A 51394-nucleotide genomic window follows, 5' to 3' on the forward strand; every position below is an offset into this window, starting at 1 on the left:
GGAGGGGGGCTCGGCGTAGACGCCGGGGGGTTACCGAAAGCGGAGGGAGCAAGTCGGACGCCAAGCGGGGCCCCGAGGGCCTGGGTCGATGTTGCAGGGTTGTCGTGCCATGTGCCGGTGAGCGTCGGAGGCTTCGAGGGTGAGTGTCGTCGTAGTGGCTGGACTAGTGGACAAGGAGATCTAGGACCCCATGGTGCGCGAAGCTGACCAGCGATCCGAACGAGCAACTAAGGCCCACCGCGCCACCGAGATACTTGATGGCCTTCTGGAGGGCTGGTTCGACTACATCGGTGACCTCAATGGGCCTCCGCTGAAACTTCGTCACCTGACCCGGCCGCAGATGGTATTCGTAATGTCCCTCACCGCGCATGTGCACGCCACGGCCAAAGCGTTGCGTCCGGTGTTGCCCGACGGCCTGACGATCGCCCACATGCCACTAGTGCGCTCGATCTTCGAAGCGACGGTCACCGCGGTGTGGTGTCAGGCGGTCGACGATGGCGCCGAGGCGCTGATGCAGGAGGGGGATCGTCAGCGCAACAACGTGAGAAGAGCTGTCGGGGAAGCGCTGAGCGTGCGTGAGATGGAGCGGGTGGCGACCTATGACCTTGGCGCATTGATCTCGAGCAGCACTGCGCAAGGCCGCTCGATGGAGAAAAGGTTGGAAGATCTGGAGATGCCGGGTGCATACGTGATCTACAGGGTGCTCAGCGGTCAGAGCCATGCCTCGATCGAGACGATGGAGAACTACGTCGACCAGCAGTCCTTCACCCAGGAGCCGCTGAGCATCAAGTCCAACCCCGGTGCCCATCCGCGGAGCGCGGAGTGGATCGAGTTGTGCGCGTCATGTCTGGTGTGGTCAGGGGCTCTCATCAACTTCCACGATCCTGCTCGGTCCCGCCGCTCGGAGTTGCGTCAGGCCGCCAGGGAGTTGCAGATCGATTGGATCCTGAAGGTCAAGCCGGATGCAGTCCGTCGTGGCGGAGGCAGGCCTCGCTGAAGGGCTGCAGGTCTGCTGACGCGTTGGGCGCTCGTGGTGCGTATCGGGCTACCTCCTCCGGAACGGCCGCCGCCGGCAGGTTGTCCTCGTCTCGGACCGGAAGGACGACCTCGCGACGTTCATCGAGTGCGTCAAGGGGGTGAGCGCGGCCGCGTTTTCGGGCGAGTGGCATTGCGTCGGTAGCTGCGGCGCGGCGCCCCCCGTTTGACTGGCTGATCCACCCCTTCGGTCGAATTTCGGGCCATGCGGAGAACCAGACGCATCTACTCGCTGTTCCCATCGCGGGGAGCCTGGGCCGCAGGAGAGACGGCCTTCTTTCGGGGTCGTCCAGGTCCGCGCCGACCTGGAATGGGCAGGCTCAGATGACGCAGTTCGCGATCGGTCCACCCGGCGTCCTGTGCGGACTTGTACGCCGTGGCGTACGACCGCTCGGCGTCCTCAAGCGCGGTGCGAGCCTCCTCAACTTCACGCGCCTTTGCGGCGACGCCGTCGATGGCTGCGAGGCGCCCATCCATCAACTGCTGGGCTGCGAGACGGATGTCTTCGCTCATCGGTGATGCACCCCTTCATCTAGGCCAGTAGTTCGTCCTTTCACGCTACCGGCCGACCAACGTTTGGGCACCTGCGCAGACAGGGCATAGACAGCAAGATGGAAAGTTATGGTGCATAACTGATCTCAGCCGTCGCGCTGCGCTGACTTCGGTGCCACACTGGAGGTGTGGAGTCCCGCGGTTGCGGGTCGCTGCGCTGGCGAAGGGAGGCGGCATGGCCGCAGGGCAGAGCCCCCGGCGAAAGGCGCCGGGTCGTCGCCGCGCGAACTCGGACGAGCCGCGTGACAACCGGATCGGTTTGTCGTGCACCGACGAGGAGCTGTCGATGCTGTTCGGCCTGGCGGCGGTGCACAACATCTCGATCCAGAACCTGCTGATGAGGTCGGCGCTGGCGGGTGACTCGCAGAACGCCGCGCGGACCGCCGAGCTGGTCTCGGAGCTGCGTGACACGCGCCAGTTGTTCAGCGTGGCCACGAACCTGCTCAACCAGTTGGCGAAGGTCGCGAACTCGACGGGGGCGGTACCCGCTCAGCTCGACGATGCGTTGCGTGTCCTCGAGCGCGGTCAGGGGCAGGTGCAGGACTTGCTCGACGACTTCGGCGAGCGGTGGAACGACAAGGGCAAGCGGGGCCCGACGTGATCGTGAGAGTGATCCCCAAGGGCGGGTCGGACATGCCTGGGTTGGCCGCATATATGTGGGGCCCGGGAAAGGCCGAGGAGCACACGGACCAGAAGATGATCGCGTCTACCGGCGCCGGTGAAATCGCGATCGGTGACGCGTCGATGTTCTTCGTCGGAGACCAGGCCGCGCGCCTGAACGAGGAGACGTTGGACTCGGTCGCTGCGCGTGCCGAGGGCGCGAAACTCGAAGCGGACTGGCGACGGTTTCGTGAGGAGTCGAAGCAGCTCGTCAGCGCCGGCACCGGGCAGGTAGCCGAGAGCGAGGGCGGCAGCGGAGGTGACGTCCTGCGCGTCGACGAGGCGTTCACCACCAGCGAGCGTCAGCCCCGCACCGGGTGGAACCGCCCTCACGTCATGCACGTGACGTTCGCCCTCCGCGAGGACGAGGGCCAGCTCAGTGATGAGACCTGGGGTCGCATCGCCGCGGACTACGTCAAGGGCATGGGTTTCGCCGGCGGCGAGGACGAGCCGGGATGCCGGTGGGCGGCGTGGAGGCACGGTCTGTCGGCCAGCGGTAACGACCACATCCACGTCGCGGTGTGTCTGGTCCGTGAGGACGGTCGGTGGGCCAACGAGCACCGCAGTTTCATGCGGTCCCGTGCGATCGGCGACGAGCTGGAGAAGAAGTACGGGCTGCGACCCGTGAAGGACTCAGAGCAGCAGCGGGGGATGCCGGCCTACACCAAGGGCGAGGCCCGCCGGATGCGTGAGAGCGGCACCGAGATCCCCGAGCGGCAGCGTCTGGCGATGGTGGTGCGAACCGCGGCGATGAACGCCGGGACCGAGAAGCAGTTCATCGCCGAGGTGCTGCGGCAGGGAGTGCGGGTGCGGCCCCGGTTCTCCAAGGACGGGACCGAGGTCACCGGCGCCTCGTACACCTTCCGGGACGGCTCCGGTCCTTGGCTAGGAGGTACGAGCCTGGCGCGCGACCTGACCCTGCCGAAGCTGCGCGCGATGTGGGACGACACCCCGCAGAACCGCGTCGAGGCGAAGGGGGTTTGGGACCGCCGCGAGGGCATCCCCAAGGAGAGCGCGGCCCCGGCCGGTACGGGCTCGTGGAACGCAGCGCAGCAGGCTCTGGCCAAGTGGGCGGCGAAGGTCGAGCAGATCGACCCGCGCGACTACGCGACCTGGTCGTCCACCGCCCGCGACGCGGCTGCGATCACCTCAGAGCTCACCCGCTTCTCCGGGGGCCGCCAGGAGCAGCTGCTCGCCAAGGCCACGCAGGAGCTTGCACGCAACGCGCAGACGCGGCAGCGGGTCGCTGCACCGGCTGCGGACGACGCTCGTGTCGCGTGCCGGCACATCTCGCTTGCCCTGCGCTCGGCATCGAAGTCCGACGCCGCCGGGTGGTGGGCGGTGTGGCAGCAGCTCTCGCGGGTCAACCGCGCGATCCACGGTGCGCAGAGCGCCCGCGGTGAACTCGTGCGCGCCCAGCGCTTGGAGCGCGCCGCTCACCGCGACCTCGTGAGCATCCAGAACGGGCTACGCAAGGCAGCCGAGTCCAAGCCGGCGCAGACCCCCCGGCCCCGAGCAGCGCAGAGGACGACCGAGACCGACAGGGAGCAGGGACGATGAGCGAGCACAGCATGGACGAGACGATGAGTGACGTCACCCGCAGCGCGCGGCTGGCCGTGATGCTCATGGCACAGGCCAGCGAGCAGCTGGCTCGCCGCATTGCTGAGGCGCAGCGCGCGGCCGCGCAGGACACCAACGAGCGAGCGACTGCGCTGCGCGAGCAGCTCAACCTCGCCCAGGACGCCGCGCGCGCCTCCTACGAACCGTTGACGGACCCTGCCCGCTTCGCTGACACCAGCGCTGAGACAGCCGTCTCGGCATGGGCGACCGCCGCGGCGTGGAGCGACGTCGACCCGCAGGCCGCGGCCGCACAGGCCTCCCTTCGTCAGCAGATCGTCGATCGGTGGGACGTCGACCCGCAGACGCTGCGCGACGCGACCCTCGCCGACGCGCAGACGGCCGCCGAGCCTGCGCGCGACGCGACCGCTGAGACCGAGAGGCTGACCGAGGTGATGGACCCCGAGTGGCGAGAGCACGCCAGCGTCGAGGAGCTCGAGGCGCGCTGGCACGAGGCGCAGAACCACCCCCATCGTCCCGGAGCGGCCGAGACCCTCGCCGTCCTCGACCGCGAGCTGCACGACCGGTTCGGCCTCGACGTCGAGATGCTGCGTCGCAGCGAACAGGACATGGGAGAGGCGCTGTGGCACGCCGCCGGCGACCACGCCGCGGCCGAGGCAGACCGAGCCGCTGAGACCGGCGAGCAGACCAGCGCCGCCGGCTGGGAGAACGAGGCCCACGCCGAGCGCAACCGCGAGGCCACCGCCGGCGACGACGCCGGCCAGGAGGTCGAAGACAGCGTCGATGCCCGCGAGGCCGAGGGCAAGGCAACCGCCGAATCAGCCGCGGCCGAGACCGAACACGGCCAAGCCCGCGCAGACGCCGCCGCGATGGACCGAGCGGGCGTACCCGCCCGCTCCCAGCAGGTCCGCCTGAGCACAGCCAAGGGCTTCGCTACTAGTACCGAGCAGGCCGCTCGGGGCCCGGCCAGGGTCAAAGCACGCAAGGCAAGCAAGGCGCACGCCACCGAGCGGGGCCACGATCGGAGCCGATAAATCCCCGTCCGCGCTACGTTTCCTCGCGCCGGTTTAGACCAATCCCAAACGCCGCACCACGGCCGGCCTTGTGTGATCGAACAGGCAGCTCTGGCATCGAGAGCCAAGCGGAGGCCCCTCCGTCCGCAGACGTTAGCGAGCCGGAGACCCCCACCTTGCTGTTCAACTGCTCACGAAGCGCCGCGGCGAGTTGGTCGATGCCCGTGGTTGCGACGCTCGCCGCCCTAGCAAGACGCCGCACCTGCTGAAGCTTTCGGAGTTTGGTCGGAAGGTCCTCATCGGGGTTTTCCACGATCGCCGAGTGCGCCAAACCAACCCACTTTTCGGCACTCAGAGGACAGGCTCCGTCGACCCGCGTCGCCGCACAGACAGCGAGGAAGGACAGCCTGGCGGCGTGGTCCTTGCCCGGGTCCTCCCGGGTCCAGGCGCGGAACTCATCGAGGGATGCCGTGGTCTCGCTGACCCCGGTGTCGACACCAACGACAATTCGCAGGATCTGGGTCGAGGGGGGAAGGAAGCCGACGAGAGCCATCACGAGTGGCATCGTGTCGACGTCCTCACCGACAGAGGAGGACCCGGAGATGACCGCCAGCTCACCGCCGATGTCCAGATCGGCGTCTGATAGCCCTGCGAACTCGCAGAGGTACTGCACGAGCTCTCGCCGCGCTCGAGGTGACCAGGTTTCGGGGCCTGGCAATGAGTGACCAGCCTTGAGCAGTGTCAAGAGAATGCCTCGAGCTATGCCTTGGTAGGTCTCAACCTCTCCCAGCACGGCGTCGATGAAGGCGTCGAAGGTCAGGCGCTGCGCCCCGTGCTGCAGCAAGACCGCACCCTCCGCTACGCCGTAGTCCTGATGACCATCCGCGTCCCGCAGAGCACGATTCACTCCCGACAACGCAACGCTCGGGACGTACTTCGGTGCATCGCGCAGGAGCAACCCGACGCCCTCCGCCCGGGCTGACTCGTAGGGGGTCTCTGTCAGCTGTGCCTTCAGTAGGGCCAAGCACGTCCTCAGGCCACGCTCCCGCACGACCTTGGCTAGATCAAGGGCGCGACCGACGACGACGACGTCGTCCTCCTCGTCCGAGATCGCATTCTGAACCGTGACAAGACTTGCCCCGAGGAGAGCCTCTGAAACGTGCAGATCCCCCGAAAATGCAGCAACAGCATCAGCATCTAACGGCCCTTCAAGGGCGCTCTCGACGCTATCGGAGAGTCCTATCAGTCGCTCAGCGTCGAGATGCTCGACAGAGGCGTCGATTGCACTAATGGCGATCTGGAGGCCGATATCCCCGGGAGGCAGGCCCAGCGCGGGGGCGAGACCGTCCTGCAACTCGGTGAAGCTTCGACCGCCGATCAACCCCGCGTGACTAGCGGCCAGAGCCGACCACGGACTTCCAAACTGCCGCTGTTCCTCGGGTCCCGGAATCTCGGAGTGGTCCAGATGATCGCTGGCCTCATCAATCAATGCCTGTCCTCTGCTCTCGAGGTTCTGAGCTTCGAGCACGGAGTCAGCCCTGAGCGTCTCCAAGTAGAGGTCGAAGCCCGATTGAAGTAGATGGAGCGAAGTCGAGCAGCGCCGGCCCCTGTTTCGGTGGGGTCGCGGAAGGGGTGCCTCGCTGTCGGCGACAAGCTGATCCAGGTCACGCAGGGCGGTAGTTAGAGGCTGGGCTGACACTCCCGATCGTGCGGCCCGGGCAAGAGCACGTTGCAGGGCTGTCAGAGTGGCATCGACTTGGCTCGCCAGCTCCTCCGGAAACGGCCTTCCCGCGATGGGAACACCTCGATTCGCCACAGCCTGAGCCACTATCCGACGACGACGATCCACCGATGGCTGGATCTCATGTCGCTTCGGCGGCGCGCCGCAGTCGGGACAAGGGCACTTTGCGAGACGAGCGCCCCCACACCGCGTGCATTGAAGCTGATCGAAGTCGAGTCGCATCGCTCTCCAGTTGGACACCCACCCACGCTATGACTCTGCGCTGACAGGGGCAGCGTCCTCGTCGGCGATGACGCTCGTTTGCGACGCCGCTTCTCCGCGAACACCCTCCGCTGTGGCTCCTGGCGATGGGTGAGCTACGAACATCCCATTGGGGGGCGGCGTAGCGCCCAAGGCCGGGACAACCTGATGCGCTCCACGACGAGCATTGCACCCACGAAACGGCGTCGTCTCCGGGGAGGTCAGTGCTGCGACGGTGGGGTCGAGGTAGTCGCGTATCCAAACGGCGGTGCCGGTGCCGGGCTCTCGACGCAGGGCTTCGAAGGCGTCCCACAGTGCTTCGAGTCGCAGGACTGCCTCTTCGTGGTCCCACCACTTCGGGCACCAGGCGCTGACCTCGTGCCGCAGGCACACCTCGAGGAAGAAGTCCTCGACGAACGCCGGGAGCGAGGAGAACGCCAGCTCAGCCGCTGCCACGGAGGCGTTCCCATCCGATCCTGGGTCGACGATCTCCTGGGTCCAGTCGGTCTCGCTCACGCGCTCTCCTGCCCGGTGTAGTAGGCGATGCCCTCACGGACGAGGTCGGCCTGCGGCAGCGCGGACCAGTGCTCGAGCGCGACGAGCACCGCCGGCATCCCCGATGCCAGCGCGACCGCGCGCCCTCGCGGCAGGGAGGCGACCTCGTCGACGTCGAGGATCTTCTCGCGGCGCAGCTGTTGGGTCGTCGATCCGCCGGAGCGCATGCTCGTCGAGGCTGAGCGGGTGCGTACGTCGTGATCGCCGATGAGGCGGGAGATGGTGCCGGCGAACTCGTCGTCACCGATGCCGGGGCCGATCCCGCGCAGGTTCGCCGCGTCCCACATCTGCTTCATGCCCTCGCGGCCCCACACCCGCACGCCCTGGGACCAGGACTGCAGGTAGGTGCACAGGATGATCCCGCGCGAGCCGTAGTGGGAGTAGAGGTCGGGCAGCTGGGGCCAGCGGCAGATGTTCGCGGCCTCGTCGAGCACGCACAGCAGGGGGCGGGCCAGGCGCCCGCCCTGCTCGATGCCGTACTCCTCGGCGGCGCGGGTGACCGCGACTGTCAGCGCGGCGGTGATCGCCCGGGCCGAGCCGGGTCCTTCCTTGCTGAGCAGGTGCAGGGTGTCGGTGGAGCGCACGAACCGCTCCGGAGAGAACTCGACACGCCCCTCGCCCGGGGTGATCCACGGGATCAGGGAGGGGTTGCGCAGCCAGGACAACAGGTTCTCGGCCGAGCCGTAGATGCCGTCACGCTGCTTGGGGGTCTTGATGCGCGCGGACTCGACGTCGATCGAGGCGGAGTCCTCGCCCGCGGCGATGAGCAGGTCCTCGGGTTCGCGGTCGTCGGGCTGACGTACCCAGCGGTGCACGTCGAGCATGCTGCGCTCTCCCTTGGCCGCGGCCAGGAGCAGGGCGGCGACGAGGGTCTGAGCGGCGGTGTCGAAGTAGGCGTCGGTCTTGGCCGTGACGTCTCGGGTCGCGGCCGCGAACAGCGAGACGATCTCGTCGGCGCGGGTGGGGTCGGTGACGTAGGACAGCGGAGACCACCACCACGTCGCCTGGCCGCCGGCCAGGCCCTGCGGGTCGTGGATGCGGACCAGCCCGACCTGGGAGCGGGGGCCGGCGGTCGCGTCGACGAGGTCGCGCTTGTTGCTCGTGGCGAGCACGGGCCCGCCGGTGGCCAGCACCTGCGGGATGCACAGGCAGGAGGTCTTGCCCGCGCGCGGACCCATGACCCACAGCTGGGTCCACTCCCACGACGTGCCCAGCGGCGCGCGCCCGTTGACGGCCTTGCCGATGGGGACGCCGGCCCCGCACTCGGGGCTGACTCCCAGACGGCGTGCGTCGCTGCTCAGAGCGCTCATGGCGAGCTCGTGCACGTCCTTGGGCCGTGACATCGACCGGGCGAGGTGGTCTACCCGTGCGGCGGGGTCGCTGCCGCGACGGCGGTAGATCGCGGCGGCACCGACGGCCGCGGCGAGCAGGATCACCACAAACACCACAACGACGGCAGTGGCGCCGCCGGACCAGGAGGCGCGACCGGTGACGATCTGACTGACCCAGGCGAAGGGGTTGGCCGGCGGGTTCAGCCCGGCCAGGTGGGCTGCCGCCCATCCGGTCAGGACGAGCACCACGATCAGCAGCAGCGAGCCGACCAGGACGTACAGGCCGGTGTCGCTGTTGGGGTCGCGCAGGCGCCCTGCGCGGCGCTGGGCGCTCACGCGGACTCCCGCGCCTGGCGGCGTGACTCCTCGTACGCCCCCCACCGTTCGTTGGTGTCGTTGACCGCCAGCTCGGAGGAGACCAGGTCGACCCGGAAGGGGATGCCGGGCCGCGAGCCGAGCTTGAGCAGGAACAGGCCCCGCCCGGGCGGGTCCTCGTCGTTGTCGCCCGACGCGGTGTGCATGTCCGACCAGGTCGTGAGCATCTGACGCTCCTTCTCGGGCATCGCGAACACCTCGGAGAGGTTGCCCATCTCCTTGGGCGCGAGCCCACCGAGGAAGACCATCTCGGAGCGTTCGACGAAACCCCAGGCCTTCTCGGTGGCCTCCTCCGTCGCGAGCTTGAGGTCGCTCATGGTGTGGGTGCACATGATCTGCGGGAGCAGCAGCTGACGGTTCAGGCGGGTGATCGCGTCGATCCGGTCGACCATCTGCAGGCTGGCGCGCAGCACGCGCCACAACTCGTCCATGACGAGCACGTAGATCCGTTCGGGGCCAAGGCCGGCCTCGGCCTTGATCTTGGCCCCTTGCACCACGGCGGAGCCGTAGGACCAGCACACCAACTGCAGCGCGGCCTGCATGCGCAGGTCGTCCTCGTCCACGCCGGACATGTCGAAGACCACGGGCCGGTCGAGCACCATCGGCACGCTCGTCTGCTGGGCGAAGGTGTCACCGAACGGCCCCTTCGGGCCCAGACCCTGCAACGCGTCGAGCAGTCGCTCGACCCGCGCGTCGTAGCGGTCGGTGTCGCCGCGATCGCGCACGACCGCCCGCACCTCGTCGTTGCGTTCCTCGATCAGCACGCGCACGTCGTCGACGACGGGGGTACTGCTCAGGTCGGGGTCGAGGACGGTCAGGGCGGCACGGAGGATGGTCAGCTCGTTGACGGTCAGCTCGGTGCCCAGGACGAGCTCGCACAGCCCGGCCAGCGTGTTCAGGCGCCGTCCCTGCAGCTGCGCTTGGACCTCCGCGGCCTTCTTCTCGTTCATCTCCCACAGGTGGGGCAGCAGAGACGCTCCCGGGCCGGGGTCGAGGGGGTTGATGTTGGACCTGCCGCGACCGAGGCTGATGACACCGGCCTCCCCACCGAGGGCCCGCACGAGCTTGACGTAGTCCGGCTTGAGGTCGGACAGGATCATCGGGATCACGCCCCACGCGGACAGCACGGTGAGCATCCGACGGATCAGCGTGGACTTGCCCAGCCCGGGACGGCCGAGGATGAAGGCCGAGGGGTTGAGGATCAGCCCGAGCCGGAACCACGTCACCGGGTCGGCGCAGACGTCCATCATCATCATCTGGTGCCGCCCCAGCGGCACCCCCTTCGCCGGCAGGCTCGACCCGGCGGGGAAGGGCCACAGACCGCACACCTGGTTGCTGGTCGCCTCGAACTCCGGGGCGGACTCGACGATCGCGGCGTACCCGCCGCCGGGGACCTTCAAGCCCCGCCGGCCCGGACCGCCCTCGCTCGAGGTGGTGTCCATCCCGACCGCTCGCTTGAACTGCTCGAGCCGGCTGACCTGCTCGGCGGTGGGGGTGCTCGTGTTGGTGGTCATCACATCGTCTCCCTCAGCACGCCGGGCAGCGCGACCCGCTCGGGCAGCACGATGCCCAGCGGGAGCGCGGCCACGAACGCGACGTCGTGCATCCCCCAGCAGGGACGCATCTTCAGCTGGGCCTGACCGGCGAGGTTGAGCAGCGTCTGCTTCGCGGCGGGCAGGTCGGACACGTCCTCGACCGTGGCGGTGACGATCATTCCCACGCGCACGAAGGGGTTGCCCTCGGCCTCAGCCGCTGCGTTGCGCTGCGCCGCTGCCAGGCGCTGCTTCTTGCGCTCCGAGGGACCGCGGCGGCGGGTGGTCGAGGCATCCGAGGACGCGGAGGTCACGCGCCACTCGGCGAGGTTCGCCGAGGTCGTGGGGTCCAACGGCCGGTAGAGCAGAGCGACCCGCTTGCGCGCGACCCGGGCGTTGGGCTCGAGGAGGTTGCGCAGCTGCAGCGTGTAGAAGACCCCGCGCGGTGGCTCGGCCATCATCATGCTCATGCTCACCGAGCCGTCGTGGGCGTAGTAGTCCTTCCCGGCGTGCGCGGCGACCGGGCCGCAGTCGTTCCACGCCAGCCCGGTGCCGCCGGCGTTGCGGGCCTGCTCGACCGCGGCCGCTACCGAGGGGTCGAAGGCAACGCGGGTGTCGTCGATGATGTCCGCCGCGGTGCGCGCCCGCAGACGAAGCCCGGCGCCGGTCATGCGGAGCTGGGCGATGAGCCCGGGCAGCCGGGTGCCGATGTCATCGGCCATCGTGTCCGCGTCGCGGGCCCCCTTCGCGCCCTCGACGCCCTTGCGTGCGTCGAAGGTCAGAGTCACCGTGGTGTTGATCTGCGCCGCGCCGGCGGTGCCGCTGCCGACGACGTCGCGCAGCACGCTCAGCGCGAACTCCGGCGCGCCCGGGTCGACGTCGGCCATCGCTGCTCGCTCGAGACGAAGCCCGGTGTCGGGCACGGTCTCGACGACGACCTGCGCGCCGATCAGGTCACGCTCTCGGGAGAGGACACCGAGGTAGGTGCCCCAATGGGCGGCCTTGCGGTCGATGCTCTCCTGGTCGATCCCGACCGTGCCCTCAGGGGCGGTCTCGATGACCACGGAGTAGTGGTCGACGCCGCGGTGGTGGATCAGGGCGAAGGGGACGCCGTAGCCGTCCTCCGCCTCGAGGAGCTCGGAGTCGGCCATGAGACCGGGCAGGGCGAACGAGCCGTGCTCGAGGACGCCAGTGGGACCTTGTGCCAGGGCGGTGCGCCCGGCTCGCTCGGAGACCGACCACCGGCGGCGGCGGATCAGAGCGCCGTAGGGGTTCTTGTCCAGTGCCATCGTGCCCAGCACCCACGGTGCGATGAGGAGCAGCGACAGAGCGAGCCAACCCATGCCAGCCCAGAAGTGCACGACGAACATGAGGAACATGCCGACCAGGACCACCCCGATCAGGGTGAGGAACTGCAGCGGGCTCAACCCTCCGATGCCCGGCGCCTTCGGTCTAGCCAGGTTGGAGTATTTGACTGCCTCGGTCTCGCTCATCGCTTATCCCCTTCGCTCCCGGCCACCGGCCGGCTGACTCATGTCGTTGGCCACCCGCGAGGCGCCGCTGGCGACCTTGGTCGCGGTGCTGCCGACGTGCTGCACGGTCTGGCGTGCCTGCCGTGCTCGGGCCCTCGACCCGACCTGACGCACGGCCGGAGCGGGCGGGGCCGCCGTGGTGCTCTGAGCCCCCGGCGCGGCTGACGAGCCGCTGCTGTCACCGCCCAGAGAGTCCCCGCCGGTCGCGCCCCGACGCTCCTGCGCCGAGACCGGTGCGGGCGTCTCAGGAGGGGCCATCGGCCCGCCAGCATCGCCACCTGCGCTGCTCGACGACGCGCCAGCCGATCGGCCGCCGCCCGTCGGGACGCTGGTGCTGCTGCTAGCGCCGCCAGTCGACGCGGCACCGCTCGAAGACCCGCCGGCCGTAGACGACCCTGCGCTCGACGCGGAGCCGGCGTCCTCGCCCCCAGCTGAGCTGTCGCCGCCACCGGCCGCAGCCTGCGCTGCTCCCGTAGGGGACGCGGGGCCAGCCCCGCTAGAACCGGACCCGCCACCGCTACCGCCGGACCCGCCACTAGGACCACCGCCGGAGGGGGAGGCGCCGGTCCCGCCGCTGAAACCTCCTGGGGTGGACCCGCCACCTGAGCCGCCGACGGGCGCGGGCGTCGCCGCGCCCCCGCCTCGCGATGCTGCGGCGGTCGCTGCCCCGGTCCCGCCCGTCGCCAGCGCAGCACCGGCCAGTGAGGCCGCGCCGTAAGTCGCTGCTCCTGCGGCTGCAAGCCCCGCAGCACCGGAGAACGCAGAGCTAGAGCCCTCGCCGGCCTCGCGCACGAACAGGTTGACCATCGCGGGCAGCGCGACCGCCGCCATCAGGATGATCATCGAGCCCCACAGGAACTGGAAGATCGGGTCGGAGGTCTGGTCCTCGGCCTTCATCAGTCTCAAGCCGACGCCGTAGATGATCGCCACGACTGGCTTGTAGAGGATGAACGCGAGCAAGAACATCAGGCTCTTGCGCAGCCGCTCCTGCCCCTGCCGGGTGCCGCTCGCGGCAGCGAAGATCGGCACGAACGCCACCATGATGATCAGGATCGGTGAGCGCACGATCAGGAAGATCCACTGCATCAGCACCCCGATGGTGGTCAGAACCAGCATCAGGATCGCGATGAGGGCGAGGTTGCCCAGGGCCTGAGTGCCGCCGCCGGGGTCGATGCCGATGAGCCGCTTGGCGAAGGCCTCGTCCTTGGCCAGCCCGGCGTACTCGCTCTCGCCCATGCCGGCGATCTTCATCATCAGCCACGGCGAGGCACGGTCGCTGAACTCGACGAGCATGATCGTCATCCCCAGCACCACGGTGGTGCTCGCGATGATGTTGAACAGCAGCCGCAGGATGTTCTGCCCCTCGGAGGCTTGCAGCGTCCAGAACATCCGCATGATCGTGACCATGATCGAGATGACCGCGATGGCCATCACGAGCCAGCTGGTGGAGTTGAACACCGACTGCAGCGTCCCCGAGGGGGTCACCGTCGACCCCTCCACCGTGCCCAGGTCCGGCGAGGGCACGGTGAACATGCTGACCGCTGTGCGGTTCAGCAGCTCGATCAGACCGTCAGCCGCCCCGTCGATGAGGCGGGTCATGAAGTTGTCCGCAGCCGCACCCACGGTGTCTCCGACCGCGTCGCCGGCCTTGTCGCAGAGCGGCTTCGCTGCGCCGAGACATGGAAGCGCAGGGGCGGCTTCCGCCCCGGCATAGGCTGCGGAGTTCGCGGCCGCCGCGATCACTTCGGGCCCCACTCGACGTATCCGTCGAGGCTCGTCACCTTCGTCGAGCCCTGGTTCTCCTGGGTGCCGTCGACCATCCAGTCGCCGTCCTTCCAGACCATGTCCCCCGGCGTCGCCGTCATCGTGGTCCCGGTGCTGAGGCTGCTCACCACTGTGACGGTCACCCGGTCGGGCCCCTTCGGCTCGACCTTGAAGCCGCGGACGGTCAGCACCTCACCCGGAGTCGGCTCCGGGATCTCCAGACCGTCGTAGAGGTCCTTGTACGGGCCGGGAGTGATGTGCTCCTCGAGGAAGACGTCGATGGGCATCCCGATGAAGTTCACCGCTGCAAACAACGCACCCGTGGGGTTGCGTGCGTAGCAGGCGCGGTCCCCGTCGTCGGTGACCTTGGCGGGACCGAACTCCTGCGAACGGGGCACCGTGGCACCGCGCACAACCTCCCACGTCGCCTCCGGTGCCTCTGTGGGAGCAGCATCGGAACCTGCTGGGAGCCCGCAGCTCCCGGCGGCCTCGCCGTTCGACGTGGACGCGGACGAGTCCTGGCTCGCGGTGGCGGGCGGGGTCGGCTCGTCGAACCCGCCGCGACCGAGCATCCAGCCGATCCCGATGGCTGCGAGCAGGACGACTACGACCGCGGCCGCCAGCAGGGGCCGACTCAGGTTCTTCTTCTGCTGCGCCATCTGGCGCTCCTTTCCTCGTCGGGCTCTCGCAGGCCAGGCGCGTGTTACGTCAGCGCGGAGATGATCTGGCCGACGACGCCGAGCAGGACCAGGCCGACGCAGACGATGAGGAAGGCGCGGATGCCCTGGCTGCTGCGGCCGTCGAGGACGCCGGCGAAGATGAGGATCACCGAGACGATGAGGCCGATCGCGCCCATCGCGATCGCGCCCCACATGACCCAGTTGATGACGGTTTCGAAGACGTCGGCCCCGGGAGGCGCGTCGGGGGTGGGGTCGATGGGCGCCATCGGCAGGCGCACCGCGACGGCGGCGCTGAGGGTGTTCATCATCGGTTGATCTCCTTCGGGTTGGGCTCAAGGCCGCGCTCTGCGGCCCAGGTCAAGACGTTGCGGGCGACCTTGGTGGTCGCTCGAGGTGGGCGGTCCAGCGACGGGGTCGGCACCAGGTGCCAGGCGGGTACCCAGGGCATGAACCACGTCCGCGGGTACATGCGGGCCACGCGCTTCATCCCCGGGGCGAGCTCGGCGACGGGCTTGGGGCCATCAGCCACGAAGACCAGGCCCAGTAGGGCCAGACCGGGCAGCGCGCCACTGCCCCACTCGCGGGCGGCCGCGTGAGCGCGGTCCAGGCCGATGCCGGAGGTGCGCGCGACGAGGACCACCGGGCCGACGCGCGGGATGACCCCCGGCGCCGGGGTCTCGGTCATCGTCAGGCCGCCAGGGTTGGAGTTGGCGACCTTCGCGAGCACCCGCGTCAGCGTCGAGGAGCCGGCCCCGCCGTGCAGCGCGACCACGCTCACCGTGCTCGGGCCGACCTCGCCCTGCACGCGCAGGACTCCTCCCCCGGCTGGGGCTGGCGCCCCAGGCGGCAGGACGGGGCCACGGACCTCTGCGGGCACCGCGACGTCGTCGATCGGGTCAGGCCCAGGCGCCGTGATCGGCGCCGACCTGAACGGGTTGTGCACCGGCTGCGCCGGCGGTGTCTTAGAGCTTCCCCTGCTCATGCTTCCCCCTCGCCGGCGCGGATACTCTCGCCGAACTGTCGGAAACGACTTCTGAACTACCACCGTAGGTCTTGTTTCACCGTTCGTTGGTCTTGGGCAATTAAGAGGACCGTAAAAAAACGTTCGGAACCGTTCGGCATCTGCGACTATCGAAAAGGAACGTGAGGGAACTCGATGGAGGACAACGACGTGCTGCCGGAGCTCCAGGCGTACGGGCCGAGCCTCACCACCGCTGAGGCTGCGGCAGTGCTGCGGCTCGATCGGGCTCAGGTGGGCCAGCTCCTCAAGCGTGGGGAGCTGCCCGGCTTTCGCGTTGGTGGTCGCTGGCGGCTGCGACGCAGCGACGTCCAGCTGGTGATGCTCGGCAAGTGGGAGGGGCCTGACGTCCCCGACCAGGACGACGACTAGTCGCGCGGGCCGCACGGCCCGCGCACGAAGGGGGACGCATGAAGTGGATCGGTGGCCTGCTGCTCGGGGTCGTCCTCTTCGTCGTGATGCTCGTCCCCCTGCTCATCCAGGGCGCGCAGAGCCTCAACGACTCCCCCAACCCCCTCACCGGCTCCCTCGACGCAGCGTCCATCCCGGAGGAGTACCGCGACTACGTCATCGCCGCCGGCAACGTCTGCGCAGACGTGCCGGCGGCGGCGATCGCCGCGCAGATCGAGCACGAGAGCGGCTGGAACCCCCGCGCGGTCTCCCCCGTCGGCGCGCAGGGCATCGCCCAGTTCATGCCCGGCACCTGGGCGACGTACGGCCGCGACGTCGATAAGAACGGCAAGGCCTCCCCCTTCGACCCCGCCGACGCGATCGACGCGCAAGCCCGGTTCATGTGCGAGCTGACCCGCTTCGTCCAGCCCTTCGTCGCCGCCTCCGGGCGCCCCGCGATCGAGCTCGCCTGGGCCGCGTACAACGCCGGCCCGGCTCGCATCACCCAGTACGCCGGCATCCCGCCGTTCACCGAGACCCAGAACTACGTCGCCAAGCTCCGCGAGAGCATGGCCGCGTTCCTCGCCGACAGCGTGCCCGTCAGCGGGTCGTGGGCCCCGCCGCTGGCCAAGCAGCACATGATCCCCACGAGCCCCTTCGGGCCTCGCGGCAGCCCCTGTGCGGGCTGCTCGTCCAACCACCAGGGCCAGGACTTCGGTGCCCCCTCTGGGGCGACCATCTACGCCGCATGCGACGGCATCGTCGACTTCGCCGGGCAGATGAGCGGCTACGGGAACATCACCTTCATCAACTGCGGCAACGGCATCCGCACCGGCTACGCCCACCAGTCCGCGATCCGCGTCCAGGTCGGGCAGAAGGTCGAGGCCGGCGACGGCATCGGAGCCGTCGGCAGTACCGGCGTCGGTACCGGCGCCCATCTGCACTTCGAGGTCCGCACCGGCGCCCCCGCCGGTGGCGGGGGCCTGTCTGGCACCCCGACCGACCCCCGCCCCTTCATGGCCAAGAGAGGTGTCAAGTGGTGACCCGACCCCACGCAGCCATCACGCTGGCGGCCGCCGCGCTCCTGCTCACAGCCTGCGGCGACGACCCCGCGCCCGTGGCGCAGACCAGCGCAGCCGCACCCAGCACGAGCAGCACCGCCCCCCGAGGCGGTCCGTCCTCGTCGACGACGTCAACAGCCGCAGAGCCGGAGGGGCGCCCTACCGCCCCCAAGGGCTCCCCGGGACGACCCCGAGGAGGGGTCGTCGATCCTCGCGACGTCGACGACGCGCAAGCCTCCGAGGTCGCGCAGGCTTATGCCCGCACCACCTCGACCATCGACACCCGCATCGACCGCTCCTACAGCGACGCACAGCGCCGCGCGACGCGTTGGCTTGATCCGAAGATCGCCAAGGAGCTCGAGCAGAACCTGCCCGCTGACCCCGGTTGGTCCCAGCTCGCGAAGGACCAGGCGTGGACGACCGCCCGCACCCAGGACGTCAGCCCTGACGGCTCCGCGCCGAGCGGGCTGAACGCCTCACGCGTCATCGAGGTCACCGTCACCACCAAGGGCGCTGGCGGCAAGAGCATCGGCAAGCCCGACACGGTCACGATGCTCGTCGACCTTGCCCGCGCCGGCACCACCAAGCCCTGGCTCGTCACAGCCGTGTCGACCTACTAGGAGCCATCCCATGACGATCCCCACCGCCATCGGAGACAACGGCGAGACCCGCGAAGAGTTCGACCCGCGCAGCGTCCCGGCCTTCCCCATCGTCAACGTCCGCCTCAACCGCACCGAGGACGGCACCGTGACCGGCGAGGTCGACGGCGCCGACGTCGACGTCGACGTCGACGCCCCCATCGACAGCGTGATGCGCCACGCCCAGGACGCGGCGGCAACTCGTCCGATGCGCGCCGTGCGCGTCACCGCGACCGACGTCGACGGCAAGACCTGGCCGATGGTCGTGCACGCCGACGGCCGCACCTGGGACCTCGACACCACCCCCGAGCCCGAGCGCACCGGTATGCGCCGCTCCGTCGTCGCGGCCATCGCCGCCGGAACCCTCGCCCTGGCCGGTGCGGGCCTTGGCGGCGCTTGGTACATCGCTGCCCACCAAGACCCGCCCACGGCGACCGCGCCTGTCGCGGCACCCGCCGGCGAGGCACCCGTCGTCCCCGTGACCGGGTGGGCACGCCGCGCCGCGTGGGTCTCCCCCGCTATCAACGTGCCCAGCGACGGCGCACCGCTGCTCGTCACCGACTCCACCGTCGTTGCCACCCTCGACGACGGCCCGAGCGCCCAGCTCGCAGCTCTTCGCCCCGACGACGGCGCCACCTTGTGGACCGTGCCGATCGACAACCGGGTCACCGGTGCGCCGCAGCAGGTGGCCTACCAAGGACGCGAAGGCATCGCCGTCGCCACCGGCGACGCCCTGACGATCTGGCCCAACAGCATCACCGAGCCCACCCCGACGACGTTGGAGATCTCCGAGCCTGGGCTCACGCTCGTCCCGACCTCGAAGATCCCGCTGCTGGCCAGCACCGAGACGCTCACCGCGCTCGTGCTGCAGGGCGACGCCCTGCAGCAGCGTGTGCTGCCCGCGGGAGCCCAGCCCCTCGTCGCCACCGACGACGCGGCCGTCCTCGCCGCCGATGACAGCGGCCGGTGGTGGACCCTGACCAGCGAGCAGACCGCTCCATCCCCCGAGAAGCTGAAGGCCCCCAGTCCCAAGGCGACGCCGGTCGGCGTCGTCGGTGTCGCCGGCCGCACCCTCATCTACGCCTGGCAAGACCGCGGGCAGACAGCCCTCACCGGCTACGCCACCGAGTCGAGCATGGAGCCGGCCTGGTCCCTCGTCATCAGCGAGGACGTCGACGCCGACGACTTCGCCGCCTCCCCCGACGGGTCATGGGCCATCGCCGGCACCACCGCGATCGAGTCCGAGACCGGGACCATCCGGGCACTGCCCGAGGACTGGTCCACCACCCAGATCACCGACGAAGCCGCATGGAGCACAGCCGGTGACGGCTACCGCGCCGAGCGCATGAAGCCCGCCCAACGCATCCCCGGCGGCCGTGACGTCGACCCCCAGGGCATCCCCGTTGCCACCGCTGGCGACCGCGGCCTCATCATCGCCAGCACCGGTCAGGCCCAGCGCATCTACGCCCTCGAGCCCGATACCGGCAGCGCCTACGGCCCGGACGTCACCCCGTCATCGTGAGAAATCGCCGCGACACGCCGCCCACGTCGCTTTATCTGGCTAGCCACGCCCCTAGGTTCTCCCCATGAGTACTCCAGCGAACGCCCACCGCAGCCCGGATCGCTCCGCTGCCGTGCTGCTGCGGTTCTCCCTCGACGGTCGCGCCGAGCTCAAGCGGCGAGCCCACGAGCTCGGGATGACCGTTCAGCAGTACGCGGACTGGAAGCTCCTCGACGCAGACCCCTCCAAGCCTGTCGGCGGCCGCGCCACCGGCCAGCGGCCACTGGAGGGCCTGAGCGCCTAGAACCCCTGATCAGGGCAGTGCCCTGACATGACGAAAGCCCCGGCGGGAACCGGGGCCTTCGAGTCGAAACCGAGTTACCAGCTCGGTCTCTGTGAACCAACCCTCTGGTCAAGGAGGTAGGTGGCTTTGTGCTGCCCACTGTAGAACACGCACGTCCAGATGCGCCAGGAAGTCTCTCCCCGACGCGCCGAGCGGCCCTGCGCGCCGCCCCGTCGCCCGTCGTCGCCGCGGAGGTCGCCTCACGGTGGACCAAGCGCCCCTGGGTGCCCTTTGGCACACCCGTGCCGGTCGAGGGTGCCGACGAGGCCCGTGAGGCCATCCGCTTCGAGATCGCCGAGGACGACGGCTGCTACGCCGACGTGCGCGCGTGGACGTCCCGCGAGGCGTTCCTGGCGGGGCTGCGGCTCTACCTCGAGCACTACCCCGAGGCCCTGACCGGCCCGAACAAGAACGACGCGATCAAGCTCGACGCGTTCATGCAGATCATCGCGATCACCGCCGCGCAGGCCCACCCCGCCACCGGCCGCGCGGTGCGCGCCTACAAGCGGTGGGTTGCCCAGCAGGCCGGCTGCTCCGAGGACAAGGTCCAGCGCGCCTGGCGCTTCGCCACCTGCCGCCTCGACGTCCTGCGCGAGATCCGCCGCGCCCGCCCGCTGCACCAGAGCGCGCGCCTGACCGTGCGCCAGGGCCATCGGATGCCTGACGGCACCCGGTGCCGACAGCGCGGCATCACTCCCCTTCGTGCGTTCAACGTCCCCGACTGGCTCGCGCCCTGGGTCGCGATCGCGACCCAGGAGCCCCAGGACGGCCCTCAGGAGCCGATCACCGACCCTGTGGACAACGACACCACCGACGCCGCGCGGGGCTCCCAGGCGGCCGCTGACGAGCCGCCGACGGGGCTTTTCGCATCCCCACCCCGTAGGGGCCAGCCTTTCGAGAAAACTCACCTTCTACCTAGGGAGACTTGCAGCCACGACAATGTCTCGCTCCGCTCGACCAAGCAGCCGCGCTCCGCGCGACGCCGCGACGAAGGAGGGCGGCCGCGACGACGCCGCACCCCCATCCGTGGAGAGGAGCTGGCACGCGGCATCGCCGCCCTGCTCGGATGGTCGACCACGAAGCACCAGGACGGCCCGCGGCTCTCGCCGCGGATGACCGCGCCGGCCCTGGCCGACTTCGAGGACGCTGGATGGACCCCCGAGCACTGGCTCGCCACCGCCCGCGCCGTCGCGATGAGCCTGCGCTACCGCTGGCCCACGTCCTCGCAGCAGATCGCCTCCCCCGGAGGGTGGGTGCGCTGGCTGACGCAGCACATGGTCCCCGACGAGCCCGTCGACGTCGGCGCCGACCCCGCGGCCCCGCCGTGGCTCACTCCGTGCGGCCAAGCCGGCTGCGACGGCTACGGATGGCTCACCAGCGACCCCGACCCCATCACCGGACGGGTCACCTTGCGCAAGTGCCCGACGTGCCCGCCGCGCATCCGCGTGGCCACCCCGGTCCAGATCGAGCAGCGTGACCTCGCGCTGACCGACTACGAGCCCCCCGCCACTGTGTGCGTCGCCTGCCGCCGACCAGGACCCACCGTCGTCGCCCGACTGGCCAGCCCCCTCGGCTCGGCCGTCTGCGACCCGTGCTGGCAGACCGCCACCAGCGGACCCGGCTGACGAACAGATCGCCGTCAGCGCCCGATCGTCTCAAGTCGCGGCCGCGCTACTCCGGCGTGTCGCCCGGAAACAGGCACCACCGCCCCTGAGTCCACTTCATACGGCTGGGGTGTCACCTAGAGCGACTACCGTTGTCTTCGGGACAGCCTCTGCCACTGGCTGGACCGCTGGTACCCAGGCGTTGTCGACGTGAACCTTTACGATTAGAACCACCCGCCAAATTCACTCTGTTGGCCACCTCGGACCTGGACGAGGAGGCCCATCGGCATCCGGACCGCTCAGAGGCTCCGGAGAGTGAAAGGTGGTTGCTTATGGCGACGCCGAAGCTGTGCCGTCGTAAGCGAGAGAAGCCGCCAAACAACACCGGCGGCCCCGAGAATCTCGGGACCGCCGCGCAGTGGTTCGCTGCTGGTGTTTCTCTCATCAAGCTGGCTTGGGACATCTACAAGAGTCTCTAACCAGCCGGTCGTGGCGGTGAGGGCTTGGTGTTGCAGCACCTGGTCCTCACCGCTACTTCCGTCATTACGCCCTTAGCTACTTACGTGCTTAGGCGTTGACTAGGTACCTCGATAGTAGGGACTTACCGACCCAGGGTCCAACGTAACGGTCCCATCGGACCAGGGTTCGAAGTACCTCTTCCAGTGGTACAGGTCTACCGGCCACCACCGACAACGCAGGCTCAACGACCCTGTCTCAGCGACTACTGCTCTAGCCGTCAGCGGTGGACCACCAGCACTCAGCGACACCGGTTGATGTTCCACAGTCAGCCCCCGCCGTGGTTCATCCTCCTCGAGGACTTGCCACTCGGAAGCTCCACGAGGTGGCTGCCAAGAAGCCAGGTTCATCCTCGTCATGTACCTCGTCCGCAACGTCGACAACACGGTCGACACCGCGTAGTACATCGACGCCACGAGGCGACCTGCCGCGATCGCACGGTCTACCGGCTCCCTTCCGGGTCGCAGCTAGCCCGACCCCAGGCAGGCTCCCCTTCGTCGGGATCGAGCCCCGATCACGACACCAAGCAGAGGCCGCCTGACGGCGTCCACGAGCTGACTCACCTCTCGCCCTTCCCCCGACGTCCCACTCTGCGGGCTCGGCACCCAGGTCAAGCCGGCTGCGCCGGCCTCTCCCCCACCAACCTCTGGCACGCGCTGCGCTCCTTCGTCGCTCCGCTTATTTCGCGCCAGAGCTTGGCTCCTCCGATCCCCTGCGGGGTTGACGTGGGTCGCCTCTGCGCCCGCGACGGGGACAAACGTCGGGGGCGGGGGCGGGGGGTGGTTGGGCCGCAGCAGACCAACGGGCCAGTCCCCATCCGGCGTCACCTGTGACCAACTAGACCGAGGAGACAGCATGAACATCACGACCCGCACCCAGGGCACCTGCGCCGTCGAGGACTGCGCCAAGGACAACCGCATGCGATCCGCGACCACGGCGTGTGGCACAAGATCCACGGCGAGGTGTTCACCCGTGGCGCGTTCGTCGTCGACTCCTGGGCTACGGCCTGCCCCGAGCACCAAGACGAGGTCATGCACGCCGTCACCCGCGACGTCGAGGAATGGCCCGAGCGCTGGCAGGTCGTCGTGGGAACCCAGGGCTACGGCACCAACGACCCCCACCCCGACATGATCGCCGCTGACGGCGACGGCAACCCCGGCACCCTCTTCTAGACGCATTGACCACACACACCAAGGAGACAGCATGGACCACGTAGACGTCCCCGGTCAGATCACCCTCGACATCGACGCACTCATCCGAGAGGCCGAGCTCGACGCCGCCCCCGCATGGACCGGCGGCCCCCTGCACCTCACGCTCGACTACCGCACCCCCGAAGAGCACGCCGCCGCGATGCAGCGATGGATCTTGGAGAACGGCCAGAGCGCATGCCGAAGCCGCAGCAACATGTGGTCCCCCGCGATCTGCCACCAGCCGCTCACCATCGAAGGTCACGAGCTGCACGTCCTGAGCGTCGACCTGCGCACCGAGCACGGCCACGAAGGCCCCGGCGCGCTGCTCTACCAGGCCAACTGCACCCCCTGCCGCTGGCACGAGGTCACCGACAGCGAGAACGCGGCCGTGGAGGCCATGCACGACCACGCCGTCCCCGACTGGCGCGACCTGCCCCTGATGCCCCACAAGATCAGCGCCGCACTGTCCAACCCGACCCGCCAGAGCCTCGCGGCCGCGCGGGCGTGGGTGGAGCAGAACTACCCCGCCCACCGTCAGCACCCCGGCGCCCCCATCCGCACCACCCGCACGAGCATGGGCACCCGCCACGTCCCAGGACGCTCCCCCTTCGGCGGGTTCGACCTCACCGGCGAGATCCACGGGGTGAATCGCTAGACAACATTGACCAACTAGACTAAACTGACAGTATCAACACGGCAGACCAAGGGACTTACCACCCCACGACCCAGCAGGAGGCACCGATGACCGCGACGAAGCGCACCAGCAAGGCCCGCACCGCCGAGAGCAAGCGCGAGGAGATGGAGGCTCTGCACCAGCAGCTCGCAGACGGCGTCGAGGCCCTGCGCGGCTCGCAGCAGTGGGCCCGCTACCTGGCGTTTTGCGCCTCCTTCCACCAATACTCCTTCTCCAACCTCGTCCTGATCTGGATGCAGCGCCCCGAGGCCACCCAGGTCGCCGGGTACCGCGCCTGGCAGGCGAAGGGGCGACAGGTCCGCAAGGGCGAGCGGGGCGTGCGCATCCTCGGCACCGGCACCGTCAAGGTCAGCGCCCAGGACGAGGACAAGGCCAGCACGGGCGACAACGCGGCCCAGGACGGCCCGCAGGCGCCCGCGGGCAAGCGTCGGGTCTTCTTCCCCGTCAGCGTCTTCGACATCGCCCAGACCGACGTCATGGAGGCCCACGAGGACACCTCGACCGTTACCCACACCCTGGCCGGCGAGGACGTCCACGGCATCCTCGGCCGCGTCGTGGCACACCTGACGGCCACCGGGGTCGTCGTGGACTTCCAGGAGATCTCCAACGGCGCGAACGGCTACACCAGCCCCGCCGGCCAGGACGGCGAGCCGGTGCGAGTCGTCATCGAGGCACGCAACTCCCCCGCCCAGCAGGCCAAGACCGCACTGCACGAGGCCGCGCACATCGCGCTGGGCCACCTCGAGGACGGCGTCGAGGAGTACCTGAGCCACCGCGGCCGCTGCGAGGTTGAGGCCGAGTCTGTGGCCTACGTCCTGGCCGGTCTCCTCGGGCTCGACAGCAGCGCGTACAGCACCGGCTACGTCGCCACCTGGGCAGAGCGCGCCGACAGCGACGTCGTCAAGAGCACCGCCTCTCGCGTCCTGGCCGCGGTGCACACCCTCTCCCAGGCCCTCGACGGCGAGGACGAGCAGGACGAGCAGCACGCAGCCGCGTAGGACCCACCTTCCCCCGAACCACCGACCACAGCACGAAGGAGCACCAGATGAGCACCATCGACCACGGCACCGACCGACCGACCCACAACGGGTGGGGGATCTGCGAAGGGTGCGGCGCGTTCGTCGACCCCGCAGAGCTCGACGAGCGCGGGACCTGCACCCGCTGCCAGGCCGCTCCCCCTTCGACCAACCAGACCAGCCAGACCAACGCGAAGGGGGCAGCGCCGGTCCTGCGGCCCGGGGTCCTCTACTTCGCGCACGACCGCATCGTGTGCGCGACGATCCGCTGCGCCGGGTCCTGCGCCCTGTTCACCGGGGTCACCACCGGCGGAGCCGTCCTCTCCCCCGTCACCGATGACGACGCCACGCAGTGGCAGACCTACGGCCTGGGCCCGATGACGTGCGAGTGCACCGCCCTCACCTACGCCGAGTGAAACGCTAGACAGTATTGACCAACTAGACTAGACTGACTTTATCAACACGGCAGACCAAGGGACTTACCACCCCACGACCCAGCAGGCGGCACCCCATGACGTGGTTCCCCGACAACATCACCGCCGAGCGGCGGCAGGCGATCCGGCGCGCGTCCTGCGCGGTCGTGCGCCTGGCGATCTGCCCGGGCATGGCCAACCTCGCCCGGCGGCAGCGCGACATCGTCGACGACGTCGTCCTCTACGGCGACGCGGAGGCATGGGAGGCGGTCGCAGTGCTCGAGGCCATGCTCGTGCAGCAGGGCATCGCGACCCGCGAGCAGATCGAGGCCGCGGTGCGCGCCCGCGCCGAGCGCGAGGAGTCCGTCCGATGATGTACGCCGGCGAGGAAGAGCTGGCGCACGGCGACCAGCACCCCGAGGTCTACGACGACCAGGGTGAGGACGGCGGGGACCCGCTGGACCTGCCGTGCGAGGAGTGCGGAGCCGAGGCGGGGGAGGAGTGCCGGCCCTACTGCACCGCGATGCCCTGAGGTGGTCGACCGCACCCCCGACCCTCGCAGGGGAGAGAGGGTGGGGGTGCGGCCTCAACACGGCGGACCGGCTACCAACCGGAACGCACCCCACGAGGATACGAAGCCAAGAGCCGCAGAAGACCAGTTAGACCGACGACACGCACTCGACACGCTCGACTGCATTGACCAACTCACCTAACCTGACCACATCGACACGGCAGACCAAGGAGTCACCAGTGGCCATCTACACCGTCGCCCTGTCCAAGGGCGGCTCGACCAAGACCACCACCGCGGCGGAGATCGCCGCAGAGCTGGCCCGGCGCGGACGCCGGGTGCTGGCGATCGACCTCGACCAGCAAGGCAACTTCTCCACCCGCCTCGGCGCTGACGACGACACCGAGGTTGTCGCGGTGGCGTCCGAGGTGATGACGGGGGACGCAACGGTGCGCGAGGCCGCAGTGCCCTCGCCGAGCGTCCCTGGGGTCGACCTGCTCGTCGGCACCTACGACCTGGCTGGGCTGGACCAGCGCCCCGAGGTCGTCACCGCACTTCGTGACCAGCTGCCACAGGTCGCGGGGGAGTGGGACGACGTCGTCATCGACACCCCGCCGGCCCTGGGCCTGGTCACCCTGGCAGCCCTCGCGGCTGCCGACGTCGTCGTCGCCGCCGTGGCGTGCGAGACCGAGGCCTACGACCAGCTGCGCCGCCTCGTCAGTTTCATCGACGAGCGCGTCGCCCGGATCCTCAACCCGGGACAGCAGGTGCACTGGATCGTGCCCACCCGCTACGACTCGCGCCGTCTGCTCGACCGCGACGTCGTCGAGATGCTCAACAAGGACCACCCGGGCCGGGTCTCGAGCCCGATCCGCGAGGCCGTCGCCGCACGCGACGCCTACACCTCCGGTCAGCCCGTCAGCGTCTACGCACCCGGTTCGGGCATCGCGCAGGACTACGCCGCAGCCCTCGCGCCGATCCTCGACGTGCACCGCGTGACCATCAAGACCACCTCGACCAACTAGACCAGGGAGACAAGATGAGCCCCCAGAAGCGCCGCACCCTCGGCGACCGCAACCGCGCCGCCATCGCCGGCGAGCCAGAGCCGGCCTCCCCTGTCGAGCCCACGACGCAGCCCCTCGAGCCGGTGGCCACCGCGCCGGCGAAGGCCCCCAAGGCCGACACGAAGACCCCGGCCGCGAAGACCCCAGCACCGCGTAAGAGCGCGACGAAGACCGCGACGCCAGCGAAGGGGGAGACGAAGGGGGCCGGGCAGGTGACCCGGCTCGGCATCTACGTCACCCCGCAGGAGTTCACCGACGCCAAGGCGGCCTATCTAGCGGCCTGGCAGCTCGGGGGAGAGGCCGACACCTTCGCCAAGTGGATCGGCACCGCGATCGACGCCCACGCCTCCCGCAGCGTCGACGAGCGCACCGAGCTCGCCCGGCCGCAGGAGCGGTCCGCGCAGCGCTCGGGGTCTACACGGTCGTTCTCCGTTGCTTCTGACGTCGTCGCCCGGATGCGCAAGGCCATCACTGCTGACCAGCAGGCGGGGCGGTTCCCCAGCGACAGCGCGTGGTGCGGCGACGCGATCGCAGCCGCGGTACAGAGCACCCGGCAGGCCGCCGGCGGCGACCTGCCGACCCCGCCGGCGCGTCTGCCCAACCGTCTCGTGCGCTGACCGCACTGACTGCACTGACCAACTCGACCATTTAGACCAGGAGGTGAGCGGCGTGAGCCAGGTAGACCCCTTCGTCGAGGAGGCGCACGAGCCACCGCCGGAGCACCACGACGACCCGATCGACGTCGTCGATCACGGCACGCGGGCCAACGACCCGACCTCCATGACTCCCGAGCAGCTGGAGATCTTCATGGCCGGCTACGAAGCCGGCCGCGCCACCGGGTTCGAGGACGGGTATATCGAGGGCTACAGCGCGTGCGACCGCGAGATCGCCCGCCTGCAGCGCGCGGCCGTGGAGGCCACCCGTCGCGGTGACCCCTTCCCGTTCCTGACCGATCACGACGACGAGCGCAGGGAGTGAGAGCGATGGTCTGCACGAAGTGCCGTGAGAACGAGCACGAGGACTGCTGCGACACCCAGCACCCGCAGCAGGACTACCGAGGTTGTGCGTGCCAGCACGCAGAACGCTCAGCGCACGAGGAGACGAAGGGGGAGGGGTGACGTGGCACTTGTCGACATAGCCGCCCTTGCCGGGGTTCCGGCAGCCATCCTTGGCCTGGTCTCGATCGAGGGCGTGACGGCACACTCCCGAGCACGGCGCAGGGCCAGGGCTGCGGCCGACGTCGCCAGCCTGCTTCCCGAAGGGTCGGCGGCGCGCGAGGTGGCCCTCGAGATTGCCGGCCGTGAGGTTGAGTTCTGGCGCCGCCATGCGGCGCCCACCCCCGACGAGGCCTACCTGCGGTGGATCAAGGCGTCCATAGTGCTCCTCGTGGTCACGGTCGGCGGCTCGGCTGTGCTGCTCTACTCGGGCTTCGTGAGGAGCTTGCTAGGTGCTGGGATGGTCCTCGCTCTGTACCTCTGCTGGTCGGTCGCATCGCTAGGGGCGTTCACCTACCTACGGATGAAGAGGGACGCGGTCAGACCTTGATACTTATCCGGTGGCCGGGACGCGAAGGGGGTCAGTGCCCAGTTAGGCACCGTGTTCCGATCTCTCGAACATGTGTTCGATTTGCTGTGGGACCATCATGTGATGGGGCAGGCGCGCTGGCACAAACAGTGGCCGCCGCAGCGTCCGCGGCATGTGTGGGTGCGTCCGACGTCGGGGGAGCCAGGAGAGCAGCCTCGCCAGGGCCTGCTGCTGCGGTGGGAGCAGGACCGCGGCCGTGGCCGCTGGGTTGCTGTGGTGGTCACCCTCGAGGGTGAGCAGCTGCGCGTCGACGTCGTGTCGGCGACCGCGGTCGCCCCGGTCGAGTCCGACCCCAATCGTGTGCTCTCGCGGGATGCGGCTGTCCTGCGAGGCCTGCGTCGGTCGTGAACCGGCGCGCATCCGACGCTAGTCCAGTCCGCTAGGTGATGCTGGTTGCCCCGGGAGGGGGTTGGCGGTCACGAAAGTGGGGCACCGTCTCCTCCTCCCGGCCTTCGGTCGTGGGTTGAGATCACGACGTACGGTGGGCTCGTCCTCGATGTAGCGCGCAGCCCTTGGCGCTAGCCAGCCGAGCCCCGCACTCGGGGCATCGGTGGCGAAACGAGGTACGCGCGACGCGCGCGATCGTGTCCTGCCACCACCACGGGTTAGCGCGAGTTCCCCCGTCAGGTGCGGGCAGTAGCCCGGCCAGCCGGTACTTGCGATTCAGGCTGTGAGACCAGCCAAAGCGCCGGGTCACCTCGAGCGGAGTGAGGCGGGCGGGGGAGAGGTGGAGCCAGCCCTCGCGTACCCACGAGCGAAGTAGGTCGGCGCTGACCCCCACGCTCGCGGCGATGTCGTCGAGCTCGGCACCCTCGCGCCACAACTCCACCGCGTCCTGCTCGACCATGTCGGGCGTTGGTCGGGTCGTCGGCCAGCCGTCGAGGGCGATCCCCACCAGGTGTTCCGGCACGCCGTACAGCTCTGCGATCTCGGAGTCGGGGTGCCCGTCTCCACGGCCCACCAGCCATGAAGGGACGTCGCCCAGCCAGGGTGTGAGGAGCCGTAGGGCCGCGAGGTCTAGTCCGTGTCTGACGGTGCTGGGTTTGATGCCGAGTGTCGCGGCGATCGAGGACGTTGTCTGCCCAGCGGCTCGGAGCTGCACCGCCTCAGCGGGTACCGCGTATTGACGATGCGAAGCCCGCCGGCTGGCCTGCCAGACGGCCACCTGCGCGCCGGTGGGATCCTCAGGCATCCCGAGCCGAGTCAAGGGCGCATGCCATAACGGGGCCAGCGCCTCAAAAAGCGAGTAGCGCTTCACAGAGTCCATTCTCCCGGTGGCGCGGACCTGCGGCAGGCGCCGTGGGGTCTTCGTCGCGCTCCGGAAGGGCTGTAGAAGGAGAAGGCCCCTAGTCCAGCGGCGGACTAGGGGCCTTCTCGTGACTACAACGTGACTCCGATCAGAGGGTGATGATCTCTCGAGTCGTCTTGTTCTTGGGGTCGACCACCTGGATCGCGTTGCCTGCCTCACGCTCGTCGGTGAGGAAGGCCAGAACCTCGACCGCGCGACGCACGGCTTCGGTGTAGGTGATGTTCTGGGACTGGGCAAGTCGGCGCAGGTCGTTGGCCGTCCGAGCGTTGATGTTGACGCTCAGGCGCGTGGAGCTCGCTCCAGCATCGCGCGATGGCTTGGCGGCCGGTGCGGCGGTGTCGGCGCTCATCGGGGCTCTCCTTTGGATGGTTGGCTGTCGCCACCAAAGACCAAGTGAGACTCCGGTATCAGTCTCAGTCGTTATAGTCAAGTCGTTGGTGACGATGTGGTTAGAGTACGCCGATGTAACTCGTATGGACAACCCCAAGCCCGCATGTCTTCCACATCGCGGCGCACACCCGGACAGCACGACATGTTCCTCTGATGTGCATCTGATGTGCATAGGGCGCACTCCGGACCTTGTGTGCGTGCCTGACCTGGGCGTACCCTGAGGGTCGAAATGCCAGTGATGTAACTAAGTCCCCTAGGAGGCTCCGATGACCGGAGGCCCCCCCGAGCATCATCAGCAGCTGTGCCTTGCCTGGCCGGACTGCTCCTGTGGCGACGGTTCGATCGACTGCCGGATGGCAGCACCCAACCCCACCAAGGGCGCTTCTCCCGACGGAGATGGCGCCCTTGATGCTGAGATCTCAGAGGATGTCCCGGCAGGGGAGGGTGAGCCGTGGACGACGCTCGCGCCGGTGCCGCTCCCCGATTACGACACCTACGTCGAGTTCTACGACCCTGGGCCGCCCATGCTCTGCATGGTTCTCGTCGAGGTCAGTCATGACTGACCACACCAGCGATGAGATCGCAGACGAGCAGCCCGCGCCGCCCGACAAGCCGTACCTCGGCACTAAGCCGACGAAGTGGGCTCAGGACGACCACGTCCGTCTGATCGTCACTGGCTTCACCGTGGCCGGGCTGCCGGTGCTCTACCTGGCAATGCTTGTAGGTGTTCTTACCGGCCAGATCACCGTCGAGGAGATGAAGGAACTCGGGGGCGTCGAGCTGTTCTCCGGGCTGATAGCTCTGGCTGGAACTGTTGTCGGCTACTACTTCGGCAAGCGTGACTAGTTAGCACGACATCTCGCCGGGACGTCATCGCGATCCCGCCCGGTAGCGGAGGTCAGATGCCGCCCGCCCTGGGGCTCAGTTGGTCGAGGGCTCCAGCACACCTTGGGCAAAGCCGCCCACGTCCTCGAGCCGAACCCGGATCATCCCGCCGGGGGTCGAGGGTGCCGGCATAGAGCCCAGGAAAATCTGGCAGGAGTCGAGGTGCAGGAACTTCGGCAGGTCGTCTTCCCCGAGCGACTCCTCGTCCTCCAGGGCCGCATCGCGTTGCGCCCGCAGGTCTTCGGCGTAGGGGGCGAAGTCGGCTCGATCGCCTTCCCGCCATGCGTCCTCAGCGAATTGCCACGCAGGGATGACGTGTCCCGTGATGACCGTCCCCTGGCAGAAGAGAGTGACTCCGCGACCCTCCTTCGAGCCCACTCGCTCCCTGCGCAGGTTGGCCTCGTTGGCCAGGTACACGAGGTAGAAGTCTGGAGTCATCTCCTCACCGTAGTGGCTCTGGGCCTGCTCAGTGACGATCGTTTTCGAGCAGCCTGTGGGGAGTGGTTGCCAGGGCTTCGACGAGGTTCGAAACCCCGACTCACTATCGGCGCTGCTCACAAGGTCGATGACTGGCGACTTTCGAGCAGGGGTAGCAGGACGTCGCTCAACAGGTTTGACGAGCGAGTTCCGTGCCATTGCCCGCCGGCGTCACGAGTTTTCGGTCAATGTGGTCTTTGTGGTGCGTTATGTCAATCTTCGAGTGAACGTCAAGGCGAGTAGTGCAGGGCAGGAAGAGGCAGAGCGTCGACCTGCAGGTCGCCACCTCCGTTCTACTAGCCCAGCAGGCTGATCACCGCTGTGATGGCCGCACCGACGACAGCTCCGGTGATCCCGGCCACGAGTTCCCGCTTGGCGTCACGGGAGTGCTGGCGCCCCTCTCGACGGAGCAGAGGCTCGATGTGGACTGGTCGCCCCCGCCTAGGGCGGTACAGAAACATCGCCCCGCAAACCAGAGGCACCAGGAAGGTCAGCACGAAGGTAGGCGCAATCTGGAACACCTGCACCGTGTCTGATGTGAGGGTCAAGGCAGCGACGCCGCCAGTAGTGAGCCCCATGAGAAGCAGCCCCGCGGCCCTGATACGTGCGGCGTTGGCCCGCCCCCAGTGACGGCTCCGCTCGTCGACGTGTTCCGCGATCTCCTCAAGCTGAGGTCGCGCTGACAAGGTGTGCGCCTCAACGGTGCCGTTTCCGAAGTCGACTGTGAACGTGTCCTCGGTAGCACCCGTGGGCTCCTCCTCCACGAAGTCCCACTGGCCATTCGGAAGCTCAACGAGAGTCGCAATCTCCTCGCGGACGGCGACCAGCCTGACCCGACCGAGTTCTGAGTCGGTCGCGTCCCGGAGGTCGTCTGCACTAGTCGCCACGAACTTCCCGACGTGCACCGTCACCTCGCAGTTAAGGCCGTTGAGCAGATCAACGACTGAGTCAACGTCGTCGAGATAGATACGACCTCCGAAGAGGTCAAGCACGGTCGGCATCGCCGATCGTGGGTCGACGGGCTCTCGACGTTCGCGCAAGAGGGGCGGCATGCCGGCGAGCGTATGGGCAACTGATGTCGGCGCGCCCGCTGATCCCCTTCCTCCTCCGGGGCATTCGTTTCATGTCGATGCGGGTGGCAGGTGGCAGAGTCGAACGCGGGGGAATCGTGTGCGCCGCCACACTCAGGGGCGTCTGGCGGTCGTGGTTGAGATGATTGCCAGGAAGGGGTCCTGGTGACCGGCGAGGGGTTCGGTCTCAGGTTCTTGGACGGGTCTTCGGAAGGGGAGGGGCTGCTGAGTGGTCCGCGCTGACCGAGACGAGGACTACGTCATCGACGTCTGTGACCAGATCTTGGGGGAGCCCGCACTTCGCCAGCATCGCTTCGACTGGCTGCGGGGTGATCCAGGCAGGACGGGTCGCCGTGTCGCATTGCCCGTCGACGCGTACTGGCCCGACCCTGCTGTGGTCGTGGAGTACCGCGAGCTTCAGCACGAACGACCTAATCGCCACTTCGACAAGCCCGATCGGCTGACGATCAGTGGGGTGCACCGCGGCATTCAGAGGGCGATCTACGACGCGCGTCGCGACGAGCTCATCCCTGCCCACGGCATTCGTCTGGTGGTCATCACCCCACACCATCTCGACTCCACCGGCCGCGGACGGCTACACCGAACCCGCAGCTACGACCGAGCCGCGATCGAGCGTCTGCTTCTGCCGGATGAGTCTGGGCGCTGATGGCCGAGCAGGGCGCCGTCTACACGGGCGCTAGCTGAGCAGGGTCAGGCGGCGTTGTCGTCTGGGCTCTGTGTGTGGGTGGGCCAGCGGCCGTCGTCGGCGGCGTGGGCGTTGACGGTGAGGGCGAGCCACTTGAAGGTTTGGAGCAGGGTGTCGAGCTGGGCGTCGCCGATCGATGGCAGAGGGGTCTTGGCTCGTAGATCGATTGAGTAGTCCTGCCGGGTGAGAGTCACGGCTACTGGCACGGTTGCGCGGACCGTGTCCGGGTCGACCCCGGTGCTGTTGAAGTAGTACCGACCGCCGGTGATGCGTATGAGGTGCGCCAGCGACGCTTTCCCTTCGACGACGACCCCGTCCCCGCTAGGCGGCTGATCGGCCGCGTAGCCGGTGATCTTGACGCTGTCGATGAACCGGGCGAGGTCGCCGTCGATCGTGCCGTCGAAGTCGAGCAGAGCAAGATCTTCTGGAGTGGCAGCTTTCCACGTCGCCTCAGCCTCGAGGTTGGGTGGCTGCGAGGCCCACCGTCCCGCCTCGTCGACCAGCAGTCCTGTCGTCGTGTCGACAGTCCCGGGTACCCGGGCGCGGGAGCGTGTCTCCATGCGGCCGGGGCGTTCGATCCACCAGACGTCTTCGATCAGCAGAGCGGTGGGGGTCAGCCGCGGGTCGCCGTCGACGTCCGTGGCGACGGTGCGGGCGCCGGTTCTCTTGCTGGTACGAAAGGCCGACTTGAAGCCCTCCCAGTGGTCTTGCGCGCTCGAGCTCGCCTTCCCGGTAGTTGTGCTCCACGTGTACGTCGGCAGCGCCGACGGTGTCGGTGAGCTGCTCGAGGCAGAAGGGGCCGGGGTGCTCGTCCCCGTTGACGACGTCGGCTGTGCCGACGTCGGCGGCGAGGCGTTCCCTTGAGTGCACCCCACGAGCGTCATGGACAGTCCGACGACGGCGCACCGCGCCAGCTTGTTCACCACCAGCGAAAGGTAGGCCATCCCGTGGTGTCAGCGCTGGAGGTGCGCTTCGACTGGGGGTAGGACCTCTGATGGCGCCCGACGGTGCGATGAAGCACGAACTCCCTGACGGCGGGGCGTTAATGGGTAAGGATTAGGTAAATTTAGTAAGGATATCGTCAGGAAACTGATGATTCCCTCTGAATAGTCTGTGGTGTACCTCTACGTTCTGTCTGATCGAGTCAGCGCGGGGACTCTGCAGGGGATGTGGGCAACCGCTGAGCATGGAGCGTGTCCGTGGAGCGGTTGGGGTCTTGGGTAGTTGCTGCTTGCGCAGCTGGGGTTCTGGTGGCCGGTTCAGCACCCGGCTCCTCGGCCACGGGCGTCGCTGACGAGCCTTCTGTGGTTGATGCGACACCCACCCCGTTTGAGGAGGCGCAGCAGACCGGGGAGCGTGTCGAGCTCGTCGACCTCCGTGAGGAGTCGGCACAGTTCTTCGTCAACCCTGACGGGTCGAAGACCGCAGAGATCGCCGCGGCACCCGAGAGGGTGCGCCAGCAGGATGGGTCGTGGGCCGATGTGGACCTCACTCTGGTCACCCGATCCGACGGCTCAGTTGGTCCCAAGGTGTCAGCTGGGGATGTCTCGTTCTCTGCCGGCGGCACCGCGCCGGTCGTGCGCGTAGGTGCCGAGAACGTCGCGCTGTCTGTCTCAATGCCCGTTACCTTGCCCACCCCGGTCCTTGACGGACCGGTTGCGACCTACTCCGAGGTCTACCCGGGTGTGGATCTGCGGATGACGGCGGTGGGGTCGTCGTTCCGGCAAGAGCTCGTCGTGAAGGACCGCGAGGCCTCGCAGAACCCGGCGTTGCGCTCGATCGCGATGTCGACCCAGGCCACCGGCGGCTCCATGGACGTCGTCGACGACGCCCTGGTCGTTAGAGACGACTCCGACAAGGTCGTGCTGCGGGGAGCACCTGCGGCGATGTGGGACTCCTCCGGCGGGGCAACCACCTCCGACGATGCTGAGGTGACTCCGTCGACCGAGTCGCTGGGCGTCGAGCCGGTCGAGGTGTCGGCCTCTGGCTCCGGTGGTGCCGCGACCCTGACCTTGACCCCGTCGGCGGACTTCCTGGAGGACACCTCCACCGAGTACCCCGTGGTCATCGACCCCTCCGTGGACCGCCTCGCCTACACGTGGGCGATGGTCAACAAGACCTTCCCCGACCAGGAGTACTACAAGTGGTCCGACCAGGACCAGGGCGTGGGCTACAACTCCTACGAGGGCACCCACGGCAAGCGGCTGTACTGGTCCTTCTCCATCCCCTCCGCGTTGAAGTCGAACGACGTGGTGATGAAGAACGCGTACCTGTCGGCGTGGTCGACCTTCAGCGCGACCTGCGCACCGGGCGCGGTCAGGCTGTACCGCACGGGCTCGTTCGACTGGACCACGACGTGGAACAGCCGCCCGGCCGTCGTCGGCGACGAGCTCGACCGATTCACCGGCAAGGCCGGCTACGGCTGCCAGGACAGCGGGGCCGGTCTTCGCGCCGAGATGCGTTTGGGCGCAGGGCTGCGCGGGGCGATCGACGGAGGTCATGACCGCCTCAACCTCGGGATGATCTCGACGGACGAGACCTCGAACGACGGATGGTTCCGCTTCGCCGGACCAGAGAACGACACCACCTGGAAGCGACCCAAGCTCGCCGTCGACTACAACACCAAGCCCACGACCCCCGGCTGGGACGACAACTTCACCATCGCCGGCAGCACCTGCCAGAACGCTGCGCAGTGGGGCAAGTACGTCAACCCCGACGGACACTTCGCTGCCACCGCCATGGCCTCCGACCCCGACGCCGCCGACCAGGTCCGAGCCGAGGTGCAGTGGTGGGACGCCTACCCCCTCGAGAAGGTGCAGGACGGTTTCGACCCGGGCTCGTCGACCTTCATGACCAACAAGCAGGTTGCGAACAAGAGCATCCCCCAGACCCTGTCCGACGGGACGCACTTCGCCAGGTGGAGGATCGTCGACCAGAGCGGCGCGGCCAGCGGCTGGTCCCCGGACTGCCCGTTCTACGTCGACCAGACCCCGCCGTCTACCCCGACCATCACCATCGTCGGTCACGACAGCGGCGACCTCGTGCCGATCGGCTCCACCCAGCGGTTCCGCATCAGCTCCTCCTCAGACGCCGCCGAGATCAGGTACCAGTGGCGAGTCAACGGCGACGCCACGACCACCGAGGGGACTCCATCCGACGGCACACCAACGGAACTCACGCATGAGGTCAAGGGATCACGCGTCGAGCTGAGGGCGTTCGCCCGCGATCGAGCCGGCAACCAGAGCTCGACCAGTGGCTGGGTCTCCGTCCACGGGGCGCTCAACGGGATGACCGCCCTGTACGGGATGACCGCAGGCACCAACAACGTGGTCCCCGACGGCATCGAAGGCGACCCCATCCTGTGGCAAGGGAACCAGGTTCAGGACCAGTTCAACTTCCCGCTGACCCTCGCGTCATCTGGCGCGACCGCGAACGTCGTGCGTCCCGCGCGCGGTCTGCCCACCACCTCCACCACCTCCGTGCTGGCTGCGGACGGCACCAGCGACAAGAGCGCTGTCGCGGACGCATCACCAGTGCTCGCGCACGCTGCCCAAGAGCCGCAGACGACAAAGGACGGGAACGTGGTGGAGGGCTACCCGTCCCGGGTGCCGGGGTTCACCGCGTCGGCATGGGTGAAGGTCTCCAACGCTGACGCCGATACCACCAGGACGGTGCTGGCTCAGCTCTCCGAGCCGGGCACTCCGTCGTCGAGCAGCAAGATGTCTTTCGACATCGGTTACGACCGAGGACGGTTCGTCGGCCGGGTATTCGACCCGAACGGGAAGGACTTCGCCGTGAGCGACGAGGCGCCCACCTCGCCGGCACGCACCTCGGGCTGGTGGCATGTGGCGCTGTCATACCGCGCTGCGGTCCCGGCCTCGGGTACGACGCCCGGCGAGCCAGCGCGCATGGAGCTGATCACCCTGCGGGAATCGTCCACCAGCCTGACGCCCAGCGACCAGGTCATCACGCCCGCACTTTCTGCACCAGCCACGATCCGCCCAACCCGGGGGCCCCTCGTGGTCTCCCACGCCTCGAGCGTCCGTGGGCGCTGGGTCGGCCCCATTGACGATGTCCGAGCGTGGCAGGGGATGGCTACGCCGTCCCAGGTCTTCTCCGCAGCGAAGGCGAGCAACTGATGAGCAAGCACGTGATCTACACCATCGCTCGGCTCGTCGCCGGCGGAACCGCGGTCGCTGTCGTGGCCACCGGAGGAAGCGTCGTCGCCCAGCCCTCTCCGGCCTCGGCGGCCGCGACGGGGCGCACCGGCGACATCATCGTCGACGCGTCGTTCAAGGCGATGGCCAAGGCCCAGGAGAAGCACCGCAAGGCCATCTCGGTGGACTCCACCACGGTGCCGTTCAGCCCGGCGTCGCAAGCCCCCGTGACCCAGTACGACCCCTCGAACGCCGAGACGCCGACGACCCTTCCGCCGACGACCTCGAAGATCACGACCGGTCAGGCCAGCTCCGTCGTCGTCGCCGGCGACGGGTCCCCGCGCAAGGTCTCTGGCGTGCCGGTGGAGTTCCGGTCCAAGGAGAAGGGCCGGCCGCCGGCCAGGGTTGCTCTGTCGCAGTCGGTGCGTAGGGGAGTGGTAGCGACCATCTCCGATGACGCAGGTAGCGCGAACGACGCAGCTGGGGCGGGGGAGCAGGAGGGAGTTACCGGCCGGCTGCGCGTCGACACCTCCAAGCTGTGGTCGACGCCGACCCTCAACGGTCGGGTCGTCGCCCGCGACGTCTCGAGCTGCGTGGCAGATGTCGACTGCGACGGCGAACCGCTCACAGTGTCGCCCACCAAGGACGGCGATGTCGTCGAGGTGGCTCTGACCCGGCAGGTCACGCAGGTCGCGTTCTCCACCGCGTCCGCGTCTGCCGAAGGAGCCCCCGCCGCGGGTGACTTCTCCGCATCGCCGATGTCACCGGCTTCGTCATGGGCAGCGGGCGGACAGTCCGGGGCCTTCACATGGTCCTACCCGGTGCGCATGCCCCCGGCAGCCGGCGGGCTCGTTCCCGACGTCAACCTGTCCTACTCCTCGGCCTCGGTCGACGGGCGAACCCTCGCGACGAACAACCAGGCGTCCTGGGTCGGTGACGGATTCGACCTCAACGTCGGGGCGATCACCCGGGACTACCGCGCCTGCGTCGATGACATGAGCGGGTCGAACAACAACAGCGAGAAGACCGGCGACCTGTGCTGGGCCGGCCAGAACGCGTCCATCTCCTTCGGCGGCCGCTCGGGTCGACTGGTCAACGTCACTGACTCATCCGGCAACGCCACCAACAAGTGGAAGCTGCGCGAGGACGACGGAAGCGTCCTGGATCGCATGACCGACTCCGGTGGGTCTGAGTACTGGCGTCTGACCGACACCGAAGGCACCCAGTACTACTTCGGCCTCGAGACCGGTGACGGGGCAGGGACCAGCTCAGCGCTGTCAGTTCCTGTCGCGGGAAACCACCCGGGCGAGCCCTGCTACGCCACCAGCTTCGCCTCGAGCCTGTGCGACCAGATCCGCCAGTGGAACCTGTCGTACGTCGTCGACCGCGACGGCAACGCCACCCGGTACGTCTGGGCCAAGGAGACCAACCGGTACGGGCAGAACGACGACTCGAAGTCCGTGTCCTACGACCGCGGTGGCTACCTGACCCGCATCGACTACGGCCTGCGCGACGGAAGCACCGCGCCGGCGCAGCAGCGCGTCGTCTTCACCACCGCCGAGCGGTGCCTGCCCACGTCGGCGCAGACGTGTGCAGAAGCCAACCTGACCTCGGCTACCGCCGGGTCCTGGCCTGACGTCCCGCAGGACCTCATCTGCAACTCCACGACGTCGTGCGGCGACACCAAGACCGCGCCCGCGTTCTTCACACGGAAGCGCCTTACGCAGATCGAGACGCAGTACCGCACCTCGGCCGGGGCCTACCAGGGTGTCGACCGGTACACCCTGGCCCACACCTTCCCCGCCAGCGGAGATGTCAGCCCGCCGGCGCTGTGGCTGTCAAGCATCACCCGGACCGGGCTGGTCGGAACGGCCGTGAGCACCCCGGCGATCACCTTCTCCCCGACGAACGCCATGCCCAACCGCGTCGACGGGATCGGGGACGGGATCCCCGCGTACAACCGTCGCCGCCTCGGTTCGATCATCACCGAGTCCGGCGGCAAGATCAGCGTCCAGTACAAGGACCCCGGCAACACCGTGCCCAGCTCGGTGAGCTCGAACACCACGCTGAACTACCCGGTGAAGATGGTCCCCGAGTCTGGGGGAGACCCCGAGACGATGTGGTTCCACACCTACCCCGTGGAGTCCGTCGTCTCTGATGGCCGGGTCGGTTCACCCACGGGGAACTACGCCGACATGAGCGCCCCGGTGTCCACGCACTACACCTACACCCAGCCGGCCTGGCACAAGGACGACAACGTCATCCAGCCCGACAAGTTGCGAACGTACTCTCAGTCCCGCGGTTTTGAACGCGTTGAGACGGTCGTCGGAACTCCTGGGTCCGCCGCCGCTCAGCGAACTATCAACGTGTATTACCAGGGGATGCCAGGGTCGACGGTGACCGGTGTGTTGACTAGCGCTGACTTGGGCGGCGTCAGTGACGTGGTTGCTGACGACGAGGCGTACGTCGGCAATCTCTACGAGTCGGTGACTTACAACGGCGACTCTTCTAGCGCAGCAAAGGTCTCTGCCACACGCACGGAGTACGCCCGGGTCCGCACCACAGAAACCACCAGTGACCCCGCAATTCAAGCTGGCCCGGTTAGGGCCCACGCTCTGCGTTTCCTTGACGACGCAACGAGCCAGCGGACCAGGGTTGACACCACCTACGACGCATACGGTCTTCCTGAAACTGTGCTCAACGTCGGTGACGTTGGCGTTACGGGCGATGAGACCTGCGCAACGACAACCTATGCCCGGAACATCGCAGCGAACATTCTTGGAGTCCCAGCGACGGTGAAGACGTGGGGGGGCGGCTGCTCAACGGTCGCGACCACTGCCACGCTGATGGATGAGACCCAGACCTACTATGACCAGTCCGCGACTCTAGGGGCGGCACCTAGCAGGGCCCTGCCGACAATGGTCAAGCGACGCAACGACGCCGGTTGGTTCACCGAGTCCACGCGAACCTACGACTCCTACGGTCGCTCTCTAAAGGTCACGAACGCCCTTGGCCATGGATCGACCACCACGTACACCCCTGCCACCGCCGAGCCGACGACGACAATTGCGGAGACGAATGCCGCCGGTCATCTGACGACGAGGACACTTTCTCCTGGTTTGGGGACGTCAACCAAGGTGGTTGACCCCAACGGCAAGACCACAACCGCGGCTCTTGATGGTCTGGGCCGTGTGACCAAGGTGTGGTTGCCGGGGGATTCGACGTCAGGGACCCCGTCTACGCAGTACAGCTACACCTTGTCTCGGACCGGCCCATCGTCCGTAACGACGAGCAGCCGTAACCACCTCGGTCAGCTGGGTCACAAGGTGGAGACTGCCCTTCTTGACGGGCTGATGAACAACGTTCAGACACAGACCTCCGCGGAGTCCCTCGACACCACAGGCGGCGCCCGTCCGGGGCGGCTCATCACATCGCACTTCCGCGATAACCGCGGTCTGGAGGTGGATACGTTCGGGCCGTGGTACGAGGACGGCACCAACCCCGAGGCGACGATCGTCGCGCCTGTGGGTGGGGGAGACAACCTCGAGAAGCGCACCAAGACCACCTACGACGGTGCGGGCCGCCCCACCAAGGTGGCTCTTTACAACAAGGCCCAGCTTGAGCACAGCACCACCACCAGCTATCACGGTGACAGTGTCCTCACCTTGCCCCCGGCGGGGCAGCTCGCCACCCGTGAGAGCACCGACCCCCTCGGACGTCGCGTCGAGCTGACGACATACCCCGATAACACCACCGCAGCCTCGGGCGTACGGGCCACCTTCGACTACGACGCTAAGCAGCGCCTGTCCTCGATCCGACGCTGGTACGGCACGAGCGCAACGCAGTGGAGCTACGAATACGACCAGCTCGGCAACCTCGTCCGAAACGTCGACCCCGACAAGGGGACAACTACGAGCACATACGACGACCTGGGGCAGCAGACGAGCACCACGGACGCCCGAGGCCAGCAGCTCGTAACGACCTACGACTCTCTCGGTCGTAAACGCCGTGTGGAGACAGGGGCGGGCGCGGCCTTGGCGAAGTGGGAGTACGACTCTGCAGCAAAGGGCCAACTCGACACCTCGGAGTCGTACTTCGGTGGTCGCTGGTACACCCAGCGGGTAGACGCGTATACCGATCGCTACGCTCCCTCACAGACCAGCACCATCATCGGTGCGGGTGAGACGGGCCTGGACGGCATCTACGTCACCAAGCACGTGTACTGGCCCAATGGTGCGCTGCGATACAGCGATCTGCCCAAGGGTGGGAACCTCGTCACCGACCGATCAGCTGAGGCGCTTGATGCGATGGATCGGCCGATCCAGCCGCAGTTTGAGACGATCGATGTCCCGGCTGGTCAGGCCGACCTGATCCGCACCTTGGCCAGTGTCGAGCTCGACCCCTACGGCCGGACTACCGGTCTGCATGCCGGCTCCGCTGGAACCGCCTACGACTCCCTCCTCACTAGGGAGTACGACCCCGCCACTGATTGGCTGACTGAGCAGCAGGTCGATCACACCACTGTCGTGGCCGGGTCTGCCGAACCAGTACTGTCCAAGCGCACCTATGCGTACACGCCTGGTGGGCAGGTCACCAAGATCACCGAAAATCCTGGGAACACCACCCGCAGCGACACTCAATGCTTCACCCACGGTGATTACGGCCGTCTCGAGGCCGCATGGACCTCCACGACTACTAGCTGTGGATCCAGCCCGTCGTGGTCTACCGGAACGGCCTCTCCTTACTGGAGCGAGTGGACCTACGACAGCGCGTGGCGACGAAAGACCGAGACGCGTCACACCTCAGCCACCGCGACTGAAACCGACACCTACTCATACCCATCCGTTACGTCAGCTCGCCCCCATGGGGCCACCTCCGTGCGGACCACCACATCCGCCGGGATGTCTTCCTCTGCAGCGCTGACCTATGACGACGCCGGCAATACGACTGGCACGCCCCTGCCCACCGGAAGCAGGGGCCTCATCTCGTGGGACCCAACCGGCACGTTGAGGGACGTCACGGTCGAGGGAAAGAGCGCGCCCACCCGAAACGTCCCCGATGCGGATGGGGGAGTACTCATCCGCCGAGAGCCCAACGGCGATAAGACCCTCTTCCTCGGCACCACTGAGTTCACTTGGGATGAATCAGCCAGCACGCTCAGCGGACGACGCAACCTCGAATCAAACGGCGAAGTGTTCTGGATTCGACGCGCTGGGACCAACGCCAGCGACATCCGGTTCACTCCCGGTGACCACCAAGGAACCCCCAGCCACCTAGTCAGAGAGGACGCAGCTAGCGCCGCAGCACGCAGTTACACCCCCTTCGGAGTTCCCCGCAAAACGGCCGCCGGGTGGCTGGGTGATCATGGATGGCTCGGTAACACCGGTGCTACTACCTCCACAGAGAATGGTTTGGTTCACCTGGGGGCTCGTCATTACGACCCGGTGCTCGGACGGTTCCTATCGGTGGATCCAGTGTTCGCGATTGACGACTTGCGACAGTACAACGGCTATCAGTACGCAGGTCAGGATCCCGTCACCAACAGTGACCCAAGCGGCCTCATCATCGAGGGGGGCAATGGGATCACGGGAGTCGAGACCACCACCGGTCTGCAGGTACGAAAGAACGGACGGCCTGTTCAGAGCTCCCCGCCAACCCCGGCTCCTGCCTGGTACGCGCCTATGGCCCCCTTCTCGGCGCCTCAGTCGTCTCCGGCCGGAACGGCGCCGGCATGGTCGTTCCAAACCGCTGCAAGTGGCCAGGCTCCGCCCCCGCCCCTTAAGTTGCCCCCGGCCAAGATCCCGCGATCGGAAAGTTTCGGGATCCGATGTGCCGGCGCAATGGCATGCGCCCTGACTATGCCCGCCAGTGCATACCCAGACAGCCCTGAAGAACGAGACACGTGGCTCGACGCTTCCGGAATCTGCCACCAGGCTTCCCTTGGCTGCGCCCTCTCTGGCATGGCATCGCTAGTTCCTCTCGGGTCAGGCGTCAAGCTCGCCAAGTTCGCAAAGAACGCGGAGAATGCAGCCGATGCGGCCGGTGACGCAAGGACGGCAAATCGGGCAGTCAATGGAGAGACATCTGCCACGAGGCGCGGTCGAGAGATGCATAAGAACTGGGACTATGGGCCGGGCTACGTGAAGGAGTTTAGGCTCAAGAGCGGTAAGCGCGTAGACGCGTTGAATGCAGAGACCAGGCATGTGCAAGAGCTAAAGCCCAACAACCCTAGAGCCATCCGTCAGGGCCAACGCCAGGTTCAGGGCTACGTGGACGAGCTGAATACTATGTATCCTAAGGGCCCGCGTTGGACCGGATCTGTCGTTACCTACGGAGGGTCGAAGTAGTGAACATTGTGCAGAAGTCTTTCAATGACTTTATGAAAGACTTGGGATTTCAGAAAAAGGCCGGTTCGTGGTATCGATCAACCGCAGAATCCATAGTCGTTGTGGAGTTGCAGAAATCTCAGTATGGACATCAATACTATGTCAACCTGGCAGCCTGGCTTCTGGCAATAGGCGATGCGACCTTTCCAAAAGAGAACGCGTGTCATATTAGGTTGCGCTTATCGATGCTCTTGTCGTCTGAGGAGCAGGACATGCTCTCGGACTTGCTTGATCTGGACGTGCAGATGTCAGAGGAGAGTCGGGCGGAAGGGCTTAGCAGGATCTTGGAGCTTCGGCTAGCGCCGGCGGTGGAATCCCTGTCAACCACCTCCGGTCTCAAGTCGCCGTCAGGCGCTCATCTAGTTTCGAGAGCGCTTGTGGATGGCGATGCCAGCGAGATCCTAGATTTGTAGGATTACCGTGACTATGGTCGTTGCCCGTAGAACGAGGCGTTCGCTTCGGGAATTGTCCTGCAAGTGATGAATATAGGTACGCATTCTGACCCTTCGCTTTTCAGTCCGGCGCACTGTGATGGATTGGGTGCCTAATTGCGCATGGGTTCGGCCGTCCCATCTTGGTAATGAGAGGAAGCGATCATGGCAGGTGTGGAGTACCAGCTCTGCAAAGGAACCTCAGATCAGCCGTACTGGTGGAGGGTTGTCTCCCTTGCAAATCGACAGGTCCTTGCAACGAGCGAAACCTATTACAACCGACAGGATGCGATTAGTGCAGCGCAGCTCGTTCGTGCGAGTAGTAAGGACGCTTCTTTCAAGGATTACACCGGCGACAAAAAGTGAGCGCAAGCAGGTCCCGCAGATGGTTGCCGGACGCCCTTTGATCGCGCCAGCGAGAGTCGAAAAGGACGGCCAAGCGGGCTACTACCTGACATAACATAGATTATCGGCATTATCGTAGAGTTTGTTATAGTCATACCGCGCCCAGCGAGCCCGATCCCTGGTGCTAGCCGGAGGCCCCCACGCCCGTCACCTCTTCTGCAGCGCCCTCGCTGTGAAGGGGGGGCTAGCCGGGGGTGCCGTGGCGGGCTGCGCCCCCGGTTGGTGAGGTCGAGGAGATCGCCTGGGGTACCTCGATCCCCGGTGCGGCGAGGTGCTCGGCGGCCGCGAGGTCGGTTTCATTCGTCGCAGTGGTCTCGGCCGCGCCGGCTTCTTCGTCCTGGTGAGAGCGACCGGTGGGGAAGGTGAGGCGGTACTGGACGACCTGGCGGTCGCCCTGGACGACCTCGGCGGGGGTCATCAGGTTGACCTTGCACCGCGTGGGGCTATGAACGTCGGTGACAGCCGCGACCAGGAAGGCTGGATCTGTCCGCGCGCGGTGCCACTCCTTCTGCGTCAGGTTGTAGGCGAGCCGTCCGCTCTGGATGCCCTTGACCTCTAGGTGGATCACCCGCTCTTCCTTGCGCAGCTCGAGGTCGTAGCCCACCCCGTCCTTCTGACGGTCCGCAGTCATCGTCCACCCGCGGTCCTCGAAGTACTTGATGCTGATCTCCACCGCTCGCTGCTCCGCGACACGGTCGCGCTTGCGCTGCTCAGGGTTGCGGCCCCCAGACGGCAGGGGCGGCCCTGGCGTCGAGGCGTCGGGGTCGGCGTAGGACGGCTCGAGTAGAGGAGCCACGCTCATGGTCTGCATCGCGGTCGGCGCCGGGACATCGTCGCCGGTGACGGCCTCCGGGAGCGGCTGGTGCTCGGCGATGTCGGCGATCTGGTCAGCGCCCACGTCCGCGCCGATACCGCCAGCGATCACGGGGTCGGGCGTGCGCCCGGTCCCCCGCGCGACGACCTGCTGGTAGACGTCCCATGGGATCTCGGTGATGGCGTGCTGCGTGTTGCGACCCTCGATCTCGACCTCCTCCCGTGGCACGGGGTGGTCGAAGGCCCGGTAGTCGACGAGCTCGGCGGTCCACGGACCGCGGCCCCACCCGCCATGGAGGTACTCCACCCGGGCGGACCCGGTGTAGGACATCTGATGCTGGCTGTGGTTGCTCGTGTTGTAGAACAGCACGAGCGAGCCCGGGCCAGCGTCGGTCAGGGGCTTCCGCCCGGTGACGGTGTCGTCGTAGCGGTACTCGCGGTGCTTGTCCGTCTCCCACCGGGCGCCGACCTCGGCATCTGTGCTGTTCAAGAGGAAGCATCGCGGGATCCCGGTGAGCTCGGTGCGGACCCGCGACCACCACCGTGCCGAGACCGTGCTCCCACCGCCCGACTCGGCCTGCTCGCTGCTGTCCCACACCGGGTCGTAGGTCAGACCCAGCTGCTCACCCACCACCTGGGCCTTCCGGTACGCGCTCATCCGCGGCGGAGGCTCGCCGAGGTAGTGCTCGTACATCTCGTCCAGAGTCCGCACGACGACCGATGCCCCGCTGCTCATGGTCGGCGCAGCCAGGCCGACCCGCTCGGCCACCTCGCGGGCGAGCTTCTCCTTCCTCGGGCGCTCCACCTTGACGCCCCGGATGGGTTCTGGACTCATCGCTCCCCCGTTCTGCGCCTCCGCGCTCAGCTGTGCCTGCCGGTCCGCTCGTAAGGCAGTGTGAACATTCTAGCCAGAAGAAGGGCTATCGTCTGGCTATAAGTCAGGCTATAATGGGCCCATGAAGTCAGTTGCTCTCAGCGAGGCGAAGGACCGGCTCTCCGCACTTGTCGACGAGGTGTCGAGGACTCACGAGATCGTCCAGGTCACCAAGCACGGCCATCCTGCCGCGGTCATCATCTCGGCTGACGACCTCGAGTCGCTTCAGGAGACTCTCCACCTCCTTTCCACCCCCGGGGCGGTCGAAGAGCTCGCGCAGGCTCGAGAGGACTACGCCGCCGGGCACTCGGTCAGCGGCGCAGACCTGCGTCGCCGCTACGGTCTGGAAAAGTAAATTCACATGAAAAATAGGATTACCTATTTTTCCTTGACACGCACCTGAGCCTCCTGGTAAGATGGAGGCATGACAACGTTCGACGAAATTAAGCAGCAGGTGGCCTCCTCCGGTGGGGTCATGACCTTCGACGCGTGGGAGTTGCGCGAGGCCCAAGGGGCCGGGCGACTGACCGAGCGAATCAACTCGCTCATCCTCAAGTCGCTCGGCGACCACGGGATGGGCGCGGTGCCCAACGAGGCAGCGCTCCTGCCCACCCACCAGTACGGCAGCGTGCGGGTCTACGACAAGGCGTCCGCCATCGGGCGCGTCATCGAGGCTGCCCTCTCCCCCGGAGAGAAGCAGGACCGCTACCTCGTGGAGACCATCGACACGACAGCAGCGGACATCCTCGAGCAGATTCGAACGTTGGTCGCCGAATGAGCAGCCCACCATGGGACGTCCAGTTCTCGCGCAGCGCTGAGCGCGCCCTGGGTCGCCTCCCGGAGAAGATCGCGGTGGCGGTGCTGGAGTTCGTCACCGGGACCCTCCCCATCAACCCGCACCGTCTGTCCAAGCCCCTGCACGAGCCCTTCGACGGCTGGCGGTCGGCCCGACGCGGCGACTACAGGGTCGTCTTCGAGATCAAGGACGACGACCACGTCCTTCATGTCGGACGGATCGAGCATCGTGCCGACGTCTACCGCGGCGGCCCGCTCTCCTGATCTTCGTCCTGAAGTGCACCCCCAAGCCCTGACCGGTCACGCCCCACGTGCCGGCAGGCAGCTGATCCCCCCCTCCGATGGGTGCCGGCGACCCGGCCGGGTTGGTCGTCCACCCGCTCTAGTTGTCGAGGCCCAAGGAGACGAACTCGTAGGTGTTGCGCGGCCGCATCCGTCGGCCAAACCCGCCGTCGTCGTCGGTCAGGGAGTCTGACCGGTCGAGGATGTCCAGATCGACGAGATTTTGCAGCCCCTTCTTCCTGGTCGACTCCCCCAGCCCGTAGCGCTCCTTGAATGTCACCGCCGGGAAGGTCAGGGACTGCTTCCGGTTGGCCATGTCATAGGTCCGGATGGCGATCACCAGCATGGCCAGGCCCGCGCCGGTCAGCTCCTGGTCGAGCTTCCCCATGGTCCAGAGGCGCTCGGGTACCCGCAGGTAGCGATCACCCTCCTCGCCGGTCGGGGTCTGGTACGGCTGGCCCGGGCGTGCCTCGTTCATCAGTGTCACGGTCGGCACCTCGCCGGAGACCCTGGAGCGGCGGATGGAGACGAACCCGCGCGTCTCGAGCTCCGCCCACGTGGAGTTGATCGCTCGTGCGCCCGTGCCCTGCGGATCTGGCAGCCCGATCAGTCGCGCCCAGAACGACGCCGGCCGTGTCGCCGAATGCCCTTCGCCGCCAGCGACCCACAGCAGGCTCAGCAGAAGCGCCAGCCGGGTCTTCCCGCCACGACCCCCGCCGCTGCCTGAACGGCTGCTCAGCAGCGTCGCCATCGGATGTCCTCCGGCGCCGTCGTCGAGAAAGCCCACCCGGACCGGCGCGCCGAGACCACGCCGGGTCGGCCGGCCCTCATGGCGGCCCATGAGGAAGGTGACCTCCCGAGCTGCCTCTCGCTGGGCTGCCTTCAGGGTCGATGCCGGCTGGACCAAGTCACTCTCCTTCTCGCGAGCCCGCCGTGGGGTGCTAGCATGTACTCGATGAGATGACAACAATCGGTTGCGCTAGCGTAGCGTAGCAGGTTGTCACCGACTTGACATGACTCGCAGAGGGTGTATCGTTGATGTAGTCGACGGGGAGCCTCGTACAAGGCTTTCATCCTCCTCGCCTCGCGCACGCGTACTTGCCAAGTACGTGGTGCTCACTTCCCGGGAAGTGGTAGAGATTCGAGTGAGGGCGTCGACCGCGGAGGGCTAGGTGTCTAGACACCTAGCCCTTTCGCGTGCCTAACTTACTCAGCCGCGCACCGGATCGCGGTGAGCTCGTCTTCGGCCTCGTCGATGGCGCTGGTGGCCGATGAGACGTGCGCGGCTATCGAGGCTGGGACGTAGCCGGTGGCTGCAGACTTCCGCTGCTGGGGTCGCCAATGTGAGCGGCGTGCTGGAGGCAAGGACCTGGTGCGGCGACATCAAGGACGCCACTTACACGCGCCACGACAGTGCCGCGCTGGGCGTAGGAGCCCACGTCAAGCACCGCCTGCCACTCGCTCACGAGCGAGCACAGCAGTTGTGACGGCAGCAGATGGGATTCCGGTACGTCAATAGTTCGCCCGAATAGTACTATTGGCGTATGAAGCGCGATGGCTGGTGGTCAGAGGTCCTCGACCTGGCCGAGGAGCAGGGTGGGATGTTCACCGCTGCCCAGGCCTGTGCTCTTGGCGCTAGCCGGCCCCAGCTCCACTCGCTCACCGAGTCCGGGACGATCGAACGAGCGCTGCACGGGGTCTACCAGCTCGTCGGCACTCCGGTCGACCGGTGGGTTCCGCTGCGGGCTGCGTGGATGGCAGTGGACCCCAAGCGCAGCACCGCCGAGCGGCTCGCCGATCCCGACGGTCCCGGGGCCGTGGTCTCTTATCGAAGTGCGGCCCAGCTGCTGAATCTGGGCGACGTCGACGCCGACCTGATCGAGATGACCGTGCCCGTCCGGCGAGAGACCCGAAACCCGCAGGTGCGGCTGCGCCGTGCCCAGATCGAGCCACTGGACTGGTTCGTCCGCGAGGGGCTTCCCGTGACGACACCTGCGGCCACGGTGGAGATGCTCGCGCATGACATGACGGACCCCGACCACCTCGGGGCCATTATTCGGGACAGCGTGCTGCGCTACGACGTAGACGTCGACGAGATCGCCAGCCGGCTGGCCCCGAACGTTGCGCGGTATGGGTACCGGGACGCGGAGGCCATGCTTGAGCAGATGCTGACCACCGCCGGCGCCCCCGTTCCCTCGGTAGACCTCTCGGCGGTACTCGCCGGAGCAGACCTCGAAGGCCTGGCCGCCTCTTCCGAGCGGATGAGGAAGGTCCTGGAAGACCTCCAGCGCAACGTCGCCGCCTCCTACAACCGTGAGGTTATGGCGAGGTACAGCCAGATCTTCAGCCAAGCAATTGAACAACTTCAACCGGTGATGGCCAGATCAGGGATGCACGAACAGATGCTGAAGGCCCTGAAACCCGCCATGGACCAGTTCTACCACTCGCTTCCCCAGGTCCCAGGCATCGATGTAGAAGCCCGCGCCCGGGTCGCCGAAGCGGCCCAGGCCCTCGCTTACGTCTCCGGCAGCACGCCTCGAAAGACACCTACGTGAGCCGACGAGAGGACCAGGGCTACCGCACGCCCGCCGCGTTCCGCCGCGCCCTCGACGACCGTCTGAAGAACCGCGCCAAGCTGGACCAGGTGCCCTTCGCCGAGCTCCGCCGCCGTTACCTGCTGCAGTGCTACCTCGCCCGGGTCTTCTCCCTCCCGGGAGAGAACTGGGTCCTCAAAGGAGGCAGTGGGCTCGCTGTACGACTGCCCGGAGCAAGGCACACCAAGGACATCGACCTGTGCCACCTCCACGACGCAGCAGAGGCCGATGCCTGCATTGCTCAGCTGCGCACGGCAGGGGAGCCAAGCCCACGCGACCCGTTCGTCTTCACGGTGGTCAGCCAAGCCCCCATGACGGGTCGAACCGGCGGCTACAGGCTAGGTGTGAGCTGCGCGCTGGGCGCTCAGCAGTACGAGTCCTTCACGATTGATCTCGCCCTGGACCTCGAGTTCGTCGGGACGATCGAGACGATCGAGCGTGCACTGCCCGTCGAGATCAGCGACGTCCAGCCGCCCCCACCGATGCGTCTCTACCCCCTGGTCGACCAGGTTTCCGACAAGGTCGCAGCCATGTATGAGCAGCACGCGGGAAACCCGTCGACCCGCTACCGAGACCTGGTCGACCTGGTCCTGATCGCACAGTCAGGTGCAGCGCTAGATAGCGCCACGCTCGTCGCCGCTCTACGGCTTCAAGAGCATCGACGAGGCTTCATGCTTCCGGCGCAGCTGGTGTCGCCGGCACCTGCCTGGACCGCCGGCTACCGCGCGGAAGCGGGCCGAGCCAGAACGGCCATCGCAACGGATCTTGACGCCGGTCTTGCGATCGCCGGCGAGCTAGTCAACCCGGCCTTAGCCATGCTGCGCTAGGGCTTCTGAGGTCACTCGCCGCCCACGTTGCGATTGCGGTGTCCATCCAAGTGGCGCCCAATCGTCCTTGCCAGGGCTGGGAACCGTCGATACTTCGGATGTGGCACGGGAAGAAGACGTAGCGGAGAGCGTGAGTGCCGCGTTCGCGCGGACGTGGTGGAAGTCGCTCATGGAGAACACAGTTGCGCTAGTTGAAGATTCCTCGCTGCTAGCCGCCCATGACAGTTTCGGACGGTCGCAGTCGATGATCGTGCTTGCTATGGAGGAATTGGCGAAAGCGCGTTGGCTCTACGAGGCGGCGGAGCTCGAGTGGTCGGCTCCGCTTGGCCTCTATGGGTCCCCCCCGCGCCCTGCGGGTGACGTGTTGCTTCCCGAGGGCCTCTCGTCCATCCGAAGGGCACACGCCGAGAAGTTGCAAGTAGCAGAGCAGTTCGCATCGGGACTCGCCGGCTTCTGGAGCTTGGATCGCAGGATGGAGTACTACGAGCGTCCCGACCTCGCGGCGTTCGAGGCGGCGGCCAAGCAACGCAATCTAGACAAGCAGTCCGGCCTGTATGTAGACCGCAGCGGTGACACCATCACCAGCCCCCTTGTCGATGTGTCCCCAGGTGAGGTGGTGAAGGCAATTCGACACACCGCCAAGGTCGTGCAGATGCACCTGATCGAGGACCACACCCGCCAGCAGGATGCGCCAGATCTAGCCACGATCGACTCCGTTGAACATCTTCACTGGGCTGTCATGCCGTACTCCGACCCTGAGTTGTTCGCAGATTTCCTCGCTAGGTTCTCAAAGGAGGGGGGCTCGGCGTAGACGCCGGGGGGTTACCGAAAGCGGAGGGAGCAAGTCGGACGCCAAGCGGGGCCC

The 51394-nt window shown here is 67.4% G+C and carries 51 protein-coding genes; 34 read left to right on the top strand and 17 right to left on the bottom strand.

Features of this window, described 5'->3' with window-relative positions:
• Positions 1-190 precede the first annotated feature (190 nt).
• The gene (locus LIV55_RS16525; RefSeq protein WP_229301034.1) at positions 191-997 is read left to right on the top strand and encodes a DUF5677 domain-containing protein; all 807 of its coding nucleotides are present in this window, start codon (positions 191-193) and stop codon (positions 995-997) included.
• Positions 998-1260: 263 nt separating this feature from the next.
• Here the strand turns inward: LIV55_RS16525 and LIV55_RS16530 are convergent, their stop codons facing one another.
• Positions 1261-1548: a hypothetical protein gene (locus tag LIV55_RS16530; RefSeq protein WP_229301035.1), complete on the bottom strand. Its 288-nt coding sequence runs from the start codon at positions 1546-1548 to the stop codon at positions 1261-1263.
• A 214-nt stretch (positions 1549-1762) separates the two neighbouring features.
• On the opposite strand from LIV55_RS16530, the gene LIV55_RS16535 reads away from it, so the two are divergent.
• The 3 genes from LIV55_RS16535 (at position 1763) to LIV55_RS16545 (ending at position 4859) form a co-directional block, all read left to right on the top strand.
• Positions 1763-2188 (top strand): MobC domain-containing protein, encoded by a 426-nt coding sequence (locus LIV55_RS16535; RefSeq protein WP_229301041.1) that lies wholly within the window; start codon positions 1763-1765, stop codon positions 2186-2188.
• Between the two features lie 95 nt (positions 2189-2283).
• Positions 2284-3807 (top strand): relaxase/mobilization nuclease domain-containing protein, encoded by a 1524-nt coding sequence (locus LIV55_RS16540; RefSeq protein WP_229301050.1) that lies wholly within the window; start codon positions 2284-2286, stop codon positions 3805-3807.
• Entirely contained in the window at positions 3804-4859 is a 1056-nt protein-coding gene (locus LIV55_RS16545; RefSeq protein ID WP_229301052.1) for a hypothetical protein, read from the top strand. The genes LIV55_RS16540 and LIV55_RS16545 overlap by 4 nt, the downstream gene beginning before the upstream one ends.
• A 13-nt stretch (positions 4860-4872) precedes the next feature.
• On the opposite strand, the gene LIV55_RS16550 is transcribed toward LIV55_RS16545, so the two are convergent.
• The 9 genes from LIV55_RS16550 to LIV55_RS16590 all read right to left on the bottom strand — a co-directional run bounded on the left by LIV55_RS16550 (position 4873) and on the right by LIV55_RS16590 (position 15393).
• Positions 4873-6366, bottom strand: a complete 1494-nt coding sequence (locus LIV55_RS16550; protein ID WP_229301054.1) for a hypothetical protein — start codon at positions 6364-6366, stop codon at positions 4873-4875.
• 462 nt (positions 6367-6828) lie between these two features.
• Positions 6829-7335, bottom strand: a complete 507-nt coding sequence (locus LIV55_RS16555) for a DUF4913 domain-containing protein (RefSeq protein ID WP_229301055.1) — start codon at positions 7333-7335, stop codon at positions 6829-6831.
• Entirely contained in the window at positions 7332-9041 is a 1710-nt protein-coding gene (locus LIV55_RS16560) for a type IV secretory system conjugative DNA transfer family protein (RefSeq protein WP_229301064.1), read from the bottom strand. Before LIV55_RS16560 ends, LIV55_RS16555 begins: the two co-directional genes overlap by 4 nt.
• A complete protein-coding gene (locus LIV55_RS16565; RefSeq protein WP_229301066.1) occupies positions 9038-10594 on the bottom strand; it encodes a helicase HerA domain-containing protein in 1557 nt (518 codons plus the stop codon). Before LIV55_RS16565 ends, LIV55_RS16560 begins: the two co-directional genes overlap by 4 nt.
• The gene (locus LIV55_RS16570; protein ID WP_229301067.1) at positions 10594-12105 is read right to left on the bottom strand and encodes an SCO6880 family protein; all 1512 of its coding nucleotides are present in this window, start codon (positions 12103-12105) and stop codon (positions 10594-10596) included. Before LIV55_RS16570 ends, LIV55_RS16565 begins: the two co-directional genes overlap by 1 nt.
• Before the next feature lie 3 nt (positions 12106-12108).
• A complete protein-coding gene (locus LIV55_RS16575; RefSeq protein WP_229301069.1) occupies positions 12109-13743 on the bottom strand; it encodes a hypothetical protein in 1635 nt (544 codons plus the stop codon).
• A gap of 140 nt (positions 13744-13883) precedes the next feature.
• Positions 13884-14567, bottom strand: coding sequence for a DUF8175 domain-containg protein (locus LIV55_RS17360; RefSeq protein WP_343894578.1), 684 nt, complete (start codon positions 14565-14567; stop codon positions 13884-13886).
• Positions 14568-14611: 44 nt separating this feature from the next.
• Entirely contained in the window at positions 14612-14896 is a 285-nt protein-coding gene (locus LIV55_RS16585; RefSeq protein ID WP_191563317.1) for a hypothetical protein, read from the bottom strand.
• Positions 14893-15393: a DUF6668 family protein gene (locus LIV55_RS16590; protein ID WP_229301072.1), complete on the bottom strand. Its 501-nt coding sequence runs from the start codon at positions 15391-15393 to the stop codon at positions 14893-14895. The genes LIV55_RS16585 and LIV55_RS16590 overlap by 4 nt, the downstream gene beginning before the upstream one ends.
• 351 nt (positions 15394-15744) lie before the next feature.
• Between LIV55_RS16590 and LIV55_RS16595 the strand changes: the two genes are divergently transcribed.
• The 17 genes from LIV55_RS16595 to LIV55_RS16675 all read left to right on the top strand — a co-directional run bounded on the left by LIV55_RS16595 (position 15745) and on the right by LIV55_RS16675 (position 28476).
• Positions 15745-15978, top strand: a complete 234-nt coding sequence (locus LIV55_RS16595) for a helix-turn-helix domain-containing protein (protein ID WP_123093679.1) — start codon at positions 15745-15747, stop codon at positions 15976-15978.
• 38 nt (positions 15979-16016) lie between these two features.
• The gene (locus LIV55_RS16600; protein ID WP_229301075.1) at positions 16017-17039 is read left to right on the top strand and encodes a phage tail tip lysozyme; all 1023 of its coding nucleotides are present in this window, start codon (positions 16017-16019) and stop codon (positions 17037-17039) included.
• Entirely contained in the window at positions 17036-17677 is a 642-nt protein-coding gene (locus tag LIV55_RS16605; protein ID WP_229301077.1) for a hypothetical protein, read from the top strand. Before LIV55_RS16600 ends, LIV55_RS16605 begins: the two co-directional genes overlap by 4 nt.
• 10 nt (positions 17678-17687) lie before the next feature.
• On the top strand, positions 17688-19217 hold the full coding sequence (locus tag LIV55_RS16610; RefSeq protein WP_229301078.1) for a hypothetical protein: 1530 nt from the start codon (positions 17688-17690) through the stop codon (positions 19215-19217).
• 64 nt (positions 19218-19281) lie between these two features.
• Positions 19282-19500, top strand: coding sequence for a hypothetical protein (locus LIV55_RS16615; protein WP_229301079.1), 219 nt, complete (start codon positions 19282-19284; stop codon positions 19498-19500).
• Between the two features lie 263 nt (positions 19501-19763).
• Entirely contained in the window at positions 19764-21164 is a 1401-nt protein-coding gene (locus LIV55_RS16620) for a hypothetical protein (protein ID WP_229301080.1), read from the top strand.
• A gap of 1526 nt (positions 21165-22690) precedes the next feature.
• On the top strand, positions 22691-22831 hold the full coding sequence (locus tag LIV55_RS16625) for a hypothetical protein (protein ID WP_229301081.1): 141 nt from the start codon (positions 22691-22693) through the stop codon (positions 22829-22831).
• Between the two features lie 31 nt (positions 22832-22862).
• Positions 22863-23504 (top strand): DUF6349 family protein, encoded by a 642-nt coding sequence (locus LIV55_RS16630; protein WP_229301085.1) that lies wholly within the window; start codon positions 22863-22865, stop codon positions 23502-23504.
• 86 nt (positions 23505-23590) lie between these two features.
• A complete protein-coding gene (locus LIV55_RS16635) occupies positions 23591-24541 on the top strand; it encodes an ArdC-like ssDNA-binding domain-containing protein (RefSeq protein ID WP_229301088.1) in 951 nt (316 codons plus the stop codon).
• Positions 24542-24588: 47 nt separating this feature from the next.
• Complete coding sequence (locus tag LIV55_RS16640; protein ID WP_229301089.1) at positions 24589-24975, top strand: hypothetical protein; 387 nt, start codon at positions 24589-24591, stop codon at positions 24973-24975.
• A gap of 95 nt (positions 24976-25070) precedes the next feature.
• Positions 25071-25346, top strand: a complete 276-nt coding sequence (locus tag LIV55_RS16645) for a hypothetical protein (protein WP_229301091.1) — start codon at positions 25071-25073, stop codon at positions 25344-25346.
• Positions 25343-25504: a hypothetical protein gene (locus LIV55_RS16650; RefSeq protein WP_163562515.1), complete on the top strand. Its 162-nt coding sequence runs from the start codon at positions 25343-25345 to the stop codon at positions 25502-25504. The genes LIV55_RS16645 and LIV55_RS16650 overlap by 4 nt, the downstream gene beginning before the upstream one ends.
• Before the next feature lie 218 nt (positions 25505-25722).
• Positions 25723-26505 carry a ParA family protein gene (locus LIV55_RS16655; RefSeq protein ID WP_229301093.1) on the top strand — a complete coding sequence of 261 codons (783 nt, stop codon included), beginning with the start codon at positions 25723-25725 and terminating at the stop codon, positions 26503-26505.
• A 14-nt stretch (positions 26506-26519) separates the two neighbouring features.
• A complete protein-coding gene (locus tag LIV55_RS16660) occupies positions 26520-27161 on the top strand; it encodes a hypothetical protein (protein WP_229301094.1) in 642 nt (213 codons plus the stop codon).
• 43 nt (positions 27162-27204) lie between these two features.
• Positions 27205-27522 carry a FliH/SctL family protein gene (locus LIV55_RS16665; protein WP_229301096.1) on the top strand — a complete coding sequence of 106 codons (318 nt, stop codon included), beginning with the start codon at positions 27205-27207 and terminating at the stop codon, positions 27520-27522.
• A 141-nt stretch (positions 27523-27663) separates the two neighbouring features.
• Entirely contained in the window at positions 27664-28089 is a 426-nt protein-coding gene (locus LIV55_RS16670; protein ID WP_229301098.1) for a hypothetical protein, read from the top strand.
• A gap of 51 nt (positions 28090-28140) precedes the next feature.
• The gene (locus LIV55_RS16675; protein WP_229301100.1) at positions 28141-28476 is read left to right on the top strand and encodes a hypothetical protein; all 336 of its coding nucleotides are present in this window, start codon (positions 28141-28143) and stop codon (positions 28474-28476) included.
• 121 nt (positions 28477-28597) lie between these two features.
• Here LIV55_RS16675 and LIV55_RS16680 read toward each other — a convergent pair whose 3' ends face one another.
• Positions 28598-29386: a hypothetical protein gene (locus LIV55_RS16680; protein ID WP_229301102.1), complete on the bottom strand. Its 789-nt coding sequence runs from the start codon at positions 29384-29386 to the stop codon at positions 28598-28600.
• Between the two features lie 139 nt (positions 29387-29525).
• Positions 29526-29786, bottom strand: coding sequence for a CopG family transcriptional regulator (locus tag LIV55_RS16685; protein WP_229301103.1), 261 nt, complete (start codon positions 29784-29786; stop codon positions 29526-29528).
• A gap of 394 nt (positions 29787-30180) precedes the next feature.
• Between LIV55_RS16685 and LIV55_RS16690 the strand changes: the two genes are divergently transcribed.
• Entirely contained in the window at positions 30181-30390 is a 210-nt protein-coding gene (locus tag LIV55_RS16690; RefSeq protein ID WP_229301105.1) for a hypothetical protein, read from the top strand.
• Complete coding sequence (locus tag LIV55_RS16695; protein ID WP_229301106.1) at positions 30383-30673, top strand: hypothetical protein; 291 nt, start codon at positions 30383-30385, stop codon at positions 30671-30673. The genes LIV55_RS16690 and LIV55_RS16695 overlap by 8 nt, the downstream gene beginning before the upstream one ends.
• A gap of 75 nt (positions 30674-30748) precedes the next feature.
• Here LIV55_RS16695 and LIV55_RS16700 read toward each other — a convergent pair whose 3' ends face one another.
• Entirely contained in the window at positions 30749-31150 is a 402-nt protein-coding gene (locus LIV55_RS16700; protein ID WP_229301108.1) for a GvpU-like protein, read from the bottom strand.
• Between the two features lie 335 nt (positions 31151-31485).
• Positions 31486-32241 (bottom strand): hypothetical protein, encoded by a 756-nt coding sequence (locus LIV55_RS16705; RefSeq protein ID WP_229301110.1) that lies wholly within the window; start codon positions 32239-32241, stop codon positions 31486-31488.
• Positions 32242-32488: 247 nt separating this feature from the next.
• On the opposite strand from LIV55_RS16705, the gene LIV55_RS16710 reads away from it, so the two are divergent.
• On the top strand, positions 32489-32926 hold the full coding sequence (locus LIV55_RS16710) for a hypothetical protein (protein WP_229301112.1): 438 nt from the start codon (positions 32489-32491) through the stop codon (positions 32924-32926).
• A gap of 44 nt (positions 32927-32970) precedes the next feature.
• Here LIV55_RS16710 and LIV55_RS16715 read toward each other — a convergent pair whose 3' ends face one another.
• Positions 32971-33891 (bottom strand): hypothetical protein, encoded by a 921-nt coding sequence (locus LIV55_RS16715; RefSeq protein WP_229301114.1) that lies wholly within the window; start codon positions 33889-33891, stop codon positions 32971-32973.
• Between the two features lie 378 nt (positions 33892-34269).
• Between LIV55_RS16715 and LIV55_RS16720 the strand changes: the two genes are divergently transcribed.
• From LIV55_RS16720 to LIV55_RS17345, 4 genes are all read left to right on the top strand, one after another.
• A complete protein-coding gene (locus tag LIV55_RS16720) occupies positions 34270-37104 on the top strand; it encodes a hypothetical protein (RefSeq protein ID WP_229301116.1) in 2835 nt (944 codons plus the stop codon).
• A complete protein-coding gene (locus LIV55_RS16725) occupies positions 37104-43469 on the top strand; it encodes an RHS repeat-associated core domain-containing protein (protein ID WP_229301118.1) in 6366 nt (2121 codons plus the stop codon). The genes LIV55_RS16720 and LIV55_RS16725 overlap by 1 nt, the downstream gene beginning before the upstream one ends.
• Positions 43469-43921, top strand: coding sequence for a DUF4304 domain-containing protein (locus LIV55_RS16730; RefSeq protein ID WP_229301120.1), 453 nt, complete (start codon positions 43469-43471; stop codon positions 43919-43921). The genes LIV55_RS16725 and LIV55_RS16730 overlap by 1 nt, the downstream gene beginning before the upstream one ends.
• A gap of 183 nt (positions 43922-44104) precedes the next feature.
• A complete protein-coding gene (locus LIV55_RS17345) occupies positions 44105-44305 on the top strand; it encodes a YegP family protein (RefSeq protein WP_372456527.1) in 201 nt (66 codons plus the stop codon).
• A gap of 223 nt (positions 44306-44528) precedes the next feature.
• Here LIV55_RS17345 and LIV55_RS16735 read toward each other — a convergent pair whose 3' ends face one another.
• Positions 44529-45992 carry a protein NO VEIN domain-containing protein gene (locus LIV55_RS16735; protein ID WP_229301121.1) on the bottom strand — a complete coding sequence of 488 codons (1464 nt, stop codon included), beginning with the start codon at positions 45990-45992 and terminating at the stop codon, positions 44529-44531.
• A 121-nt stretch (positions 45993-46113) separates the two neighbouring features.
• Here LIV55_RS16735 and LIV55_RS16740 point away from each other — a divergent pair, with 121 nt between their 5' ends.
• The 3 genes from LIV55_RS16740 to LIV55_RS16750 all read left to right on the top strand — a co-directional run bounded on the left by LIV55_RS16740 (position 46114) and on the right by LIV55_RS16750 (position 47090).
• Positions 46114-46386 carry a type II toxin-antitoxin system Phd/YefM family antitoxin gene (locus LIV55_RS16740; protein ID WP_229301123.1) on the top strand — a complete coding sequence of 91 codons (273 nt, stop codon included), beginning with the start codon at positions 46114-46116 and terminating at the stop codon, positions 46384-46386.
• Positions 46387-46455: 69 nt separating this feature from the next.
• Positions 46456-46809: a hypothetical protein gene (locus tag LIV55_RS16745; RefSeq protein WP_229301125.1), complete on the top strand. Its 354-nt coding sequence runs from the start codon at positions 46456-46458 to the stop codon at positions 46807-46809.
• Entirely contained in the window at positions 46806-47090 is a 285-nt protein-coding gene (locus LIV55_RS16750) for a type II toxin-antitoxin system RelE family toxin (protein ID WP_229301127.1), read from the top strand. Before LIV55_RS16745 ends, LIV55_RS16750 begins: the two co-directional genes overlap by 4 nt.
• A gap of 118 nt (positions 47091-47208) precedes the next feature.
• On the opposite strand, the gene LIV55_RS16755 is transcribed toward LIV55_RS16750, so the two are convergent.
• A complete protein-coding gene (locus LIV55_RS16755) occupies positions 47209-48015 on the bottom strand; it encodes a hypothetical protein (RefSeq protein WP_229301128.1) in 807 nt (268 codons plus the stop codon).
• Between the two features lie 637 nt (positions 48016-48652).
• On the opposite strand from LIV55_RS16755, the gene LIV55_RS16760 reads away from it, so the two are divergent.
• From LIV55_RS16760 to LIV55_RS16770, 3 genes are all read left to right on the top strand, one after another.
• Positions 48653-49663 (top strand): type IV toxin-antitoxin system AbiEi family antitoxin domain-containing protein, encoded by a 1011-nt coding sequence (locus LIV55_RS16760; protein ID WP_229301137.1) that lies wholly within the window; start codon positions 48653-48655, stop codon positions 49661-49663.
• Positions 49660-50529 (top strand): nucleotidyl transferase AbiEii/AbiGii toxin family protein, encoded by an 870-nt coding sequence (locus tag LIV55_RS16765; RefSeq protein WP_229301138.1) that lies wholly within the window; start codon positions 49660-49662, stop codon positions 50527-50529. The genes LIV55_RS16760 and LIV55_RS16765 overlap by 4 nt, the downstream gene beginning before the upstream one ends.
• Before the next feature lie 130 nt (positions 50530-50659).
• Positions 50660-51340 (top strand): AbiV family abortive infection protein, encoded by a 681-nt coding sequence (locus tag LIV55_RS16770; protein ID WP_308012933.1) that lies wholly within the window; start codon positions 50660-50662, stop codon positions 51338-51340.
• Positions 51341-51394 lie beyond the last annotated feature (54 nt).

The sequence above is a fragment of the Janibacter melonis genome, assembly GCF_020567375.1.
GTDB classification, from domain to species: domain Bacteria; phylum Actinomycetota; class Actinomycetes; order Actinomycetales; family Dermatophilaceae; genus Marihabitans; species Marihabitans melonis.

Excerpts from the sequence above, each read along its gene's own strand:
- LIV55_RS16525 (WP_229301034.1), top strand. The coding sequence starts at position 191 with ATGGTGCGCGAAGCTGACCAGCGATCCGAACGAGCAACTAAGGCCCAC.
- LIV55_RS16530 (WP_229301035.1), bottom strand. The coding sequence starts at position 1,548 with ATGAGCGAAGACATCCGTCTCGCAGCCCAGCAGTTGATGGATGGGCGC.
- LIV55_RS16535 (WP_229301041.1), top strand. The coding sequence starts at position 1,763 with ATGGCCGCAGGGCAGAGCCCCCGGCGAAAGGCGCCGGGTCGTCGCCGC.
- LIV55_RS16540 (WP_229301050.1), top strand. The coding sequence starts at position 2,284 with ATGATCGCGTCTACCGGCGCCGGTGAAATCGCGATCGGTGACGCGTCG.
- LIV55_RS16545 (WP_229301052.1), top strand. The coding sequence starts at position 3,804 with ATGAGCGAGCACAGCATGGACGAGACGATGAGTGACGTCACCCGCAGC.
- LIV55_RS16565 (WP_229301066.1), bottom strand. The coding sequence starts at position 10,594 with ATGACCACCAACACGAGCACCCCCACCGCCGAGCAGGTCAGCCGGCTC.
- LIV55_RS16570 (WP_229301067.1), bottom strand. The coding sequence starts at position 12,105 with ATGAGCGAGACCGAGGCAGTCAAATACTCCAACCTGGCTAGACCGAAG.
- LIV55_RS16575 (WP_229301069.1), bottom strand. The coding sequence starts at position 13,743 with ATGACCCGCCTCATCGACGGGGCGGCTGACGGTCTGATCGAGCTGCTG.
- LIV55_RS17360 (WP_343894578.1), bottom strand. The coding sequence starts at position 14,567 with ATGGCGCAGCAGAAGAAGAACCTGAGTCGGCCCCTGCTGGCGGCCGCG.
- LIV55_RS16585 (WP_191563317.1), bottom strand. The coding sequence starts at position 14,896 with ATGATGAACACCCTCAGCGCCGCCGTCGCGGTGCGCCTGCCGATGGCG.
- LIV55_RS16595 (WP_123093679.1), top strand. The coding sequence starts at position 15,745 with ATGGAGGACAACGACGTGCTGCCGGAGCTCCAGGCGTACGGGCCGAGC.
- LIV55_RS16600 (WP_229301075.1), top strand. The coding sequence starts at position 16,017 with ATGAAGTGGATCGGTGGCCTGCTGCTCGGGGTCGTCCTCTTCGTCGTG.
- LIV55_RS16610 (WP_229301078.1), top strand. The coding sequence starts at position 17,688 with ATGACGATCCCCACCGCCATCGGAGACAACGGCGAGACCCGCGAAGAG.
- LIV55_RS16615 (WP_229301079.1), top strand. The coding sequence starts at position 19,282 with ATGAGTACTCCAGCGAACGCCCACCGCAGCCCGGATCGCTCCGCTGCC.
- LIV55_RS16625 (WP_229301081.1), top strand. The coding sequence starts at position 22,691 with ATGCACGCCGTCACCCGCGACGTCGAGGAATGGCCCGAGCGCTGGCAG.
- LIV55_RS16630 (WP_229301085.1), top strand. The coding sequence starts at position 22,863 with ATGGACCACGTAGACGTCCCCGGTCAGATCACCCTCGACATCGACGCA.
- LIV55_RS16635 (WP_229301088.1), top strand. The coding sequence starts at position 23,591 with ATGACCGCGACGAAGCGCACCAGCAAGGCCCGCACCGCCGAGAGCAAG.
- LIV55_RS16640 (WP_229301089.1), top strand. The coding sequence starts at position 24,589 with ATGAGCACCATCGACCACGGCACCGACCGACCGACCCACAACGGGTGG.
- LIV55_RS16645 (WP_229301091.1), top strand. The coding sequence starts at position 25,071 with ATGACGTGGTTCCCCGACAACATCACCGCCGAGCGGCGGCAGGCGATC.
- LIV55_RS16650 (WP_163562515.1), top strand. The coding sequence starts at position 25,343 with ATGATGTACGCCGGCGAGGAAGAGCTGGCGCACGGCGACCAGCACCCC.
- LIV55_RS16660 (WP_229301094.1), top strand. The coding sequence starts at position 26,520 with ATGAGCCCCCAGAAGCGCCGCACCCTCGGCGACCGCAACCGCGCCGCC.
- LIV55_RS16685 (WP_229301103.1), bottom strand. The coding sequence starts at position 29,786 with ATGAGCGCCGACACCGCCGCACCGGCCGCCAAGCCATCGCGCGATGCT.
- LIV55_RS16690 (WP_229301105.1), top strand. The coding sequence starts at position 30,181 with ATGGCAGCACCCAACCCCACCAAGGGCGCTTCTCCCGACGGAGATGGC.
- LIV55_RS16695 (WP_229301106.1), top strand. The coding sequence starts at position 30,383 with ATGACTGACCACACCAGCGATGAGATCGCAGACGAGCAGCCCGCGCCG.
- LIV55_RS16700 (WP_229301108.1), bottom strand. The coding sequence starts at position 31,150 with ATGACTCCAGACTTCTACCTCGTGTACCTGGCCAACGAGGCCAACCTG.
- LIV55_RS16705 (WP_229301110.1), bottom strand. The coding sequence starts at position 32,241 with ATGCCGCCCCTCTTGCGCGAACGTCGAGAGCCCGTCGACCCACGATCG.
- LIV55_RS16725 (WP_229301118.1), top strand. The coding sequence starts at position 37,104 with ATGAGCAAGCACGTGATCTACACCATCGCTCGGCTCGTCGCCGGCGGA.
- LIV55_RS17345 (WP_372456527.1), top strand. The coding sequence starts at position 44,105 with ATGGCAGGTGTGGAGTACCAGCTCTGCAAAGGAACCTCAGATCAGCCG.
- LIV55_RS16735 (WP_229301121.1), bottom strand. The coding sequence starts at position 45,992 with ATGAGTCCAGAACCCATCCGGGGCGTCAAGGTGGAGCGCCCGAGGAAG.
- LIV55_RS16740 (WP_229301123.1), top strand. The coding sequence starts at position 46,114 with ATGAAGTCAGTTGCTCTCAGCGAGGCGAAGGACCGGCTCTCCGCACTT.
- LIV55_RS16745 (WP_229301125.1), top strand. The coding sequence starts at position 46,456 with ATGACAACGTTCGACGAAATTAAGCAGCAGGTGGCCTCCTCCGGTGGG.
- LIV55_RS16750 (WP_229301127.1), top strand. The coding sequence starts at position 46,806 with ATGAGCAGCCCACCATGGGACGTCCAGTTCTCGCGCAGCGCTGAGCGC.
- LIV55_RS16760 (WP_229301137.1), top strand. The coding sequence starts at position 48,653 with ATGAAGCGCGATGGCTGGTGGTCAGAGGTCCTCGACCTGGCCGAGGAG.